General features: G+C 43.0%; 40 protein-coding genes. 22 read left to right on the top strand and 18 right to left on the bottom strand.

Annotated elements, in window-relative coordinates; all coding sequences use genetic code 11:
* Positions 1 to 334: 334 nt before the first annotated feature.
* The 3 genes from AM228_RS23660 (at position 335) to AM228_RS23650 (ending at position 3,688) form a co-directional block, all read left to right on the top strand.
* Entirely contained in the window at positions 335 to 1,693 is a 1,359-nt protein-coding gene (locus tag AM228_RS23660; protein WP_156332010.1) for an MATE family efflux transporter, read from the top strand.
* Positions 1,694 to 1,953: 260 nt separating this feature from the next.
* Positions 1,954 to 2,184 carry an NfeD family protein gene (locus AM228_RS23655; RefSeq protein WP_156332009.1) on the top strand — a complete coding sequence of 77 codons (231 nt, stop codon included), beginning with the start codon at positions 1,954 to 1,956 and terminating at the stop codon, positions 2,182 to 2,184.
* Between the two features lie 322 nt (positions 2,185 to 2,506).
* Positions 2,507 to 3,688, top strand: a complete 1,182-nt coding sequence (locus AM228_RS23650) for an aldo/keto reductase (RefSeq protein ID WP_054469394.1) — start codon at positions 2,507 to 2,509, stop codon at positions 3,686 to 3,688.
* A 257-nt stretch (positions 3,689 to 3,945) separates the two neighbouring features.
* Here AM228_RS23650 and rsmG read toward each other — a convergent pair whose 3' ends face one another.
* A complete protein-coding gene (gene rsmG / locus AM228_RS23645) occupies positions 3,946 to 4,710 on the bottom strand; it encodes a 16S rRNA (guanine(527)-N(7))-methyltransferase RsmG (protein ID WP_054469393.1) in 765 nt (254 codons plus the stop codon).
* A 138-nt stretch (positions 4,711 to 4,848) separates the two neighbouring features.
* Here rsmG and AM228_RS33415 point away from each other — a divergent pair, with 138 nt between their 5' ends.
* Together AM228_RS33415 and AM228_RS23640 are read left to right on the top strand one after the other, a co-directional pair.
* Positions 4,849 to 5,043: a hypothetical protein gene (locus tag AM228_RS33415; RefSeq protein ID WP_156332008.1), complete on the top strand. Its 195-nt coding sequence runs from the start codon at positions 4,849 to 4,851 to the stop codon at positions 5,041 to 5,043.
* Between the two features lie 18 nt (positions 5,044 to 5,061).
* Positions 5,062 to 5,979 (top strand): class I SAM-dependent methyltransferase, encoded by a 918-nt coding sequence (locus AM228_RS23640; RefSeq protein ID WP_054469392.1) that lies wholly within the window; start codon positions 5,062 to 5,064, stop codon positions 5,977 to 5,979.
* A gap of 418 nt (positions 5,980 to 6,397) precedes the next feature.
* Here AM228_RS23640 and AM228_RS23635 read toward each other — a convergent pair whose 3' ends face one another.
* Together AM228_RS23635 and AM228_RS33410 are read right to left on the bottom strand one after the other, a co-directional pair.
* Entirely contained in the window at positions 6,398 to 7,099 is a 702-nt protein-coding gene (locus tag AM228_RS23635) for a J domain-containing protein (RefSeq protein ID WP_054469391.1), read from the bottom strand.
* A gap of 142 nt (positions 7,100 to 7,241) precedes the next feature.
* The gene (locus tag AM228_RS33410) at positions 7,242 to 7,382 is read right to left on the bottom strand and encodes a hypothetical protein (RefSeq protein ID WP_156332007.1); all 141 of its coding nucleotides are present in this window, start codon (positions 7,380 to 7,382) and stop codon (positions 7,242 to 7,244) included.
* Between the two features lie 312 nt (positions 7,383 to 7,694).
* Between AM228_RS33410 and AM228_RS23630 the strand changes: the two genes are divergently transcribed.
* From AM228_RS23630 to AM228_RS23620, 3 genes are all read left to right on the top strand, one after another.
* Positions 7,695 to 8,438, top strand: a complete 744-nt coding sequence (locus AM228_RS23630; protein ID WP_054469390.1) for a hypothetical protein — start codon at positions 7,695 to 7,697, stop codon at positions 8,436 to 8,438.
* A 98-nt stretch (positions 8,439 to 8,536) separates the two neighbouring features.
* On the top strand, positions 8,537 to 9,454 hold the full coding sequence (locus tag AM228_RS23625; RefSeq protein ID WP_054469389.1) for a 2OG-Fe(II) oxygenase: 918 nt from the start codon (positions 8,537 to 8,539) through the stop codon (positions 9,452 to 9,454).
* A 173-nt stretch (positions 9,455 to 9,627) separates the two neighbouring features.
* Positions 9,628 to 10,407, top strand: a complete 780-nt coding sequence (locus AM228_RS23620; protein WP_156332005.1) for a hypothetical protein — start codon at positions 9,628 to 9,630, stop codon at positions 10,405 to 10,407.
* A 120-nt stretch (positions 10,408 to 10,527) separates the two neighbouring features.
* On the opposite strand, the gene AM228_RS23615 is transcribed toward AM228_RS23620, so the two are convergent.
* Positions 10,528 to 10,752 (bottom strand): type II toxin-antitoxin system Phd/YefM family antitoxin, encoded by a 225-nt coding sequence (locus AM228_RS23615; protein WP_054469387.1) that lies wholly within the window; start codon positions 10,750 to 10,752, stop codon positions 10,528 to 10,530.
* Positions 10,753 to 11,137: 385 nt separating this feature from the next.
* Entirely contained in the window at positions 11,138 to 12,931 is a 1,794-nt protein-coding gene (locus AM228_RS23610) for a tetratricopeptide repeat protein (protein ID WP_082349032.1), read from the bottom strand.
* Positions 12,932 to 13,346: 415 nt separating this feature from the next.
* On the opposite strand from AM228_RS23610, the gene AM228_RS23605 reads away from it, so the two are divergent.
* Positions 13,347 to 15,836, top strand: coding sequence for a GAF domain-containing protein (locus tag AM228_RS23605; RefSeq protein WP_156332004.1), 2,490 nt, complete (start codon positions 13,347 to 13,349; stop codon positions 15,834 to 15,836).
* Positions 15,837 to 16,040: 204 nt separating this feature from the next.
* Here AM228_RS23605 and AM228_RS23600 read toward each other — a convergent pair whose 3' ends face one another.
* Positions 16,041 to 16,430 carry a hypothetical protein gene (locus AM228_RS23600; protein WP_054469385.1) on the bottom strand — a complete coding sequence of 130 codons (390 nt, stop codon included), beginning with the start codon at positions 16,428 to 16,430 and terminating at the stop codon, positions 16,041 to 16,043.
* 264 nt (positions 16,431 to 16,694) lie between these two features.
* On the opposite strand from AM228_RS23600, the gene AM228_RS23595 reads away from it, so the two are divergent.
* Positions 16,695 to 17,114 (top strand): hypothetical protein, encoded by a 420-nt coding sequence (locus AM228_RS23595; RefSeq protein WP_054469384.1) that lies wholly within the window; start codon positions 16,695 to 16,697, stop codon positions 17,112 to 17,114.
* Between the two features lie 195 nt (positions 17,115 to 17,309).
* On the opposite strand, the gene AM228_RS23590 is transcribed toward AM228_RS23595, so the two are convergent.
* Positions 17,310 to 17,804 (bottom strand): hypothetical protein, encoded by a 495-nt coding sequence (locus AM228_RS23590; protein WP_054469383.1) that lies wholly within the window; start codon positions 17,802 to 17,804, stop codon positions 17,310 to 17,312.
* A gap of 447 nt (positions 17,805 to 18,251) precedes the next feature.
* On the opposite strand from AM228_RS23590, the gene AM228_RS33405 reads away from it, so the two are divergent.
* Positions 18,252 to 18,416 carry a hypothetical protein gene (locus AM228_RS33405; protein WP_156332003.1) on the top strand — a complete coding sequence of 55 codons (165 nt, stop codon included), beginning with the start codon at positions 18,252 to 18,254 and terminating at the stop codon, positions 18,414 to 18,416.
* Between the two features lie 39 nt (positions 18,417 to 18,455).
* On the opposite strand, the gene AM228_RS23585 is transcribed toward AM228_RS33405, so the two are convergent.
* The 3 genes from AM228_RS23585 to AM228_RS23575 form a co-directional block, all read right to left on the bottom strand.
* Positions 18,456 to 19,013 (bottom strand): hypothetical protein, encoded by a 558-nt coding sequence (locus tag AM228_RS23585; protein WP_054469382.1) that lies wholly within the window; start codon positions 19,011 to 19,013, stop codon positions 18,456 to 18,458.
* A gap of 195 nt (positions 19,014 to 19,208) precedes the next feature.
* Entirely contained in the window at positions 19,209 to 20,048 is an 840-nt protein-coding gene (locus AM228_RS23580; RefSeq protein WP_054469381.1) for an AbfB domain-containing protein, read from the bottom strand.
* 74 nt (positions 20,049 to 20,122) lie between these two features.
* A complete protein-coding gene (locus tag AM228_RS23575; protein WP_054469380.1) occupies positions 20,123 to 21,196 on the bottom strand; it encodes a LamG-like jellyroll fold domain-containing protein in 1,074 nt (357 codons plus the stop codon).
* Between the two features lie 374 nt (positions 21,197 to 21,570).
* Between AM228_RS23575 and gcvP the strand changes: the two genes are divergently transcribed.
* Positions 21,571 to 24,504: an aminomethyl-transferring glycine dehydrogenase gene (gene gcvP / locus AM228_RS23570; protein ID WP_054469379.1), complete on the top strand. Its 2,934-nt coding sequence runs from the start codon at positions 21,571 to 21,573 to the stop codon at positions 24,502 to 24,504.
* Between the two features lie 133 nt (positions 24,505 to 24,637).
* Here gcvP and AM228_RS23565 read toward each other — a convergent pair whose 3' ends face one another.
* Together AM228_RS23565 and AM228_RS23560 are read right to left on the bottom strand one after the other, a co-directional pair.
* Complete coding sequence (locus tag AM228_RS23565) at positions 24,638 to 25,543, bottom strand: hypothetical protein (protein WP_054469378.1); 906 nt, start codon at positions 25,541 to 25,543, stop codon at positions 24,638 to 24,640.
* Positions 25,540 to 26,472, bottom strand: coding sequence for a site-specific DNA-methyltransferase (locus tag AM228_RS23560; protein ID WP_082349031.1), 933 nt, complete (start codon positions 26,470 to 26,472; stop codon positions 25,540 to 25,542). The genes AM228_RS23565 and AM228_RS23560 overlap by 4 nt, the downstream gene beginning before the upstream one ends.
* Before the next feature lie 376 nt (positions 26,473 to 26,848).
* On the opposite strand from AM228_RS23560, the gene AM228_RS36415 reads away from it, so the two are divergent.
* The 6 genes from AM228_RS36415 (at position 26,849) to AM228_RS23535 (ending at position 32,180) form a co-directional block, all read left to right on the top strand.
* Positions 26,849 to 27,631 (top strand): transposase, encoded by a 783-nt coding sequence (locus tag AM228_RS36415; protein WP_255353259.1) that lies wholly within the window; start codon positions 26,849 to 26,851, stop codon positions 27,629 to 27,631.
* A complete protein-coding gene (locus AM228_RS36410; RefSeq protein ID WP_255353258.1) occupies positions 27,628 to 28,077 on the top strand; it encodes a transposase in 450 nt (149 codons plus the stop codon). Before AM228_RS36415 ends, AM228_RS36410 begins: the two co-directional genes overlap by 4 nt.
* 556 nt (positions 28,078 to 28,633) lie before the next feature.
* A complete protein-coding gene (locus AM228_RS23550) occupies positions 28,634 to 29,509 on the top strand; it encodes a universal stress protein (RefSeq protein ID WP_054469377.1) in 876 nt (291 codons plus the stop codon).
* A 272-nt stretch (positions 29,510 to 29,781) separates the two neighbouring features.
* Positions 29,782 to 30,192, top strand: a complete 411-nt coding sequence (locus AM228_RS23545) for a heavy metal-responsive transcriptional regulator (protein ID WP_054469399.1) — start codon at positions 29,782 to 29,784, stop codon at positions 30,190 to 30,192.
* 237 nt (positions 30,193 to 30,429) lie between these two features.
* A complete protein-coding gene (locus AM228_RS23540; RefSeq protein WP_054469376.1) occupies positions 30,430 to 30,672 on the top strand; it encodes a thioredoxin family protein in 243 nt (80 codons plus the stop codon).
* A gap of 182 nt (positions 30,673 to 30,854) precedes the next feature.
* Complete coding sequence (locus AM228_RS23535; protein WP_054469375.1) at positions 30,855 to 32,180, top strand: permease; 1,326 nt, start codon at positions 30,855 to 30,857, stop codon at positions 32,178 to 32,180.
* 261 nt (positions 32,181 to 32,441) lie between these two features.
* On the opposite strand, the gene AM228_RS23530 is transcribed toward AM228_RS23535, so the two are convergent.
* From AM228_RS23530 to AM228_RS23520, 3 genes are all read right to left on the bottom strand, one after another.
* Positions 32,442 to 33,029, bottom strand: coding sequence for a Uma2 family endonuclease (locus AM228_RS23530; RefSeq protein ID WP_054469398.1), 588 nt, complete (start codon positions 33,027 to 33,029; stop codon positions 32,442 to 32,444).
* Positions 33,030 to 33,353: 324 nt separating this feature from the next.
* Entirely contained in the window at positions 33,354 to 36,014 is a 2,661-nt protein-coding gene (locus tag AM228_RS23525) for a KGGVGR-motif variant AAA ATPase (RefSeq protein ID WP_054469374.1), read from the bottom strand.
* On the bottom strand, positions 36,011 to 36,631 hold the full coding sequence (locus AM228_RS23520; protein ID WP_231636927.1) for a hypothetical protein: 621 nt from the start codon (positions 36,629 to 36,631) through the stop codon (positions 36,011 to 36,013). The genes AM228_RS23525 and AM228_RS23520 overlap by 4 nt, the downstream gene beginning before the upstream one ends.
* A 198-nt stretch (positions 36,632 to 36,829) precedes the next feature.
* Here AM228_RS23520 and cobA point away from each other — a divergent pair, with 198 nt between their 5' ends.
* Positions 36,830 to 38,494, top strand: coding sequence for a uroporphyrinogen-III C-methyltransferase (gene cobA / locus AM228_RS23515; RefSeq protein WP_054469373.1), 1,665 nt, complete (start codon positions 36,830 to 36,832; stop codon positions 38,492 to 38,494).
* On the opposite strand, the gene AM228_RS23510 is transcribed toward cobA, so the two are convergent.
* Entirely contained in the window at positions 38,487 to 38,678 is a 192-nt protein-coding gene (locus tag AM228_RS23510) for a hypothetical protein (protein WP_054469372.1), read from the bottom strand. The two genes, cobA and AM228_RS23510, sit on opposite strands and share 8 nt — an antisense overlap.
* A gap of 185 nt (positions 38,679 to 38,863) precedes the next feature.
* On the bottom strand, positions 38,864 to 39,043 hold the full coding sequence (locus tag AM228_RS23505; protein WP_054469371.1) for a hypothetical protein: 180 nt from the start codon (positions 39,041 to 39,043) through the stop codon (positions 38,864 to 38,866).
* Between the two features lie 994 nt (positions 39,044 to 40,037).
* On the opposite strand from AM228_RS23505, the gene AM228_RS23500 reads away from it, so the two are divergent.
* From AM228_RS23500 to AM228_RS23490, 3 genes are all read left to right on the top strand, one after another.
* Complete coding sequence (locus AM228_RS23500; RefSeq protein WP_054469370.1) at positions 40,038 to 40,283, top strand: hypothetical protein; 246 nt, start codon at positions 40,038 to 40,040, stop codon at positions 40,281 to 40,283.
* Positions 40,284 to 40,629: 346 nt separating this feature from the next.
* Positions 40,630 to 41,415 carry a hypothetical protein gene (locus AM228_RS23495; protein ID WP_054469369.1) on the top strand — a complete coding sequence of 262 codons (786 nt, stop codon included), beginning with the start codon at positions 40,630 to 40,632 and terminating at the stop codon, positions 41,413 to 41,415.
* A gap of 346 nt (positions 41,416 to 41,761) precedes the next feature.
* Entirely contained in the window at positions 41,762 to 42,730 is a 969-nt protein-coding gene (locus AM228_RS23490; protein WP_054469368.1) for an alcohol dehydrogenase catalytic domain-containing protein, read from the top strand.
* A 44-nt stretch (positions 42,731 to 42,774) separates the two neighbouring features.
* On the opposite strand, the gene AM228_RS33400 is transcribed toward AM228_RS23490, so the two are convergent.
* Positions 42,775 to 42,933 (bottom strand): hypothetical protein, encoded by a 159-nt coding sequence (locus AM228_RS33400; RefSeq protein ID WP_156332002.1) that lies wholly within the window; start codon positions 42,931 to 42,933, stop codon positions 42,775 to 42,777.
* Positions 42,934 to 43,197: the final 264 nt, after the last annotated feature.

Genomic DNA, 43,197 nt, shown 5'->3' with positions numbered 1-43,197 from the left:
TCCGGGTTTGATTCGGTGGTTGATTCGGTGGTTGATTCGCTGGTTGATTCGGTACTGGGTTGGGTCGCTAAAATTGCTGTCATAATTTTGGCCGATCCTTATGATGATTTGTCTTCAGGCTGGCTGTCTAAATTTTAGTGCAGATGTTTGGCTATAACAGAGAAGGGATTAGGCAAGGGATTAGGTATTTGTCTCGTATCCCGAATTAGATATCACTAAATAGTTATTTATTAATTTAGGGTTGCGGCGATTTAGGTTTGAGGCGATTTAGGGGTGTATCGCGTCTATTGAAAAGGCAACAGATTTTTTTGAGAGAGTTTTCTGGGAGTGTGAGGTGAGTCAGTTTTATTACGCGAAACCCCCGTTGACGAGAAGTATGGGTGAGGAGGTGTTGCGGTTGGCGATGCCCGCGATCGCCCAATTGCTGTTGCAAAGCTTAGTGTTTTTGCTCGATCGCATTATGCTAGGCCATTATTCGACTACGGCATTGGCATCAATGCGAGTCAGTAGTTCCCTGGATTGGTGTATTTCTACCACGTTTTCCGGGGCGTCCGTGGGGGCGATCGCTTTGATGGGACGGGCAGTGGGGGCGAATAAGCCCGCTTTAGCTGCTGCGGTGGTGCGGGTTTGTTGGCTATTTTCCTTAATTCTGGGCATGGCGATCGCTATCTTCAGTTGGTTTGCCCTCGACGATATACTCGGATGGTTTCCCTTCGGCAGCGTGGAAGTGCAAACTGCCGCCCACGAATATCTCAGAATTGTCCTTTCGGGGATGCCGTTGCAGTTGAGTTCGATGATGGCTGCGGCGTTACTCCAAGGTTCGGGGAATACCAAAACCCCTTTTTTTGTGGCGGCGATCGCTAATGGGGTGAACTTCGCCATCAACTATGGCCTGATTTTCGGGCATTTTGGCTTGCCAGAGTTGGGAGTGCGGGGTGCGGCGATCGGCACCGTAGTGGCAATGGGGGTTAATGCGATCGTCTTGGGGAGAATTCTCTATCGTCACCTTCAGACTATTTCTCCCCGTCGTCGGGGTGGGGAACTCGCTGCCCTCGGTCGGGTTTTGGATTTGTCCGCCCCAATTTTTAGTGAAAGACTATTTCGCAGCTTGGGTTATTTGGGTTTTACCGCGATTTTGGCCACCCTGGGTGATTTAGCGATGGCGACTTATGAAGTCACCGAAAGTATCGAGTTAATTCAATATCAGATTGCCGAAGGGTTTGGCATTGCTACAGCGGCGATCGTTTCTCAGCAATTAGGGGCGAAATCTCTCAAAAGTGCCGCAATTGGTGGACAAGTGTCCCTGGGGTTGGCGATCGCTGTCCTCAGTGTTGGCAGCATCATGTTTTTACTCGTTCCCCAGGGAATTTTAGAGGTATTTTCCCAAGATCCAGAAATTGTTGCTGCTGGGGTGCCTTGTTTAGTCATAGTGGCGATCGCGCAACCATTCATGGCCACTAGCATCGTCCTCGAACAAGTCCTCCGGGGTGCCGGAGATACTCGCACAGCCTTCTATATCTCCTTAGCCGGTTGGTTTTTAGTCCGCATGATCGCCACCTATTTATTTGTCTTTATCTTTCACCTCGGCTTAATCGGTGTTTGGATGGGTTCCACCTGTGACTGGATCGTTCGGTCTGCGATCTTGCTGTGGATATTTGTCCAAGGCCGATGGCAGAAAATTGCCGTACTGTAAAGACCGTACTATAAAGATACACCCACAATCACTGCCGGTGAATTTCCTGCTAACCCAGAAAAACTGCCAGAAAAACTGTGATTACCCCCTGGTCTTTTCACAAAAATTTACAATCTGACCATTTAATTTATCCGGATGACTTAGTGAATATGCTGATTAATATTTTTTAGATAACTAATTTAGGTAACAAAAAATCACCAAATTTAGTCATCTGGATGGGTATCTCAAAAATTGTAAGTCGTCAATTAGAGGAAAAAGTAATGAGTCACTTATTTCGCCCTGACAAAGTGCAACTATTTGCCGAACCTGTGGTTGGTTGGGTAGAACAAGAAATATCCGACAATCAACCGGGACGAGTTGCCTGCCAAGGCAGTTCTTGGCCTGCTCAATTGTATTGTGCCAAAAGCGAATTCGTTTTATTGCCCAATGAAGCTGTTTCAGTGGTTGGCAGCCAAGGCATTACTTTGTTAGTAGAACGCTTTCAAGGCTAAATGAGTTGATTGGAGTTGATTGAACTTCGATTTCATAGTGAATCATGTTTATTTCAGATTACTAGGCTAAATTGCCTAGTTTTTATGAACATAAAAATTTATTGATTAAATAATATTTAAATTATCTTAAATAATCATCTAAAAAATTAAAATTTTAAAAAATTGAGATTTTTTAAAATAAACAAAAATTTTAATTAAATAATCTTACTTTAGTTGAAAAAAATAATTAATCAGCGATCAATAATCAAAAAAAATAACCAAATTACCTGAAAATGTTCTATAATTTTCCTGGTTGCTTATTTTGTTTGATCCAGAAATAATCATGGAATACCGACGGTTTGGCCGCACAGAGTTGCAAATGCCAGTGTTTTCCTGTGGAGGGATGCGCTACCAACATTCTTGGCAAGATGTACCAAAATTGATGATTCCGGCAAAAAATCAGGAGATTGTGGAAGCGACAATTCAACGATCTCTAGAAGTGGGAATTAATCATATTGAAACGGCGAGGGCTTATGGCACTTCAGAAATTCAACTGGGGCAAATTTTACCCAAATTTACTCGCGATAGAATGATTGTCCAAACCAAAGTGACTTCTTTGGAAGATCCCAAAGAATTTAGCAAAAAGTTTGAGACTTCTTTAAAAAACCTGAAACTTGATTATGTGGATTTGTTAGGACTACATGGAATTAATACCCATGAATTGTTAGGCCAGGTGATGCGTCCTGGGGGATGTTTAGAGGTGGCCAGAAAGTTGCAATCCCAGGGAAAAGTTAGGTTTATTGGGTTTTCAACTCATGGCCCTACGGATGTAATTGTCAAAACTATTGAAACCGGCTGTTTTGATTATGTTAATCTCCATTGGTATTATATTAATCAGGGGAATTGGCCAGCGATCGAGGCGGCAACTAAACACGATATGGGAGTATTTATTATCAGTCCTTCCGATAAAGGAGGAAAACTCTATGAACCACCCCAAAAATTAGTGGACTTATGCGCTCCTTTGAGTCCCATTGTGTTTAATAATCTCTTTTGTCTCAGTCACCCTCAAGTGCATACCCTGAGTATTGGGCCGACAAAACCGACGGATTTTGATGAACATTTGAAAACTTTGCCCTGGTTAGACAAAGCCCAGGAAGTTTTACCGCCAATTTTAGAACGATTGAAACAAGAGGCGATCGCCTGTTTAGGAGAAGACTGGTTAAATACCTGGGAAATTGGCCTGCCCAAACCGGAAGAAACTCCGGGAAATATTAATATTCCGGTGATTTTATGGCTGAGAAATTTGGCCTTAGCTTATGACATGATTTCTTATGGCCAAATGCGTTATAACCTGCTCGGAAATGGCGGCCATTGGTTTCCCGGTGCCAATGCCAAAAAAGTCAAAAAATTAGATTTAAGTCAATGTTTAGCCAACAGTCCTCACCGGGATAAAATTCCCGCACTTCTGCTAGAAACCCATGAATTACTGGGGGGAGAAGAAGTGAAACGTTTATCCCAGAGTTAAGCCGGGAGGCGGGGGAGTGGGGGAGCGGGGGAGCGGGGGAGCGGGGGAGAGTGAAAAGTCGTAGGGGCGAATGGCCAAGAGAGAAAAGAGAGGAGAGAAAAGAGAGGAGAGAATATCTTTCCTATGCATCCTCTTTCCTATGCATCCTCTTTCCTATGCATCCTCTTTCCTCCCTTTCACTATTCACTCTCCCCTCTGCCCCTCTGCCGACGGCGGGCTCCTCTGCCCCGAAAGCCCCCCTGCACGATGGCGGCTCCCTACAGGGGTTTATGAGAAGGAAGCCCCACCGTCCGGGGATATTCCTCTGGGGTTGGGGCAATTTTCCGTAAGTAAATGCAATGACGGATCGCTTTACTAAAGGGGGTTTCAAATTTTTCAATAAAATCAATTGCCCCACCTAATTTTTTCACAGCAATTTCTAGGCTGTCTGTTTCGGCATCAGTCCAGTTGCCTCGATAAAGAATTCCTAGTCCGCCAATTTTTAATAGTGGTAGGGCATATTCGGCACAAACTGAGGCTTCAGCAACGGCGCGGGTGACGGCGACATGATATTGTGAGCGGTGTTCCGCTTCTTGCCCCAGTTCTTCAGCCCTAGCGGTGATTGCTTTGGCATTTTCCATGCCTAATCGGTGAATGACACTATTAATAAAAATAATTTTTTTATTGGTGGAATCAAATAAGGTGACTTGCCAATCGGGACGGGCGATCGCGATCGGTAAACCGGGAAAACCTGCCCCTGTACCAATGTCAATTAATTGTACCGGCATTTCATTTTCTGTGGCGATGGAATCCCCTTGTAAAAAGGGCGAGATTCCCCGTAAAGAATCCCACAAATGTTTTTCCCAAAACTCTTTAGGTTCGACAATTCTAGTTAAATTCATCTGCTGGTTGGCTTCCAGGATAAAGTCATAAAAGCTTTGGAATTCTAATATATGACCTTCATCAGGCTGCCAATTCATTGTGCTTTGCCAGAGATGGATATATTTGGGTAAACCTGATTGTTGGATGATGTTTTTAGCCATAGTTGTGTTGAATTGAGTCAGAGTTTGAAGTTAGTTAAATAGTTTAAAATATTTTGGGATTTTTTGAAAAAAATTATAGATTAATTTAAGATTAAACATTTTTGGAGAAAGGCGAAAATTAATTGAGAGCAATTGTCTTTGGTCATTTGTCCTTTGTCATTTGCTCACGGAGAAGTGATTTTCTGTGACTGGGAGCATCGGCTAAAACCACCAGGACACAAAGAACACGAGGATTTTCTCGGCGATCTCTGTGTCTCTGTGGTGAAAACTCTCTGGGCAGATAAGCTGATAAACTATCTACTGACTTCAATCAAAAACAGCTTAATCACCTAACACCGATCGATACTAAATATGACTACTGCTGTATCACAAAATCCTGGACTCGCTTCTCGCTTGGTCAATGGCTTACTCGCGATTAAACCATTGGCGAACTATGCCAAACATCAAGCCCGTCAAATGATGATCGATCGCGCCGAAAAAATGGGAGTATCTTGGCGTAAAGAAGCGGAAACCCTGAGAAACCGCAACTGGGACGCGGAATTGGCCCAAGTACAAAATCCCCAATTAGTCTATCCCGACTATTATGTTTGTTCGTTTCATGCTTATGAAACCGGCAATTTAAGCTGGGAAGCTGCCAGTGAGGTGGAAGTAGCCGCGATCGCAGTTCATGCGAAAATTTGGCCAGAAGCGGGGATTAACGGTGATGCCAAACTGCGCCAAAGTTACCACGATATTCTCAAATCCCAATTACCCCAAGCCCCCCGCGATATTGTTGATTTGGGGTGTTCCGTGGGTATGAGCGCCTTTGCCTTACAAGAACTTTATCCCGAAGCATCTCTCACTGGTGTGGATTTATCCCAATATTTTCTTGCGGTAGCGCAATATCGTTCACAACAGCGAAATATTCCGATTAAATGGGTTCATGCAGCGGCAGAATCCACAGGTTTACCAGAAAATTCTTGTGATTTAGTTTCGGCTTGTTTAATGTTCCATGAACTGCCCCAAGAACCTAGTCGGCAAATTTTCCAAGAAGCCCGACGGTTATTGCGTCCCGGTGGACATTTGGCGATTATGGATATGAATCCCAAATCCGCAGCTTTTGCCCAAATGCCGCCATATATTTTCACCTTACTCAAAAGTACGGAACCTTATATGGATGAGTATTTTACCTTGGATATTTCCCAGGCAATTATTGACGCTGGTTTCCAAGCCCCTCGGATTACCATTAATAGTCCCCGCCATCGAACTATTATTGCTCAAGTTGCTTAATCTTTCCGCTTGAATATTGAATGATTACCTCGGTGTTTTCGGGATAATCATTCAATAACTTATCCCCATAAATTATCCTCATTTCATACGGGCGAAGCTGTGGTGCGTCTAGGCTGGAATAGAAGTTAATTGTTTATATCTTAAAATACTTGCCAGCCTAACACACCCTACATTTTGCTACATTTTGCTAACACACCCTAATGTGGTGCGTCTAGGCTGGGATAGGAGTTAATTGTTTATGTCTTAAAATACTTGCCAGCCTAACACACCCTACATTTTGCTTAAACTTCCGCGAACACACCCTAATGTGGTGCGTCTAGGCTGGGATAGGAGTTAATTGTTTATGTCTTAAAATACTTGCCAGCCTAACACACCCTACATTTTGCTACATTTTGCTAGATTTTGCTAATCCAAAAAGTTAGCGAAAGAGTTGGCGAATTGCTTCTTGGGCGTCGTCGCTTAAATCAGCGGCAATTCTCATCAACTCGTGACCAGTATGTAAGTAGTGTTCATCATAGTTAAGGGTGAAAAATTCTAACTCTTCAATGCCATCACCGACTTGATTTAGGGCATAGTAAAGGTTAGCGGCGATCGCCGCGACATTTTTCGGGTTGGGCATAGCGCGAAAATGTTTTTGCGCCTGGTTAAATAACCGCCGACAACTATTTAAATAGGCTTGAAAGTCTGCCATCAGTTCATCATCAAAAGGATCCGCCGATAGCTGGTCAATTTCATCATCCAAAGCTGATAAAATTTGCTGGATAATTTGATTAACCGGGGTATAAACTTGTTTAATCCAGTGATGAAAATGTGCATCAGTATCTCGTTCGTTTTGCTTTTGCTGCCGATACTGATTTTGAGCATAAACTGTGCGCTCTTGCCGAGAATTTTCCCGGTATTTTGAACCATGAATTTCTTGATCGTAGTCTTGTCGGCGTTGTCGATCTTTTAAGATTTCATAAGCGGCATTAATTCTAATAATATCCTCGTGATTCGCCGTATCACAGTGACTATCCGGGTGAAATCTTTTCACCAGTTGGCGATAAGATGCTTTGATTTCTTGTTGGGTAGCGCTGCGACTGACCCCCAGGGTTTCATAAGGATTCGGTTTCGTCGTCATATCTGGATGATTTTTTTGAAATTGATAATTCAGGAATGGGCAATGATACCTAGGATTTCAATGCTTGCTTGTGGCGATCGCACAACGGGAAACCTTCAGACCCTGGGTCAATCTGATGCCAAAAAATTCCTGACCTCACAAATCATAATACAATCATCCGCAGAAAGCTATCAGTAGTCAGTCGGTTGCGGCTAGTTTGCGGCTGATTTTCCGGTAAGTCACTCATCTCTGACCAGTAATCGTGGATAGCTGAAGACAGAGAATCCCTAGTCAAAAAACTCACTTGCGAATCCCGTGTCTCTGATTTTTACCCCCAGGCCCTAGTTGTTTATCGGTGAGTAACCCTGTACAATGAATTACCATGAATTACAATGAATTACAATGAATAAGATTGTTCGGCAGATAACTGGGAACTTATTCCAGTCAAAATAGTCGGTCATGGCGAAATATTAAGCCGTACAATCCGAGTAATTTATCGGGTTATTCACCAACAAAATTATTTAATATTTTGGGTAAATTTAACCTGGTTTTGTCAAAACATGGCTGAAAATTGCTTATAATGGCTTAAATAATCATCATCGGAAACTTTTTCTATATGGCATTCCAACCCAACCCCAATCAAGCTTACAGTTTAGAAGATATTCACCAAGTATTGTTAGTAATCGAACAGATTCAAAAGTTAAGTTTAAGACCCCAAAAAAGTGAACTGATTAACACGGTGATTCAACAACTGACTCGGTTAATCGGGTCTAAAAAATTCCCCGTCCAAGTTGCCGCCAAAACCCATGAGGAGTTAAGAACGCTTTTAGAATCACTGACCGCGGCGGAAATGGATCAGATCGATCTGGCGATCGGTGAACCAAAAATCGATGTGGCTGTTTTGACGAACCAAGAAATTAAACAAATCTTGTTAATTTTAGAAGGAATTATTGCCCTAAATTTAAGACCTCAACAAAGTCAATTGATTCAATTTATGATTCAACAACTCCAACCTCTCACCGGGCAAGAAAAACCAGAAATATTAATCAAAACCGCCCAAGCGCTGCAAATTGAAGCTATCTTGAATTCTTTGACTGCCGAAGAACAAAAAAGCTTAGACAAAATTATTCCCCAACCGGAGAGCCAGCCTTATTTTTTGACCCAAGCGGAATTAAACGATTTGCTATCAATTCTCCGTGAGTTGCAACACTTTAAGCAAAATCCTGAGATTGCACAGGTGGCTGAAGCTTTAGTGCCAGACTTGGAGAAACTACAAGCACAGGGAGAAGCTGAAGTAGAGCTTCACGGTATGTATGCAGCGCAAATTCAAATGATTATGGAAGAACTAATGCCGGTATAATCTAGAGTGTCCGTTGCCAAATATCCTCTTTTTATGCTTTACTCTGATGGTAAAGTATTAATTTAAATTTTCAGATATCTAACTTTATGACTGAGCTTATGACTGAGCCAAATTTAGCGAATTTACCGAATGATATCGATAAAGTTCATGTAATGTTGAGTCTTGCTGGAGGGCATCAATGTGCTTTGGCACTCAACTCCGCGAACGATCCCCTGTTGAGTGAACTATTTGATGCGTTAATTAAGCGATCGCAAAATCAACCCGCCAATCGCATCTTTAAAATTCCCCTAGATGAAGGGAGATCGGCCATGTATATTCCCAGTGAATCTATTGTTAGTATCGCCACTTCTCCGCCGATGCAATTAGATAGCACGGGTTTAATTTTAAAACATTTTCACAACGTGGAAATCCCCTCAACTTATGCATTAGGCGCCCAATATCTCCAGTTTGATAACTTTTTGTCTGGGGAAGAACATCAGCAACTTTTGACTTATGCCATATCAACTGAATCCCAATTTGTCGGCAGTACCACTACCAATAATCTGAGTGATTATCGCAAGTCTAAAGTAGTTTATTCTCCCGATGCAAATGTCCTGCAACCACTGCTGAATCGAATTCATGCATTGCTGCCAGAAGTTTTGCCAAAGTTAGGCTTATCTCCTTTTAATATTGCCCGAATCGATAGCCAATTAACCGCCAGTAATGATGGGGAATTTTATAAAATCCATGATGACAATAGTTCCCCGCCGACGGCGACTCGACAGCTTACCTATGTCTATTACTTTTATCGAGAACCAAAATCATTTACTGGGGGAGAATTAAGAATGTACAATAATAAAATTGAAAACCATTATTGGACGCGAGGGGAAGGATTTACCACCATTGAACCCCGCAACAATAGTATTGTGTTTTTCTTTAGTGGTTACGAGCACGAAGTGTTGCCCGTTAACTGTCAGTCTAAAGCTTTTGCGGATAGTCGATTTACGATAAATGGCTGGATGTCCAGAGCGAATTAATTCACAATTTACTATTCGATGCATTATAGCAAAGCAGGGCATAATTTTACCCCTGCTTTAGGCTGGCAAGTTCTTACGGACTGGTTGATAGCTAGGCGATCGCTCATATTCTAAGCAAAAATATGGGCAAGTATTGGTTGAAGTGCAAGTCAATCGCAATTCAAACCCTAAGTATGAATCAGCATTCAGTGAATTCAAGAAAACATTTTCGATTTCCCAATCCACTCAAAACCCCAGCTTTGACAGCGGCTTTTCTAGCGGTAGGTACAGTCTTAAGCACGATCGCCGGTTTTGGATGGGGAAATCCTTGGTTAATGCCAATTTTGGGTGCGGCAGTTTCTTATCCGATTTTGCTATTTTATGTCCAGCGCGATCGCCATCGAAGCGCGATCGGTTGGATGTTGTTTTGGGCTCTGTGTCAAAGTGTCGCGGTTGCCGTTGCCACTACTTTCGCCCCAGAAAAAGCGGCTCAAGTGGTTCTTAGTGGCACTTCCTCCACCGCAGAAATGTTGCATTGGATTCGGACAGGAACCGGGGCAGAAGGTTCGCTGCGTTTGTTTTTACCAACTCACTTGCGAAGCTACCTGGTTTTTTGTATTTTGTCTCTGATTACCTGTGGAAGTGGGGCGTTGATTTTGGGGACTTACCAACTGAATTATATGAATTTTTATGTGGCCCAATTGATCCAACTGAGTGTGAATCCTTGGCTTTCAGGGGCGATCGCTTGGCCAATTTGGTCTATGTTGCGAGTCATTGGGTATCTCTACACTGGAGTTGCCCTCACTGCTGGGGGTTTAAACCTAATTAGTCTGCTGAAAAAACAAGTCCCAACCCATCAGTTTCCTCAAAGATTTTTGTTGCTTGGGTTTGGATTTGTGGTGGGGGATATTGTGGTCAAAGCAGCATTAGCACCGATTTGGCAAAAACTGTTACTCAAGGGTCTTTTGGGCTAAATAAATTTCCTCAGCACGGGTATTCATTATCAGATTCCAACAAATCAATGGCATTCTGGCTAAGATTGGGGCTATCGTTGATAAACCATAGAAATATATGAGTATCGATGAGGAGCTTCACTACATATACTCCTGAAAATCTTCTAAGGGATCATCAAAATCTGGAGATATCCAAATTTGACCTTTGGCGCTGCCCCGTTGCCTTTTTTTTGTACCTGGGGAAAACTGACTCAGTTTCAAAATAGGTTGATTGTTTTGAGTAATGATAATTTCTTCACCATTTAGAGCCGATTTCAGCCAAGAAGAAATCTCAGTTGTTGCTTGGGTAGTGTCAACTTTCTGCATTGTTGATTCCGGGATGGGAGATGGATCGATTCGTTTTAGTTATATATGTCGGCATATCGATAATAGCAATACTATTTTCAAGTAAATTTTGGCGTTTGTCAATAGTATTTGAGAAAAAAATTGTGATTTTTCACCACAAAGACACAAAGATTCACAAAGAAAATAAACCCGGTTTTTGAACCCCCCCCAAAGACCAAGAAACCGGGTTTCTTTTCGCCCCGCTACCCCGCGAATAGAGAGGCATAGAAGAGACAAAAGAGATGCATAGAAAAGATAAGAGAGATGCATAGAATTTTCAGAAGCATCATTAGCACCTATGCATCCTCTTTCCTCTATCCTCTTTCCTCTCCTGCTCCCCCGCTCCTCTGCACCCCCGCACCCACTCCTACGCGGCGGCTTCATGGTGCAGTTTGGCCATTAAATAGTTCAGACTTAATCGCGCTTCTTCGGCTTGTTCTGGTTGAATATTAATCGCCCGTTTATAAGAAGCCACGGCTTCTTCAAATCTTTGCAATTTTTCTAATAGTTTGCCGCAGTTATACCAAAGTCTTGGGTCGTCGGGTTTAATTTCGATCGCCTTATCATAGGAGGCGATCGCTTCATTATATCGGTGCAACTGTTCTAATAAATTGCCCCGATTATACCAGGATTCATAATTTTGCTGGTTGAGGGTGATGGCTTTTTGGTATGAAGAGATCGCTGCTTCATACTGCTGCATTTTTCCCAGCATAAAGCCTCGGTTATGCCACACTTTATAATCATCATTTCTCAGTGCAATGGCTTGATTATAAGCGTTGACGGATTCAACATATCGCTGCAATTGACCCAAAGCGTTGCCTAAATTATACCAAGATTCATATTTTTTCTGGTCGATAATCACCGCTTGTTTGTAGGCGATCGCCGCTTGTTCTGTTTGTTGCAACTTGGCTAATAAATTGCCTTTTAAATGCCAAAATTCATATTTTTCAGGTGCTAATAAACTTGCTTTTTCATAAGCGGTCAGGGCTTCAGCATATTTTTGTAACCGGGCTAATAAACTGCCTTTCTGCTGCCAATATTCAGAATTATTTGGTTGCAGGGCAATTGCTTTGTCATAAGAGGCGATCGCTTCTGAATGCTGTTGTAATCTAACTAAAATATGCCCCCGATTTACCCAAAAGTCTGCCCGTTCCGGTTGCAGGGCGATCGCGCGATCGTAAGCCGCTAATGCTTCGGAATATTGTTGTAAACAGCCCAAAGCCTGCCCCCGATTATACCAAGCTTCAGCATGATTCGGATTCAGGGAAATCGCTTGATTATAGGCAAGTACCGCATCAGCATAATAGCCTTGCTGCGACAGTTGATTGCCTTGATGAAGATAATCTTCAACCTTCACTTTCCCTGAATTCACTAAACCCTGACTTTGAGGGTTTAGTGGGCGATTTTCATAGTGCTGATAAAATTGGTCGGAAAGTTTCTGCATTAAAGTATCGGGATGAATTTTGGCAATTTTTTCTAAAGCTTTATCTCTGGCATCATACACTTCTAATACTAGATGTTGTAACTGGGTCAACCAGTCAGATTTAATCGATTCAAACTGTTGAGCCGATAAACCTTGCTGATTCAGTTGATTGCGAAATTTACCAACCTCTTGCTCATACCCGGAGGCTAAAGTTTCTAACTTAGATTGAAAAATTTTTGATAACATTTCCGCTTTTTGACTAGCCTTACTCAGTTGTAACTCTAATTCTCCTAATTCAGAAATTTCTTGGCGAATTTCTTTGATAATATTCTGAATAATCCAAGGTTTAATCAGCCACAAAAACGCGATCGCCCCAATGGGGGATAAAATAAAATTCAACAGCAAAGTGCTTAACCCAGTCATCTGCCCATGAGACAAATGTTGATTTTTACTGAAATATGGAGAATTTAACCAACTGACTAATTGGGTATTTTCGGCATTAGATGGGTCTAAACCACCAGCATGGATGGGGGAATTCAGCGTTTCTGGCAAACTAATCGATGCCATTAAATCTGGGGCATAATTTGCGGCTGGATTAGGCAAACAATGATTAAATTCAGGGGATGAATTATCCAATAGGCTTTGACTAGGACAAAGGGGATTTGCACTGGCTTGACCCATCAAATCTTGACCCAGTAACATACCAACCGTTAGCACGCTTAAATGAGAGTATTTCATAACAGTAAATATTTTTTGGTAATTTTTTTGGTAAAATTTAAATAGGACTTAGGCAATTTTTCGGATCCCGTCCGACCAAGGGGCAGAATTTATCAATTTTTCGGTAAAAGAGAAAAAAGAAGCTGCCAAAGGGGAGAGGCAAGCGGGGAGAGGCAAGCGGGGAGATGCCGGAAAATTTAGGCATCCGTGTTTTGGCAAATAGGAGATTAGGAGATTAGGAGATTAGGAGATTAGGAGATTAGGAGATGCTGCCGAAATTTTCCTCATGGCCATACCAGATTTAATCAGCAATGTTAGGCTATTAATATGAGCAAAAAATTACCGGGAATAAATACTGCTACTAGACAATCCCCTCAAAATCAGGATAAAAAGTAGTCAGAATCAGAAAAAATCACCAAAAATCACTGCCAAAGCAGTGGTTTTTACCCAGGTGAATGATTATTGCGATCGCCAGTCCGGGAGTGAAGTCAAGGAAAATCACTCAAAAAATCGAGTCAGCAATTCGCGATCGCACCCTTGGAAAACTTTTGATGTCAAACATGAAGCGTTCAGGGAACCCACTATGTCTAATTCTTCATCCAATTATCCAGAAAAGAAAAGCCCAGAAAATGGCTATCTAACCATTGATTCCGATCCAGAGAAAACAAACCAAATATCCGCAGCGGATCCAGAATTTTTAGAGTTGGAAGCATTTTTGCCTACTTTAGCCTCGCAACTCCCCGATGCCCCAGGTATGGAGCAACTCAACGCCTGGAAGCAAGCCCTAGGGTGGCTGAGTACCTTACGGCAAGCGAGTCGAGTCTTGATGGCCGCGATCGCCCCAGAGACTTTTCGCGTCACTTATGCCAATGATTATTTTTGCCGGTTTTTTGGCCTTTCCTCCACCAGCACAGGTTTTCTCCACCAAGAAATTACTTTATTCGATCTATTTAGCAATTTAGAAGAAGCAAAAGTGCGGCAATGGTATCGCCGCCATTTGCTTTATCAATTTCTCCGGCAACGATATGCCATTGACTGCCACAAACCGGGCTACATAGACGAATCTATTACCCTCAGCGTTAATAGTGTTTTATATCCAGAACCGAGGTTAATAAAATTCTGGCTAAATTCTCAAGGATTAAAAGTTTCTGTGGCGGAGCAACTCACCGATAAATTAAGTAAGTTAAGTAATTTTTTGCCGTCATCTGTAACCCCAGAAAAAATTATAGCAGATCAATTGAGTGACGCTGAACAATTAGAAAGTTTGATGAAAAAGCTGAACCTAGATCATTACCGAGTTAAAGGTTTTTTGCTCTGGGAAGCTTTTGATGTCACCGTTGAGCAACAGATGCAGCAAGTTATCCAAAGGCTCACAGGTCGAGAATCTATTCTCAGACCAGAAGGATTTCGCCAACTCGATCGGGAAATGCGATCGCTATTTCTGGCGGATAAAACTCTGTTTCTCAGTGCCGAACAAGACCCGGCTCGTTTATTTAGTGAAACCGAATTTCAAGAACTCAGTGTGATTAGTTATTCCCTAGAATTTTTGCAGGGATCTCATTTCCAAAAAGCCGCAGACTCCAATCAAATTTGTCAGATCCCGGATCTGCGTTTAGATGCTCCCACCGAATGCGATCGCCAACTACTCGAAAGCGGTGTTCGCTCTCTATTACTTATTCCCCTGGTCATTGGCATCAGCCATAATTATGAAAACTATGATGAAAACCATCAGCAGCCGATGGGATTAGTGGTATTAACCAGTAGTCAGCCGAATCACTTTAATCAGGGGGATTTGCACAATGCCAAACAACTGATTTCGCCTTTTACCGCTGCATTGCGTCAAGCTTTACAACAAAGAACAACTTCTTTTAATAATATTCATCCCTCCGTAGAAGCGCGATTTTTACAAGAAGCGGAAAGAAGAAGTTGGGGTTTACCTCCCGAACCGATTGTGTTTAAGAATGTCTATCCGCTTTACGGGATTTCCGATATTCGAGGCTCGTCTCAAGAACGAAATCGGGCAATTCAAAAAGATTTGCTGGCGCAATATGGCCTTGGGATTAAAATTGTCGAGGCAGTTTGTGAATACCAAAACAGCGATTTAGTCCAACAACTGCGCCTTGATTTACTTGAGCAAATTGAGCATTTAAAAGAAGGGATTACGGTTGATTCAGAAGTAACCGCTACTGAATATTTACAAAATAATCTAGAAATTTATTTTGATTATTTTGCCGAATGTGGTATTCCTGCCGCTGAAGCAGTGCAAGCCTATACAGAAGCTTGTGCTAACGAACATCAATGTGTTTATCAAGCCAGAGCGCGGTATGACGAAGCGGTGAATCAGATTAATCAGTGTTTACGGGAAACTTGGGAATCTTGGCAAGAAAAGATGCAAAAAATTATTCCCCATTACTGTGATATTGAATGCACTGATGGCATCGATCACATGATTTATGTGGGGAAATCGATTCACGGGGACTTTTGTTTATTCCATTTGCGGAGTTTACGTTATGAACAGTTGAAAGCAGTTTGTGATTGTGCGCGGACGGCTTTCAAAATTCAGCAAGATTATGATACCCAGTTGAAACTGACCCATTTAGTTTTGGTACAAGACACATCCATTGATATTTTTCACGACGAAAAGACGGAACGGTTGTTTGATGTGGGAGGAACGCGAGACACTCGCTATGAGATTGTCAAAAAACGCATTGACAAAGGGGTCGATCAGCGATCGCAAGAACGAATCACTCAACCGGGAATGTTAACCTTGGTTTACTCCACGAACAAAGAATGGGAAGAATACCAAAAATATCTTTGTTATTTATCCAGAGAGGGTTGGGTCGAACCGAAAATTCAATCCGGTAATGTTGAACCTCTCCAAGGAGTGACTGGTCTCAAATTTGCTCGTGTCCGCGTCCTGCCCTAAGTAACACTTCTGAACAATTGCTTGATTGGTTTACCGCGTTTTTCAGATTAATAAACCACGGTAGGGCGAAGCATTCCGGTACTAAGATTAATATTTTCAGCATTGTAGGGGCGAATGGCCATTCGCCCCTACTGCCGGAATGCTTCGCCCCTACAAGTGTTTGTGGTTCGTGAAGAATGGAAAGCGCTGTAGGTCAAGCAATTGTTATTCAGATTTCCAGCCCTCTGCTTCTAATTGACGACAAGCGGCTAAACCCAAGCTGGGATTTTGCCGATATTCCTCCTGGGGAACCCAAACAGTCACGCTTTGATCCAAGGCGATCGCATAAAGATATTCCACATCAGGGTCATAGACATTGGTGCCGATTCGCAAATTTGAGTAATCATCCTCACAGATTTCAAAGCCAAGTCGGACGATAATCTGAGCGGCCAAACACTCAGGAGTATTGTGATATTCCCCAGCCGCTTCTCTTTCTTGCCAAAATTTTGCTAGAAATGGCTGAAGCAAGCGTCTAACTTTTTCCGGGGCGCCATTGCGACTAGCATAGATGATCGCCGAATTTCCTTCGATAATGATGTGACAGGGTATTGCCATGTTAGTGGATCCTAGTACCTCGCTGGGAGAAACAGTGCGATCAGCACCTCTTATGCTGATAAGAGTGAACTGCCAACCTCACATATCCATCTATCACTCATACCATTTCTTGTTTCAAGACAGACATCAACCTCCCAGTTCCTACATCGACGATTGGTGACTTGCGATCTGAAAATCCACAAATTACCAACCCAGGAACCCCCGAAATTATCAATTTTTTTACGAATTTCTGATTTTTAAGTCTCGTTAATCGGAGGATAAACCGTGAACGCCGCTGAACAAGTGAAAAACTTTGAACTCGCCAGCAAAATTGCCGCTGTGGTCAATCTGTTTAAGTCAGAGTTTCCTGATGTCAGATCCGACCTCAAACCCTGGATGAACGATCCCGAAACCAAAGAACTGGTCGATCCAGATTCTATTGATATTGGTTTCCATTTTCCAGGGCGCAGTCACTCTTTCCAAAGTCGCAGTATTTTAGTGCAAATTCGGTTTTATGAAGATCCCTTAGAAAAACATCGACGGGCGATCGGGGTTGAAGCTGCTGGTTACGATCATCAAGGGCAACAATGGCGATTTTCCACTATTGAAAATTGGCGATTTGTTGGGACAACTGCACCTACCCCCGAAGTAGCCCAAAAGCTAAAAAATTTTTGCCATAAAATTTTTGAAGTGTTTAACGGCTAATCTAATGGCTAAACTTTCGTGATAGTCATCAGAAATAGACGGCAGAGGACAGAAGGCAAAAAGATGGGGAGGATGATGGGGTAAATATAAATAGGCGATAAATAGGATAGGCGTGTAGGGGCGAAGGTTATGGGGATAAATCTCTGAGAAAAAGCAACAGATTATTGAACGATAATCATCGCCACTACAAAATTTTTAATTCAAGTAAATGCCCGAATTCGTTTCAGAGCAATCTGATAATTTTAGATGAATTGACACCGCTGAACAAGCCTGACTATGTTGTTTGCACAACTGAGCATATTGATTGTACAATTTCTTATAAGTACACCGTTGCTTGTCTGACAAATTATTTTGATTGAGTTTTTGGGCATATTTTTGCAACAATCTTTCATATCGACCCGCCAGGTCTTGCTGCTTTGACAACAAATGCTTAGTACATTCAATGTTTTCTTGATAAGCCGAAAATACCGCAGCATATTGTTTAGCTAAACTATCTGACTGCCCTAATGTGGTGGGATTTCCTGGCTCAAGATTATCTAATCGCTCAAATAAGCGCTGATACTGATTCGTTAATCTAGCTAAAGTTTGTTGTTCATCGGGTAATAAAGACTCTCTGATCGCGGTGGTGGAAGATTCATCAGCCATGAGCGCCGAACTTAATAATGCAAAGAACCCTGATTGTTTGTGCATAAAATTTTTCTATATTTCCAGTGAGTAACCAAAAAATTAATCGATTGAAATTTCCCTGGATCAAAGCTTTTCTTGACTTTAGCTAGATATTGGCAATCTTGACATCAGCCATTTGGCTGATCTTTCTATCTTGCATCAGGCATATTGCCCAGATGCGCGATTCCCTCGCCTGAGCTTCGCGAACGCGGGGGAGCTTCCTGTGTGGGGGGTAAACAAAAAACAAGTAAAGAACAGGCAACAAGCAACATAATTGTTAATTATTTTCCCCAACCAACAACCAAAGAATCCCTACCCAACAACAAATAACAAATAACAAATAACAAATAAAAAATTTATTTCCGCCACGGCCATTTAGTTCCCATCTCCGTCATGGCAGAAAAAATCAGATAGAGAATCAAAACGGCGATGCTAATCAGAAAAATGCCTAAGTCTTCGTTCATAATGTGGGTGGTAAATTTTTCATGTTTTTGGCAAATTTTACAGGTTAGCGGTCAGTGGTCTTCGTGGTCAGCGATCGCGATCTCATCTCACCACCTCAACCGCGATCGCTTGATCAACAAAATCGGCGCTGCCGCTAACTGGGAAGGCGCAGTCGGTAATCTCGGTAGTTAAACCGCTAAGATTCAGCTTGGATTATGTGCAAAATATGATTTATTTAAACCGCACAGAAATCGCGGGAGGAATCCCTAATTCTATATCAACAATCAGGTCTTTAAACAAGGAAATCGAAGCCTGATCCAAGCGATCGTTACATTTTTTGGCTAATAAAACCGCATTGAGAATAGCCACTAATAACTGATTGGATTTATTTTGTTCTTTGACTCGTTCGACTGCTGCCACTTCAATAGCGCTTAGGGAAGCAATTAAGGACGTTTTAATTTTGGGGAATAACCCAGCTTCAATACTCAAACCCTCGACTTTCAGCCCTAATTCTTTTAGATAGGGTAATACTTTTTGGTATTGCTCCAATACATCATCAATTTTGTCTAAAGCAACTTCACCAATTTTCGTGGCTTTACTTTGGATGAGTTTTCCTTGATCCTTCAGAGGATCGAGAGCATCGGGTTTTTTTTGATTTAGCAGATAAAATCCCCCGCCTACGAGCAAACCTAGGACAGCTAAACCCCCGACGATCGTGGGATTATTCAACATTGACCCTAAATCAGTCTGCAAAATGTAGGCAGATCCAAAAAAATAATCGACTGGCATGATTTTTTCCTCACTACGGTAAGTCTAATATTCACGTTGATTCATTAGATTTAGTTAATTTTATCCCATCTTGATCGCATCTCACCACCTCAACCGCGATCGCTTCCTCGGTAAAAATGGCGCTTTCCCCAAAAAGTAAAGCGCCATCAAACCTGAATCTGATTAGTTATACCGTAACCCTTCTATAAAGCAGATTTAAACCACTTGCCATGTTTCATAAGGTTTGGCAGGAGCACCCAAATACCAAACCAGGGCAACCTGATAGGTGCCGGTATCATAGAGGGCGATCGCAAAACCATTGCTCTTATTTTTAATCGTGCCATCGGCGCCAATTTCCCATTGCTGGGTGGGGCTACCATTGATCGGATTAAGCACCAATTCTTTCGCCCACTCAAAGTTGGGAATATCCTTCATATCCAGAGCATAATTACCCAACTTGCTCTTAATCACGCCATTGGGTTGAATCTCCCATTTTTGGCCGTCCCCACCATTGCTGGCATATACCAAAATATTGGTTTGGGGATTGGTTTGACCACCGGCAACATCCAACACCGCACCATTAGCGAGACTTTTAATCTGTACCCCCGTTGGCGGAGCTTCTAATAAAATCGGTAGCCAAGTAGCATCTTGATCGAACAATGCCGATCCGTCTCGCCGATCGATGCGACCGAGAAATCCACTATGCCGCATAAAAAATTCAGGATAGTTGACTGACTCAAAGGAGACACCTTGAGCATTAGCCAATCCCGGTTTAGGATTCCACGAAGCATCTTTCTTGAACAAATCACTGCCGTCTGACTTGTCAATATGGCATTCATAATTACGGTGGCGGATGTAATGATTTGGGTAGTTTTCCGACTCAAAACTAATCCCGGTTCCCGCTAGACCAGGGACGATTCGGAATGAACTATCTAACCGATATAATTCACTGCCGTCATTGGGATGAAGCTTAATCCGATAACCTTGGTGCCGCAAGTAGCGATCGGGATAATTGCTTGATTTCAAGTGGTATTTCCCACCTACATCAATGGTCATTGTGATTCCTCCAAAAAATTCAAGATAAATTCAAGATAAATTTCCGCTCTATTTGCTGGATAGAGATGCCGCGATTACAACTGCACCACTTGCCATGTTTCATAAGGTTTGGCAGGAGCACCCAAATACCAAACTAGGGCAACCTGATAGGTGCCGGTATCATAGAGGGCGATCGCAAAACCATTGCTCTTATTTTTAATCGTGCCATCGGCGCCAATTGTCCATTGCTGGGTGGGGCTACCATTGATCGGATTAAGCACTAATTCTTTTGCCCATTCAAAGTTGGGAATATCCTTCATATCCAGAGCATAATTACCCAACTTGCTCTTAATCACGCCATTGGCTTGAATCTCCCATTTTTGGCCGTCCCCACCATTACTGGCATATACCAAAATATTGGTTTGGGGATTGGTTTGACCACCGGCAACATCCAACACCGCACCATTAGCGAGACTTTTAATCTGTACCCCCGTTGGCGGAATCGGTCCATTCGTGAACAAATTGGATATTTCTTGGTCTGATAAGGCCACATCGTAAACGCACAGATCATCATATTGGGCATTCGGCGCGAACTTGCTTTCGCCCATATATGACTGACCGAGTTTGAATGGGTTGCCATTAGCGATATTAGCAACACCACCCGATGTTCCTTGACCAGACAATTTGCCGTCAATATATAGTTTCAGGGATGTGCCTTGGCGAACTGCCGCCACATGATGCCAATTGCCATCGTTTAACCCGGTGGTGCTGGCTTCGACCCCGATATAATTTGCGCCATTGCCATCTTGATCGACTTCCGCAGATACCCGACCGGCAGGTGCAGATTCATGTTTGCCGGTCATCCGCAGGCAGAAGAAATTCCCGTGGGAGCCCGCTGTGCGATTTCCGACTAAATCAAAATACCGATGCTGTTCAGTAGTTTTCAACCACAGCGCCACCGTAAAGTTGCTGGTGCCAAACTGACCGACACCACCACCAAAGCTGACAAATGAATTGTTGGAACCATTGATCTGAACCACTCCGCCGCCGCTGACACGACCGTTAGGAACACGGATGGCGTTAGTTAAGGTGCCGTTGGCGTTGCCTGTAGTGTCTTTGGCAACACCGTCAGTCTCGTCGAATCCCCAGTAATGCTTAGGTTGGGTCATTTTTTTGCCTCTTCTGACAGAGATTGATTATATGTCATCCAAAAGCTTATCACCCATGAAAAATCTCTTTTCAACATAAAAAATTGTCACCACCGATCGCGATCACGAAAGCCGCTTGGGATATTGCCCCACTCATCTGGTCAAGAATTGTTACAAAATAAAGAGATATGTAAAACTGGGTAAATTGAGGTATGGGCAATCCCCCCGTCCCCTGATTGCCTAGGTGCTTAAGTCCCAAATCAGTCCAAAGGCGATCGCCTGTCCATTGACGGTGACAATCTCTCCCCTTATCTCACAAAAATGCAATGCATTTTATTCACTTAAGTGACTGATAATTCAAGAACCCTGCTAAACCAACCTACTGAATCGCTAAAATGCCAACAACTTTACAACCCCCTGTGGATCAAACCCTCAACTCTTCTAGCAGCGATCGCGCCGAATTAGTCGCTGAAGCCTTTGATAGCTTTGCCAAACGGCACATTGGCCCCAATGCAGCGGCCATTAAATCCATGCTAGATTTCCTGGGATTTGCCAGTTTGGATGAACTGATCGATCGCGCCGTCCCCCAGGTCATCCGGCTACAAAAATCTCTTAAGTTACCCGAAGCTGGCAGCGAATCCAGCGCATTAGCTCACTTAAAAGAAATATCCAGTAAAAATCAGGTATTCCGCTCATTTATTGGCATGGGCTACCATGACTGCATCACCCCGCCAGTGATTCAACGGAATATCCTGGAAAACCCAGGCTGGTACACCGCTTACACTCCCTATCAAGCGGAAATTGCCCAGGGGCGCCTCGAAGCCTTGCTCAATTTCCAGACCACGATCATCGACCTCACCGGCTTGGAAATTGCCAATGCTTCCCTCCTGGATGAAGGCACCGCTGCCGCAGAAGCCATGACCATGAGTTATGGTCTATGTAAAAAGAAAGCCGCCCACACCTTTTTAGTCTCCCAGGACTGCCATCCCCAAACCATTGAAGTGGTGCAAACTCGTGCCATTCCCCTGGGAATTAATGTGGTAGTGGGTCATCACGATACATTTACCTTTGATGACTCGGTGTTTGGGGTGTTATTACAATATCCAGCCACCGATGGCGCCATTTATGATTATCGGGACATTGTAGCCAAAGCCCATGATGCCAAAGCTTTGGTGACTGTGGCTGCGGATTTATTAAGCTTGTGCCTACTTACGCCTCCTGGGGAATTTGGCGCGGATATTGCAGTGGGCAATACCCAACGCTTTGGGGTGCCGATGGGGTATGGTGGCCCCCATGCCGCCTATTTTGCCACGCGGGACGCCTATAAACGGCAAATTCCCGGTCGCATTGTGGGGGTTTCTAAAGATGCTCAAGGTAAGCCTGCTTTACGGTTGGCCCTGCAAACCCGCGAACAACATATCCGCCGGGATAAAGCTACCAGTAATATTTGTACCGCCCAAGTTTTGCTGGCGGTGATGGCTTCTATGTATGCGGTGTATCATGGCCCCGCAGGACTGAAGCGGATTGCCCAAAATGTCCATACGATGACGGTTTTGTTGGCGGAAGGTTTGCAGCGGTTGGGATATGCGATCGCCTCGGAACCGTTCTTTGATACTTTGCGGGTAAACTGTCCAGAAGGCAACTTATCCAAAATTAAAGAAGCGGCAAGATTTCGACAAATTAACCTGCGGTTCTTTGATGAAACTTCCGTGGGCATTAGTTTAGATGAATGCACTACCGCCGCCGACTTGCTCAACTTATGGCAAATTTTTGCCGAAAGTGAAGAATTACCTTTCACCCTGGAAGAACTGCAAGGGTCAGTGAAGGTGCAATTTGCTGCCCCCTTTGCCCGTCAAAGCCAATATTTAACCGATCCGGTGTTTAACCGCTATCACTCGGAAACCGAGATGTTGCGTTATATTCATCGCCTGGAAACCAAAGATTTGTCCCTCAACAGTTCGATGATTCCTTTAGGGTCTTGCACCATGAAACTGAACGCTACAGCGGAAATGGTGCCGGTGACTTGGCCAGAATTTGGCAAGTTACACCCCTTTGCGCCGCGATCGCAAACCCAAGGCTATCAAATCATGTTCCAACAACTGGAAGAATGGTTAGCGGAAATCACCGGCTTTGATGGCATTTCCTTGCAGCCGAATGCCGGTTCTCAAGGGGAATATGCCGGTTTACAGGTGATTCGCCAGTATCACCAACAACGGGGAGAAAGCGATCGCACTGTTTGCTTAATTCCCACCTCAGCCCATGGCACCAACCCAGCCAGCGCAGTGATGTGCGGCATGACCGTCGTCCCCGTTGCTTGCGACAAAGACGGCAACATAGATATAGAAGACTTAACAGCCAAAGCCGAAAAATACAGCCAAACCCTTTCGGCCCTCATGGTGACATATCCCTCCACCCACGGAGTCTTTGAAGAACAGATTAAAGACATCTGCGAAATTATCCATAGCCACGGCGGTCAAGTATATATGGACGGGGCCAACATGAACGCCCAAGTGGGTCTATGCCGTCCCGGAGACATTGGCGCCGATGTTTGCCACCTCAACTTACACAAAACCTTCTGTATTCCTCACGGTGGCGGCGGCCCAGGGATGGGACCGATTGGGGTCATGTCTCATTTAGTGCCATTTTTGCCCGGTCATTCCGTAGTGGACTTAGGCGGCAAAGAAAGCATTGGGGCAATTTCCGCCGCCCCCTGGGGCAGTGCCAGCATTCTGCCAATTTCTTGGATGTATATCGCCATGATGGGCGCTGATGGCTTAACCGAAGCCACCAAAGTAGCCATCCTCAATGCCAACTATATCGCCCGTCGTTTAGAGGCGCATTATCCCGTTTTATATAAAGGCAAAAATGGCTTAGTCGCCCACGAATGTATCTTAGATTTGCGCGGGGTGAAGAAAACTGCGGATATTGAAGTAGATGATATCGCTAAACGGCTGATGGATTATGGGTTTCATGCCCCCACCGTCTCTTGGCCTGTTGGCGGAACCATGATGGTGGAACCGACCGAAAGTGAATCTAAGGAAGAATTAGATCGCTTTTGTGATGCCATGATTGCCATTCGTGGAGAAATTGCCGCCATTGAAGCCGGGGAAATGGATGCTGCCGATAACTCCCTGAAAAATGCCCCCCATACGGCGGAATCATTGATGGTCAGTGAATGGAATCATCCCTATAGCCGGGAAGCCGCTGCTTATCCCGCCCCTTGGACTAAAGACCATAAGTTCTGGCCGTCCGTGGGTCGGATTGATAATGCTTTTGGCGATCGCAACTTTGTCTGTTCTTGCGTACCAATGGACGCCTATTCTGAATAGATAGAAACCCAGTTTATTATCGAGAAAAACCCGGTTTCTTCAAGAAACCGGGTTTTTTATTGTTATTTTTATTCTTCTTGTTCCTCTGAGTAAATATTGCTATTCCTACTCAATGTTAGCGAATGGTTTGGCTCTATTGAACTAACAACCAAAGATCGGAGCAAAAAAAGTGATCGATTGTTTTAATATGTTCTTTGAGTATTGGTTCTGTTTGCATATTAGGTCTAATATCACAGTAGTAAACCCCATCTAAAGGGTTTAAGTTAACGGTGTAACCTTTGAAATGCCCAGATAAAAAAGTAGAATTTATCCCATATTCATTTTCTTCAGAAGTTTTTTTTCTTTGAACATCATTCAGAAAAATAGCAATATGAGGTAGAGATGTACCTGTTAGTTTAGAATAAAGTAATTTATCTACAAATATCTTACCAATCCGATCTTTGCTAGAGGTTTTTACTGAACCAATCGCTCTTAATTCCTGGGGATTTTCCAGAGCGTTAATCAGTAGATCGTGCTGGTATTGCATATTAAATACTGTTTGACCATCAATTTTAACAGGAACTTGGATGGTTACCGTGCGACAATGAACCCCAACTCTTTTTATTAAGAGTTGAATTAATCTCTCAAATAAATCACCATTAATTTTCCTGGCTCTATTAGACTGGCCTACCGGAAGTGCATCAAGTGCCGCTCCAATACATTGTTGAAATGTGTAAATTGAACGAATGATAACTTTGCGTCTGTAAAAGTCATTTTTTGGGATATCCCTGATATTTTTTATGATTTCCAAAAACTCATTAATTTCTGATTCTTCATTAGCACTATACATTAAGGAAGAGTTCAACGGACGAGTAATTCTAAAATCAGCCTGACGATCATACTGATAAAATTCGTAGTGATTTTCGTTTTGAGAAACAATCACAGCCTGTAACCCTTCTTTAACAAACTCTAAGTAATCTTTTGTAAAGTCTATGTAATCTTCAATTTTACAAAAGTTTTCTTTGTCAATAACCCACTCTACTATGTCCATTATATTCATCGAATTTTCTCCCGACGTTCAGCTACTTTGCGATCGAACTGAATCCAATCTTCTACAGTCATTCTTTTGACATGATTTAGTCTATCGATCGCCAATTCATTGTATTTTTCATCAAGCTCGCAACCGAGCCATTTGCGATTTAATTGCTCTGCAACTACTAAAGTTGTTCCAGAACCCGAAAAAGGATCTAGCACAGTATCACCCTTATGAGAAGAAGCCAGGACAAATTTTCTGACCAGTTCCTCGGGTTTTTGCGTCGGATGAGGGGTTGATTCACCCATTCCATTACAGGTTGTAGGAACCTCAATGACATCTTTGGGCTTTGCCCCTTTTGGATGAGGAGTCCATAAATTTTTCCGCTTTGTTCCTTGCCCATATTGACTGGTTTTAGCTTGTGGATGCACTGGATACTTCAGAGTATGTTCTCCATAGGGAATCCGAATCTCATCTATGTTTAGTTGCACTTTTTTAGTTTTTCTCAGGTGGAGTAAACTTTCATGCGATCGCCCCCAGTCGTTACCCAGATTAGCTTTATTTTTATAATGCCAGACTAACCAACGACAAGATTTAAAAAAATTCATCGCTGGATGTTTTATGTCTGCCAAAATTTCCGAAAAACCACAGACATACATAGTTCCATGAGGTTTTAAAATTCGGGCGGCTTGTGAAATCCATTGCATTGACCAATCAATATACTTTTCTTGACTGGCAAAATTATCCCATTCTGCCTTTTTGATATTATACGGAGGATCGGCAAAAATTAAGTCTACAGATTCAGAATCAAGGGAACTCAACCAGTCAATTGAGTCGCCTTGATAAAGTTGTCCATTAGGATGACTAAAGTGAAGCTGAAATCCTCTAACTTTTGGAGTAATTTCTAGTTTATTCCCTGCAACTATACAGTCGATTAAAGACAATTGTTGGCACATCAATCTTTCAACTATTGTTAATATTGTTTTAGTATTGCTAATTTATGCTTAAGACCTAAGAGTCTATTTTAGGTTGACGACTAAGTGATTACTAAGTATTGAATAATCATACTCCCAAGTGGGCGATCTAGTCAACTCGCTTCCTGACGGAGAAAAAAGCGTTCTTCAAGGGAAGCCCCGAAGCGCTACTCCAATCGCTTTGAGTATTGAGAGGGTTAACTACAGAAGCCGAAAACTTACCCAATCTTACCCAAACTTACTCAAATCGTCAGAAATTTCCAGAGCATCGAGCAATATTTTTAGAAACTGAATGCTCAATCTGGTCATTAGTTGTGGTAAGATTGGATCTGGTTAAGCGCGTCGGAATTATGACTCCATGTTATTAGGGTTTAAAACACAACTTAAAATCAATCAAACCCAACAGCAACAACTTGCTCGCCATGCAGGAGTAGCTCGCCATGCCTACAATTGGGGTCATGGTTTGTGTTTAGGGATTTTATCTCATAATACTCATTGTAGCCCCGAAGAAAAAATCAAATTTCCTACAGCCATTGACTTACATAAATGGTTAAATAAGCTGGTAAAACCAGAGAATCCTTGGTACTATGAAGTTTCCAAATGTGCTCCTCAGTACGCTTTAAGGAATCTCGCCCAAGGGTGGCAAGATTGCTTTAAAAAAAAGAAAGCCCGACCTAGGTTTAAGAAAAAAGGTAGACAAGACAGCTTTACCTTGGATGGGACAATTAAAATTTTATCATCAAATAAACTGAAAGTACCAGTTATCGGCTGTCTAAAAACTTATGAAAGGCTGCCGGTCGTTCCCGACCCCAAAAATGTCACGATTAGTCGAGAGACTGACCGATGGTTTATTTCGTTTAAAATCGATGTTCCCGTTAGTCCCACAGAGAAAACAAAAGATGTAGTAGGGATAGATTTGGGGATAAAAGTGCTTGCTACCCTATCCACTGGAGAAATCGTAAAAGGAACAAAATCATATAGAAAACACGAGAAAAAACTGACACGACTTCAAAGAAAATTTAGTCGAAAAGTATTCAAATCAGCCAATGGGCATGTAGGGGCGAACGGCCGTTCGCCCCTACAGTCCAGAAACTTCATAGAAAAATCGCTAATATCAGAAAAGATACTTTACATAAGTTGACATCACACTTATGCAAGAACCACGCAATCAATGTGATAGAAGATTTAAATGTATCAGGGATGTTAGCGAATCATAAACTGGCGAAATCAATTGCCGATATGGGGTTTTATGACTTTCGGCGACAGATGGAATATAAAAGTGAACTGTATGGGTCACAACTCATCATTGTTGACAGGTTTTATCCTTCGAGTAAAACCTGTTCAAACTGTGGTGCAATTAAAGACTCATTACCGTTATCAGAAAGAGTATTTTACTGCGAGCATTGTCATCTCAAAATAGATCGAGATTTAAATGCCGCAAGAAATCTTGAAAAAATAGGTCGAGCTACGGCCAAATCTACGCCTGTGGACAATTTGGAGCCGACTCCGTTGGTAGAAGCAGGAAGTAAAACCAACTCAAGCTTAGTAAAAATCAAGCTTTCAGACTTGATGGGTAAGTTTGGGTAAGTTTTATCTAGCGGGCGATCTCCATAAAGCCCATTGTCAAGCATTCTTATGTGGTGCGCTATCTCTCGATCTATCTTTGTCTCTATCTTCCTCTTATGACCTTACCTTCCGTTTATACCTGAGATGTCACCTTTTTCATCCACTTTCGGAAACAACAGGAGCAACAATTGCCGATCTTTGCATTATGATACAGGGGACAGGTAGGTTTTATGATATAGTTTATATCGGCGTTCTCAGCCTGCCAAATCTAAACACTGTACCAATTCTCAACAGTTAATCATGTCTCTGTTCGCCAGTGTTTCTCAGTCTAATTTGCCACCCATTTGTCCGCTGGTGGCATCAAGGCTACTGTAGGGGCGATTCGCGATCGCCCCAGAAGACGCGAATCGCCTCTACAACTGGTGGGATTAAATCAAGCCAGGGCGACATTCTACGAGCGATTAATTGTACGATAAATTAGCTGTCTACAAAAGAAATATGCAAAGATTCTGAGTCTGAGAACAGACAGTCATTCAGCGAATCTCCATCCCCTAATTATGACAAATAATCCAAAATAATGAAAACTATTTTGATTTGCACCGATGGATCGCCCTTTGCCGAAACCAGCTATCGGTATGGTGCTTATGTGGCTAACCGACTAAAAGCACAAGGGGCAGCAATTGATGTATTATGCGTCACCGATATTAACAGTCAACAAGTAGTCTCTAAGGGAAACTTTTGCCGCAGTATTGGCATTGATGCTTCAGAAAATTTACTAAATTGTTTGGTTGAGTTGGAACATGAAAAAGCAAAATTCACCCACCACCAAGCGAAATTGATTTTACAAACCGCTTTGCGGACTCTGAAAGCCGAAGGAATTAACCGAATTAACCCCATATATAAAACAGGTTTTTTATTAGATTGCTTAGATGAATTTGAGCAAGACTTTGATTTAATTGTCCTAGGGAAACGCGGTGAAAATGCTAGTTTTGCATCGGGTAATTTAGGAGCAAATCTAGAAAAAATTGTTCGCAATAGTCGCAAACCTTGCCTGGTTACTCCCCTAAAATATCAGCCAATTGAACGATTGCTTTTAGCCTACGATGGCAGTAAAAATGGCCAAAAAATGCTGGAATTTATCAAGGAATCTCCCTTGTTTCAAGGATTAGAATTGCATCTGGTGACAGTGGCGAAAAGTTTGCTCGATCGCCCAATAATGAAGCACCGACTCAATCAAGCAGCAAAATTATTACAAGAGGCGCAATTTGAGCCAGTTGCTCACTTGCTAGAGGGGGAACCAGAAAAGGCGATCGCCAACTATATTAGGGAAAAAAATATCAGTCTATTAATCATGGGCGCTTACGGCCATAATCGGATTCGCCATTTAGTCATTGGCAGCACTACCGACCAAATTTTGAAAACTAGCAATATTCCGGTATTCTTATTCCGTTAGTTTCATGGTAATTTATGACCCTGTTCATTTCGGTTGGGTTGAGTGGTGATCGCCCAACCGACAAAAACTGAATCGCGATCGCTTTTATGACTAAAAAGTTTTGCTATTAATATTGTAATGCTGGCATTTTAGGCAGATAATTGATTTCAAACAATTTGCCAGAAATCTGATTGATGCCGAATATATATCAAAAAAATATCGGAAAATATAAATATCAGTAAATTGCTAAAAACCCGGTTTCTGGAATCAGTATGGAAGGTCGAGAGAAAACCATGTTCCAAATTGGTCAAGTTTCCCAACGTTTGGGGCTTAATCCGCAAACGGTCTATTTTTATGAACGAATTGGCTTGATTCCCTCCCCGCAACGCACAGAAGCGGGTTATCGCCTTTTTAGTCCGCAGGATGTGGAACGCCTGGGTTTTATTGTTCGCGCCAAGTCTTTCGGTCTAACTCTGGATGAAATTAAGGAAATTCTGACTTTAAAAGATGGGCGATCGCTCACCTGTCAGGCAATGTATGAACGACTTCACCAAAAAGTTCAGGACATTGAAGCAAAAATTCTCTCTCTCCAACGGTTGCGAGATGAACTCCTGCCTCTAGTCGATCGCTGTCAGGCTAATCTCGATCCAATCAATCAAACCAAAGAATGTATCGTCTTTGAACAACCAGAGGAGAATTCTTAGAACATTGCCCCCGCACATCCTCCAGATAGTTGGTCTATCGTAAGTTTGCCTAAATCTTAATAAAAATTTTCCAAATTTTCGCCAAAACCCCTTGACCTTATACCTAGGTATAAGGATTAAGCTGGGATTAAATTCACCGTTAAAGTCTTAGGGGCTTTCGCATTCGGGCAATAATTTCTCTGGTTAACCCCCAAATTTAATACCCGAATGCGAAAGCCCGTAGAAAGGAGTTTTTCCATGAGTGCCATTAAAGTAGAAGTCTTAGGAACGGGTTGCAAGAAGTGCCAGCAATTAGAAGCTAACGCGAAAGAGGCGATCGCTGCCCTAAATTTAGAAGCAGAAGTGGTTCACATTAAAGACCCGATGCAAATTGTGGAACGCGGAGTAATGAAAACCCCCGCTTTAGTAGTCAATGACACCCTGGTAAGTCAGGGTCAAGTTGCCACCCCAGAACAAATTAAAAAGTATCTCACCGTTTAATTCTTGATGGTTAGAAACCGGGTTTCTATGGAGGTGCCGGTGGATCGGCAGACATTTATCATATTAGAAACCTCATATTAGAAACCGGGTTTCTATGGAGAGGCTGGTGGGTCGGCAGACATTTCTCAGAGAAACCCGGTTTCTGAGGTTAATTAATATTAGGAAATATTAGGAAAAATATCATGCAAGTTGCACCATTTTGGCGAGAACAATGGAAACCTCTTGCCCTAATTGTGGGCATATTTTTACTTTCTTATTTGATGCCGGTGGAAGCGTTGCAAAAGTCCCAACGCCTGCAAAATGCCTTTTGGGAAGCCCTATATCTACTGCGCTGGTATGCCCAAGAGCACGTTTTATTATGTCTCATTCCTTCTTTTTTTATTGCCGGGGCGATCGCGATTTTTATCAGCCAAGATGGGGTGATGAAATATCTGGGCGATAAAGCCAATCCGTTTCTCGCTTATGGGGTTGCCTCGGTATCCGGGACAATTTTAGCGGTCTGTTCCTGCACCGTTTTGCCCTTGTTTGCGGGAATTTACCGCATGGGGGCGGGTTTGGGGCCAGCGATCGCCTTTCTTTATTCCGGTCCAGCAATTAACGTCCTCGCCATCATCCTCACCGCCCGGATATTAGGTCTGCAATTAGGAATCGCCAGGGGTATTGGGGCGATCGCCTTTAGCGTCGTCATTGGTTTCGCCATGCATTTGATTTTCCGTGACGAAGAACCGCCGAAAATCAAGGCCAAAACCCTGTTATCCGACTCAGAAACCAGCCGTCCCCTCTGGCAAACTGCCGTATTTTTTGCCGTTATGGTGGGTATCTTGGTTTTTGCTAACTGGGCAAAACCGGAAACAAATCTCGGAATTTGGGCAACCATTTATGGGCTGAAATGGTGGATTACCGGACTATTAGGCATTGCTTTAGCGGCAATTGCTTGCCAGTGGTTGCATCTCAACTCTGGCAAAGTTATCCTCATTACCATCGTCACCGCGATACTTTCTTGGCAATTCCAAAATCAACCCCTCATACCCTTTTCTGTTGCGATCGTTGGTCTATCGTGGCTAACCAGTATCAACCAAGCAGAAGCGGGAGAATGGTTTAACACTTCTTGGGACTATGCCAAACAAATCTTACCCCTATTATTATTTGGCGTATTAATTGCCGGGGCTTTGCTTGGTCGTCCCGGTCACGAAGGCTTAATCCCATCAGAATGGGTGGTACAAGCAGTGGGCGGTAATTCAATATTTGCCAACTTTTTTGCCGCGATCGCTGGTGCTTTTATGTACTTCGCCACCTTAACCGAAGTGCCCATTGTCCAAGGATTAATTGGCAGTGGCATGGGTCAAGGCCCTGCTTTAGCTTTACTATTAGCTGGCCCCGCTTTATCCCTGCCCAGTATGTTAGTAATTAGAAGTATTATGGGCACGAAAAAAACCATTGTTTTTGTGGCCTTAGTTGTGATCATGGCCACCATCAGCGGCTTAATTTATGGGTCAATATTTGCCTAGAATTATCAATTTTATCTCTTTAATTGGCAACGATGGGTTTGGCAGGGGACAAACCCGATTGGTAGGAGCGAAACATTTCGGCATTCGATGGTTAAAAGCAGAAATTTCATGGCGGAATGCTTCGCCCTGACATAGTAAAAAACACAAATTTCCTCCGGTCAAGATCGCGCTCTATAATACAGGGGATGCTAACCAAAACTTTCCGGGACAATCTCAGAACTCATGTGCAAACCCCCCGCCAATTCTCCCAAGTTGCCAACACTAAACCACATCAGGCTGAGGCTCGAAAACGATCTCCTCATAGAATTGCTCGATCGCCACACTCAAATCAATACTTTTCAACTCCACGCGATCGCCTTCTCGATAGCTAAGAATCACCCATTCACCCGCATCATTTTTATGATAGATATCCACCGCCATCTCATCAGAACTCACCAACACATAATCAACCAGATTAGGATTTTGCCGATATTTTTCAAATTTCTTGCCGCGATCGTAAGCCTCGGTACTATCGGATAAAACCTCAACAATCAAACAGGGATAAGTAATATATTGGGCGCTAGAATTATCTCGCGGATCGCAAGTAACGCTTAAATCAGGATAGGTATAGTTGCGAGTATTGAGGATATTTACGCGACAGTCAGAATTGTATGTTTTACAACCACTGCCCCGCAGATGGGGCTTGATTATCGCTAAAAAGTTTCCCGCGATATCGCTGTGATTTCTAGTCCCACCACCCATCGCATAAACCCGACCATCGATCAGTTCGTGTTTTTCTAGCTGCGTCTCTTCCCAACTAAAATACTCTTCAGGTGTAAAGTACCGCTCCTCATCTCGTGCTGCTATAATAGCCATAAACTCCTTAATCCAAAAGTAATAATATAAATCTACAACTCATAACCCAAAACTCGTAAATTATCCCGAATCGCCGCCTCTAATCGAGCAGACTCCTTAAACTGTTCCCCCAACTTTGCCGTCAGTTCTTCCTGCGATCGCTTACTACAGAGAAACCATTATATTTGATGTGGGCTAATCCCTTCAATCGGAGAGAGAATAGAGGAGAGATGCATAGAGAATTTTCCTCTATCCTAACAACCTCTATCCTAAGAACCTCTATCCCGAATACCATTCCCGAATACATCGTTATCCTGGGGACTAAATCCTGGGGACTAATTAATAACTCTGTCCCGCACGGCGAGCCAGAGATAAAACACGCGGACGAGCCCTGCCTGTCAGTCCAAAATTTAACCCGTAACGGAATATTTCCGGCATATAATAATCATCTTCTTCTTGAATCAATACGCCATTATCTAATAAGGTTTTAATTTCCTCAATCGATAACTGAGCAGCTTCGCGGGTAAAAGGAATTTTCCGATTAGCCTCTGCCAAGTCCCGTAATTTAGTAAAAATATTTTTTAAGGCAGTATTTTCTATCTCAATTTCTTCGATTTTCCGCTGACTACATTCCGGTAAAGCATCCCGAATTGCTTTAGGAATGAGAATTCGATCCTGCCACCGATTATCATTCATAGATTTATCGGCGGCTATCTTTAAAAATCTGACCAAATCTCGCGATTGAATTTGACCATTGAAATCAGAAAGAGCAGCCAGGACAAATTGCACAGAACGAGCGTCTTTAGATTTTTCACCCCCCAATTTTTTCCCCCACAGTGGGACTAAAGTATCGGTGATTTCCTCCTCACTCATATCTTGCAGTTTGTCAAGATTAATGTTAAAATTAGAAATGGCTTTTTTTGTCACCCAAGCCACTAATCTAAGTGCTTCTTCCCGATTCCATTTTAAAGCATAAGGCTGATAACGAGCCATCATCTGAGCGGCATTTTGACGCACCGCCGCCAAGACAATATCTCGCCGGACAAAAATAATTATTCCCCAAGGACGACCGGGCTGTTGTCCTAACCATTCCGGTACTTCTTGAAGTAAAGCCCGTAAAGCTTTTTGTTGATTTTCGTCATTATCAAAGTTCTGAAATAAGTCTTCTAGCCCATCAATGACGACAATAAGCTGCTGTTTTTCTTGAAATAAATGGTCGGCTAATTCTCGCCCAGCCCCGGCTTGCTTAGGTTGAAAACCAACCCCCCAAGCCATGACATCTAGCCAACATTCTCGCCACTGCCCTTCATGGAGGTTTTGGGTCAGATTTTTTCTAATATCATCTCGAATATCGTTAGAGTATTGAGGCCGGTCAAATTTTAATTTTTTAGCATTTTTTTTCTGCACATTCTCAACTATTTTTTTAGCATTATCCTCTAAATTTTTTGAGGCTAACACAGGAGCTATTAAGGCATTATTTTGCACTTTCGCCCCAGTTTCCTGCACAAATTTTTCCCAGTTTTCCCTGCGAACGATTTGCATAAATGTATAAGTTTTTCCTGAACCTTTAGATCCAACAACTACTGTAATAGGGAGTTGTCTTCGATGGTCTGAACACAATTTTTTTAAAGGAATTGTAGCTAAAAAATTATCGATTTCTGCTGTCTCGGCATAAACTAATTTTTCCGCCAATTCTTTAATCAGTTGTCGTTGGGATTTAAAACTAGAAAGACTTTCTTGGAGCGATTCACCACTTTGACTAGGCAACCAATCCAACAGGGGAATTACTGCATCCACCATCCCCGATCGCTCCAGCTTATTCATCACCTCTTCCCAACTAGGAGGTAAAACCAGCAAACTATCAGCAAAGGGGGTAATTACTCTCAGAATATCCCCATCTTCTCCTAAAAATGGTCTGGCTGCTTCCAGCAGTTTTTGTTCAGGTTCTATGACCAAATCGCTTAATTTTTTATCTTCAGGAACTTGGCTGAAAATTAAGGCGGGTAATGGGTCTTCTTCTCTGGTGGAAGGCGATCGCTCCCCAATCAATTCTAAAACTCTCACCGTTCCGGCGATGGATTGTCCGGTCAAGGTAGTAACAAATATCCGATAAACTCGCGGATCTAAAATTAAACCTGTGGCTAATTCTGAGAGTCCAGCCCGCAAGTCTACTAACACCACATCGACCCCTAGAGATTTTCCCAGACTGGCTAAAATATCGGTCAATAGAAACGCATTTTGAGAACCTTGGATCAGATGTTCTGGTCTAATTTCTAACGAGCTAAATCCTGAAGTAGACCGAAATGAGGGCAGGATAAATATCCCGTCAATGAATGCATCTTGCAGGCGATCGCTCACTAATTGTATGGCGGTTTCAGCATGGGGAGATGGATCGCCATGAACCAGGGCTAAAAAGTCCGCAAAAGAAACCGGGGGATTGGGCAATCTTCGCTCAAATAACCAACTAATTCCCGGTGCTTCTAAATCCCCATCAACTAACAGAACTTTTTGTTTTTTCGCGGTTAAAGCTTTTGCTAAAGCGATCGCATGAGTAGTCCGTCCCACCCCACCTTTAAAAGAATGAAATGCCACCACTGGGGGAAAATCTAATGGCATAATAGCCGGAGGTTCGATATTTTCACTGGGAGGCCAAAGCACACCCGGTCTGGATAAACTGGGAGTAAGTCTAGGAGTTGGGGGGGCTTCCTCGGTTTCCTCCAAAAAAATCGACAAAATCCGTTGATTATCAGCAACACTTTCTAAAATAATATAACTATCTAGACTGTCCGACTGAGACTTATTTCGGAAGCGAGGATCGTAGATTTCACTCAGCCAATTTTGGGCTTCTGCTTGAGTTCCCGGACGAATTCCCATCGTTAACCCGTCCCAGTAGGTTCGCGCCCAAACCAACCAGTTTGGCCAGTCATTTTGCTTTTGTTTCCGCAGTAAAACTTCTTCTACGTCAACCCAAGTATAAAGACGAATATCTGATGGAATCATCGGTTGATGTTCTCCTTAATCCAATTACAAATACTGTTTAACCACTCGACTAAAACTTTTTCATCTTCACCTTTGAGGCGAATGTTATATCGCCACGCTTGATGAGCCTTTTCTATGTTTAAACTGAAACCCCCTTTTTCCAGATGAAAATCGGGAGTTGCGCTCACTTGGCTGGCGGAAATTTTCAGTTCTTTGACCCATCTATCTAGATTATGACCATCTTTAGATAAAAGGGTTCGGTCGGGAATCTGTTCAGTGGTTTGCAACTTGTTTTGTTTCAGCCAAATACTCTTGAGGCCACATTCAACGGCATAGAATAGGAGTAAATAAGCCGAAATCTGTTTAATTTGTTCAGCAGCAGCCGATTGACTATGAGCATGAAAAGCTTGCCTTAACTCGCTCACCCCGACATGAATTTTCTTAGAACCGAAGTTGCCTTTCTGACTTCTCAGTTGGACGATCTGTTTTTGAAGTTGGGATAAGTAGGCAATCGCCTCTGGTTCTTTTGCTGGATCGATTAGCGACAGACTATAAGCAAGTAGCTGTTCGATCGCCTGACTACTGGTCTGGTCAAGGTTGAGTTTATCAAACTGTATATTAAGCAGGGACTCTGACATTTTTCATTTGACTTTATTTTCCGCCAACTCGTTTAAGTTTATCATTTTTGATGGGACTGGTTTTTGATAGGACTGGTCAGGAATGGGTTCTCGCACGGAACAACACCCTACGGGCGTTCCCGGCGTCTAACCCCCCCAACCCCCCCTTCAAAGGCAACAACAGAATAATCAGCCGAAAATCAGGGAGAACTGCGAGTAATGACGGATAAAAGTAACCGAAAAAGTGACCGAATGTATGGCCAAGTTTATTTGGTAGGTGCCGGACTGGGAAACATTGCTTACCTAACTCGACGGGCTGAGGAATTGCTCAAACAGGCCGAAGTGATTATTTATGATGCTCTGGTAGACGAACAAATTTTGCAATTTGCCCCGGCAAATTGTCAACTTTTCCATGTGGGAAAACGCGGTGGACAAGCGAGTTGGCTACAAACAGACATCAATAGATTACTCGTGTCAGAATGTCAGGCGGGAAAACAGGTAGTCCGCCTCAAAGGGGGAGATCCGTTTATTTTTGGTCGTTGTACGGCGGAAATTATGGCCTTACAGGAAGCGGGTTGCTGCTTTGAAGTGGTGCCGGGAATTTCTTCCGCTTTAGCCGCCCCAGAATTAGCTGCCATTCCTTTAACGGATCCGGTTCTGAGTCGCAGTTTTACCGTATTGACTGGTCACGAACCCGCCGATTTAAATTGGGAAATCTTTTCTCAGCTAGAAACTTTGGTGATCTTAATGGGAACCCAACAATTACCGGAAATTATCCACCAATTACTCCGGCACGATCGCAGCCCCAAAACTCCCATTGCCATTATTCAGGCTGGGGGCACTCCCAAACAAACTGTATGGACGGGTACTTTAGGAGATATTCTAGAAACAACTCGCGGTTTGTCCCTTTCTCCCGCAGTCATTGCGATCGGCGAAGTGGTGGGGCTGCGAGATTATTTGTGTCCACCGGGTAGCCCGGGCTTCCTAAATAAATTTGCCATGTCCGATCAGTCTCTCCCTCTTGCCGGAATCACTATTTTAATCACTCGTGCTGCCGGACAAAATAATGAATTTCGCGATCGCCTAGAAGAATTCGGGGCGATCGTCGCCGAAATGCCTGCCCTAGAAATTGGTCCACCGTCCAGTTGGCAAGAACTAGATCGGGCGATCGCCAACCTAGACAGCTACCACTGGTTAATCCTCACCTCCACCAATGGCGTAGACTATTTCTTTGACAGACTACTGACCCAAGGCAAAGATACTCGTCACTTAGCCGGAATTAAAATAGCCGTCGTTGGCAAAAAAACCGCCGCCAGTCTGAAACAAAGGGGTTTGCAAGCAGATTTTATTCCCCCCAACTTTGTTGCCGACTCCTTAGTCGCAGAATTTCCCGAATCGGTTGCTGGCAAAAATATCTTATTTCCCCGCGTCGAAACCGGGGGACGAGAAGTGCTCGTGGCCGAATTTACTGCTGCTGGTGCCAACGTCACCGAAGTCGCCGCCTATCAGTCCGGTTGTCCCAAAAAAATAGACCCTGCCGTTGCTAACTTACTGTTACAACGCCAGGTAGATGTAATTACTTTTGCCAGTTCCAAAACCGTACAATATTTCTGTCAGCTATTAACCCAAGAACTAGCATCTAATCAAAACTTGAATCAAGACCAGCAAACCGATTACCCACAAACCAAAAAAGACCAAAACCTGGACAATTTGTTATCAGATGTATTATCTAATGTTTACTTTGCCTCTATTGGCCCGCAAACTTCTCAAACCTGTATCAAACTGCTGGGCAGAGTAGACATAGAGGCGGAAGAATACACCCTAGACGGGCTAACCCAAACCATTGTCAAATGGGCATCTCACCGCGACAAACAGATTAATTAAGAATCTGAATCCAACCTCGACGCACACTATGCATAATTCTCCTAACAATTCGTTCATCATCTTGAGGCAACGAAGCTTGTGCCAACTGATTAAGTTGCTGCCAGTCTTGAACCGTCATTTGTTGAGTCAGGGAAGTATCGATAAAAATCTGCTCAATTTTAGCGCTAAATGACTTGATAGACATAATCTTTCCTCGCTGTTTCTCGTTGTTTATCGGTATAATTCTCAAAAAAATCCATCAAAGAGGAAAAAGCTGTTGTGAGAAATCACCAACTTAATTCAAGTCGGTTGAATCATTGGATCTTGGATTACTTTAGGCTTTGCCTAAATATCCTGAAGCGTTTCCTGAAGCGTGATCCTTGGTACTCATTAAGAGAAAACGTTAATCCAGCCGCGACGAACACTATGGCGAATTCTCTTAATCATTAGTTCATCTTCTGCGGAAAGGTTGCTGCCAGAGAGAGTATTGATTTTTTCCCAGTCAATCCGGTTAATTTGATGAGAAATAGAACCTTTAATAAATAAATCTTGGATATTAGTGAATTGCATATTCCGTCTCCTGAACTGTTCCATATATACATACTGCATCTTCTTCTTTTGAAGTGCATCAGTAATGTTGCGAGTTTTTGTTCAGTATATTCCCGGATCTTTTTTTCTGCGTATATTCACCGATGTTTTATCCGTGTTTTTACGGATATTATACCGATATGGTTGGCATATACTGAGGCGGCTATGCCAATCACCAAAAGGATTTCAGTTCTAGAGTAGGTTTTGGGAGATTCTAAAAAAAATAGAAAATTTAGGAACTCAGGAGAATGTATTTTAATATACATTCTCCTTCACTATACATATTTTTTCTATTTACGTCTAGGTATAAATCTAAAAATTTTTGTTGACCCTTGGGTGTAGGGTGTAGGGGCTTTCGGAGCTTTCGGAACCCGCCACCGCCGTCGGCAGAGGAGATGAGGAGATGAGGAGATGAGGAGATGAGGAGATGAGGAGATGAGGAGATGAGGAGAGAGTGAATAGTGAATAGTAAATAGTAAATAATACATAGTAAATAGTAAATAGTAAATAGTAAATAGTAAATAGTGATAATTCTTTTGTACGGGCGTCCTTGCGAAGCCCATGCCGTCAGGCTATATGGCCAGAAAGCCCCTACGACTTTTCAATGCATCACTTTTAACTTTTCACTTGTACGGGCGTCCTTGCGAAGCATAATCCGTCAGGCTATATGGCCAGAAAGCCCCTACGACTTTTCACTTTTAACTTTTCACTTTCCCCTGCACCAGAAGCACCCCTGCTCCGAAAGCTCCCCCGCACCAGAAGCACCCTACACCCCGTTCCCAAATAACAAGTAATGATCTGTGATAGAAATCACTCAACTTGGTGGATGTGGTTACAGTTTGGTACTGGTTTAATCACGAATCATCGCCGAGATTATCACCACAAGTGATTAGCGCGATCGCAGTCCCGAAAAAAATATCTTGGTATTCTGTAGGTATCAAACAAATATCAACTGAAATACCAGAGAATTGTCGCCATGATTTCTAATTTATTAAACCAAGCCAATAGATTCTTTAGATACAGCGAAGCAAATTCGCCTCAATATTATGCTTTTAATTTCAATAAAATTGCTCTTGGTATATCAATATTAATGTATGGCTTCAGCTTAGTATATCTTTTGACCTTATTAGGGAAAGATATCCCAGGTCATATTTCTGAACCAGCGACCAATAATTTTTTAATTAATCGGTCGATGAGTGGTTGGAAATGTGATATTTTTTAGTTTCCTGAAAAAGATAATTAAACCAAATAATTTAACGACCTATTCTGGTCATATAAAAAATTTTTTTTTGATTCAAACCCCCACATTAACCGAAATCGCGATCGGGGCGTGGGGCGATTCCATTTTTTTATATTTTCAACAAAAATAAATGAAGTTAAATGAAAAAATTCAAATAAAATATATCATATTGAGTAAAATTGATTAAAAATGTAACCATTGGTTTTTTTCTCGCTTATGCCAGTCATCAAACTGTCACAGAGTGAAATTTTTTCATTCAGAGAGTGGCGATCATTAAATTGACTGTAAAAATTGACTCGAAAAAAGTTAGCAAAAAACGGTGAAATCTATGTATTTAAATGTTTTTGCCAGTTTTACTGTGGGATTGGTAGTGTTAGTGCTGGGGACATTTGGCTTGTTGCAATGGCTAGATGTTAGTGCGGGCACTTTTTTAGATTGGGTGATTGGTGGGGCAACGTTTTGGTGGTTAATGGTGATTGTAACGGTGCCTTGGAATATTTATTTTCAAGCGAAGCAAGTTTTAGCGGAAGCGGAACAGTCTCAGGAGAAAAGTCAGGATAAAAGTATTCCGATCGATCAGAAAAAACTGAATTATGTGCAAACTTTAGCCCAGCGATCGCTGCCTTTAGCAATTTTGCTGCATATCCTCTCTGCGATCGCCCTTTATACTTTGGCGATTACCGGCATTAGTGCCGTCGGGTATGTCGGGTCTGGGGCGGCTTTATTATTAACGGTATTACGGCCAGCAATCCGGGCTTATGAGTATATTTTAGTCCGCCTAGGGATGGTCAGACAAGAGTTTCTTTATCCCCGTGAAGATGTGTGGGAATTGCGCGGCAGAGTCGATTCCCTGGAAGCAAATCTAAATGCAATTCAACAAGAATTTAACTTAGAAAATCCCCAAGCTTTAGCGGTAAAGCAAAACCGCAATTTTGAGGCCATTCGCCATGATTTAACCCAGCTTGCAGCGGCGATGGAATCCCTCAAAAGTACCAATCAAGCGCAGCATGAACAGTTAGCCAAAGAGTCTCAAAATGCGATCGCGCAAATTACCGAAGATGGGGAATTTCTCAACCATGTCCGGGAAATTATTCGCTTTTTCAAGAAAGCTTGATTACAAACCAGAAACCCGGTAACTTCGGCGAAACCGGGTTTCTCTGGTTTCTGAGGCTAAGTGGTACATTCTCCCACAAGCTACTTGACAGTCTGGGTTTAATTGAGTATCAAATGAGTAGGGTATCAAATGAGTAGGGTTCGACCCAAGGGTAGTGGTATAACTGCCGAACTAAACCGCACCAAATTTAAGGTAGCGGTTTCGCTTTTTTTAACAGGAGTTATCGAAAAAACCAACCAACAACCCCCCAACCCCCTTCAAAGGGGGGCAACCAAACAACCCCCCAACCCCCTTCAAAGAGGGGCAACCAAAGAATCCCTACCCAACAACCAACAAATAACAAACTATGCAAGGACTCTGGTTAGAAAATCAAACATTAGAACTGCGGCAAAATCTGCCAATTCCTGAACCTGCACCGGGAGAAGCTTTAGTGCGGGTTTTGCGGGCAGGTATTTGCAATACGGATTTGGAATTGGTCAGAGGCTATTATCCTTACAATGGCATTTTGGGCCACGAATTTGTTGGGGTGGTGGAACAAGGGCCGGAAAATTTGATTAATCAGCGGGTGGTGGGCGAAATTAATGCCGCTTGCGGTTGGTGTCGCTTTTGTCAAAAGGGACAACCGACTCACTGTGAAAATCGCACGGTGTTGGGGATTGTGAATCGGAATGGCGCTTTTGCGGATTATCTGGCTTTGCCAGTCAAAAATTTGCACCGAGTACCGGATAACATTTCCACAGATGTGGCGACTTTTACGGAACCTGTGGCTGCCGCGTTGGAAATTCAGCAGCAAGTGGAGATTAAACCCGGCGATCGCGTGTTGGTGGTCGGGGATGGCAAGTTGGGTCAGTTGGTGGCGCAAACCTTGGCGTTGACTGCTTGCGACTTATTGGCGATCGGGCGTCATGGTGAGAAATTGGCCAACCTGGAAGCGGAAGGAATTCAAACCGGATTTGCGGATTTGGTCAAAGATAGAAGTTTTGATATTGCGGTGGAATGTACTGGCAACCCGGAAGGATTCGCGATCGCCCGTCGCGCTTTACGTCCCAGGGGCACGTTGGTGCTGAAAAGTACCTATAAGGGCAATCTCACCTTTGATGCTTCGGGGTTAGTGGTGGATGAAATTACCCTAATTGGTTCTCGTTGTGGCCCTTTTCCCCAAGCCCTAGAAATCTTATCTAAAAATAAAATTAATGTTCAGCCGTTGATTCAAGCCCGTTATCCCTTAAAAGAAGCGATCGCTGCCTTTAAACACGCCCAAACACGGGGAGTGCTTAAAGTTTTGCTGGATATTAGGGAATTGCAAGGAACCTGAATGGGACAGGAATCCCTAACCAACAAAAATAGGATCCATTTGGTTTAAGGATTAGCGGTGACAAAAGTAGCGTTAATTTGAGGAATGGGAATTACGGAAAGAATTGTTCCGGTGGCATATACCAAGGCTACAGTACCATTAGGGTAAAAATCTACTCGACAGGAATAATAAGTGCTATTCCAATACTGTTGAATAACCCCCAACTATTGTGGTGAAAGTTGCTCAAACATAGAGAGCAAGGGGGGTTAGAAACCGGGTTTCTATGTAAGGGCCGGTGGAGTGGCAAGGGTTAACTTAAGAAACCCGGTTTCTTGTCCCTGGGGCGGTGGGAAGCCGGGAGAGGTTAGAAACCGGGTTTCTTGTCCCTGGGGCGGTGGGAAGCCGGGAGAGGTTAGAAACCGGGTTTCTATGTAGGGGCCTGTGGGGTGGCAAAGGTTAACTTAAGAAACCCGGTTTCTTGTCCCTTC

The organism is Planktothricoides sp. SR001, assembly GCF_001276715.1.
Lineage (GTDB): Bacteria > Cyanobacteriota > Cyanobacteriia > Cyanobacteriales > Laspinemataceae > Planktothricoides > Planktothricoides raciborskii.
This window is presented reverse-complemented; position numbering and strand designations above follow the sequence as displayed.

Bases quoted from the DNA above. Each gene is read 5' to 3' on its own strand.
- AM228_RS23655 (WP_156332009.1), top strand. From the start codon at position 1,954: ATGAGTCACTTATTTCGCCCTGACAAAGTGCAACTATTTGCCGAACCT.
- AM228_RS23650 (WP_054469394.1), top strand. From the start codon at position 2,507: ATGGAATACCGACGGTTTGGCCGCACAGAGTTGCAAATGCCAGTGTTT.
- rsmG (WP_054469393.1), bottom strand. From the start codon at position 4,710: ATGGCTAAAAACATCATCCAACAATCAGGTTTACCCAAATATATCCAT.
- AM228_RS23640 (WP_054469392.1), top strand. From the start codon at position 5,062: ATGACTACTGCTGTATCACAAAATCCTGGACTCGCTTCTCGCTTGGTC.
- AM228_RS23635 (WP_054469391.1), bottom strand. From the start codon at position 7,099: ATGACGACGAAACCGAATCCTTATGAAACCCTGGGGGTCAGTCGCAGC.
- AM228_RS23630 (WP_054469390.1), top strand. From the start codon at position 7,695: ATGGCATTCCAACCCAACCCCAATCAAGCTTACAGTTTAGAAGATATT.
- AM228_RS23625 (WP_054469389.1), top strand. From the start codon at position 8,537: ATGACTGAGCCAAATTTAGCGAATTTACCGAATGATATCGATAAAGTT.
- AM228_RS23620 (WP_156332005.1), top strand. From the start codon at position 9,628: ATGAATCAGCATTCAGTGAATTCAAGAAAACATTTTCGATTTCCCAAT.
- AM228_RS23615 (WP_054469387.1), bottom strand. From the start codon at position 10,752: ATGCAGAAAGTTGACACTACCCAAGCAACAACTGAGATTTCTTCTTGG.
- AM228_RS23610 (WP_082349032.1), bottom strand. From the start codon at position 12,931: ATGAAATACTCTCATTTAAGCGTGCTAACGGTTGGTATGTTACTGGGT.
- AM228_RS23600 (WP_054469385.1), bottom strand. From the start codon at position 16,430: ATGGCAATACCCTGTCACATCATTATCGAAGGAAATTCGGCGATCATC.
- AM228_RS23590 (WP_054469383.1), bottom strand. From the start codon at position 17,804: ATGCACAAACAATCAGGGTTCTTTGCATTATTAAGTTCGGCGCTCATG.
- AM228_RS23585 (WP_054469382.1), bottom strand. From the start codon at position 19,013: ATGCCAGTCGATTATTTTTTTGGATCTGCCTACATTTTGCAGACTGAT.
- AM228_RS23580 (WP_054469381.1), bottom strand. From the start codon at position 20,048: ATGACCATTGATGTAGGTGGGAAATACCACTTGAAATCAAGCAATTAT.
- AM228_RS23575 (WP_054469380.1), bottom strand. From the start codon at position 21,196: ATGACCCAACCTAAGCATTACTGGGGATTCGACGAGACTGACGGTGTT.
- gcvP (WP_054469379.1), top strand. From the start codon at position 21,571: ATGCCAACAACTTTACAACCCCCTGTGGATCAAACCCTCAACTCTTCT.
- AM228_RS23565 (WP_054469378.1), bottom strand. From the start codon at position 25,543: ATGAATATAATGGACATAGTAGAGTGGGTTATTGACAAAGAAAACTTT.
- AM228_RS23560 (WP_082349031.1), bottom strand. From the start codon at position 26,472: ATGTGCCAACAATTGTCTTTAATCGACTGTATAGTTGCAGGGAATAAA.
- AM228_RS36415 (WP_255353259.1), top strand. From the start codon at position 26,849: ATGTTATTAGGGTTTAAAACACAACTTAAAATCAATCAAACCCAACAG.
- AM228_RS23550 (WP_054469377.1), top strand. From the start codon at position 28,634: ATGAAAACTATTTTGATTTGCACCGATGGATCGCCCTTTGCCGAAACC.
- AM228_RS23545 (WP_054469399.1), top strand. From the start codon at position 29,782: ATGTTCCAAATTGGTCAAGTTTCCCAACGTTTGGGGCTTAATCCGCAA.
- AM228_RS23540 (WP_054469376.1), top strand. From the start codon at position 30,430: ATGAGTGCCATTAAAGTAGAAGTCTTAGGAACGGGTTGCAAGAAGTGC.
- AM228_RS23535 (WP_054469375.1), top strand. From the start codon at position 30,855: ATGCAAGTTGCACCATTTTGGCGAGAACAATGGAAACCTCTTGCCCTA.
- AM228_RS23525 (WP_054469374.1), bottom strand. From the start codon at position 36,014: ATGATTCCATCAGATATTCGTCTTTATACTTGGGTTGACGTAGAAGAA.
- AM228_RS23520 (WP_231636927.1), bottom strand. From the start codon at position 36,631: ATGTCAGAGTCCCTGCTTAATATACAGTTTGATAAACTCAACCTTGAC.
- cobA (WP_054469373.1), top strand. From the start codon at position 36,830: ATGACGGATAAAAGTAACCGAAAAAGTGACCGAATGTATGGCCAAGTT.
- AM228_RS23510 (WP_054469372.1), bottom strand. From the start codon at position 38,678: ATGTCTATCAAGTCATTTAGCGCTAAAATTGAGCAGATTTTTATCGAT.
- AM228_RS23505 (WP_054469371.1), bottom strand. From the start codon at position 39,043: ATGCAATTCACTAATATCCAAGATTTATTTATTAAAGGTTCTATTTCT.
- AM228_RS23500 (WP_054469370.1), top strand. From the start codon at position 40,038: ATGATTTCTAATTTATTAAACCAAGCCAATAGATTCTTTAGATACAGC.
- AM228_RS23495 (WP_054469369.1), top strand. From the start codon at position 40,630: ATGTATTTAAATGTTTTTGCCAGTTTTACTGTGGGATTGGTAGTGTTA.
- AM228_RS23490 (WP_054469368.1), top strand. From the start codon at position 41,762: ATGCAAGGACTCTGGTTAGAAAATCAAACATTAGAACTGCGGCAAAAT.